The sequence below is a fragment of the Massilia sp. Soil_C_3 genome (assembly GCF_057657035.1).
Genome location: NZ_JBDGJG010000016.1, coordinates 1 through 54,602, shown reverse-complemented (window position 1 = coordinate 54,602; position 54,602 = coordinate 1). Strand labels below are relative to the sequence as shown.

General features: G+C 63.9%; 52 protein-coding genes. 37 read left to right on the top strand and 15 right to left on the bottom strand.

Features of this window, described 5'->3' with window-relative positions:
* Positions 1-302: 302 nt before the first annotated feature.
* Positions 303-866 (top strand): alkyl hydroperoxide reductase subunit C, encoded by a 564-nt coding sequence (ahpC, locus tag AC3A6F_RS25115; RefSeq protein WP_123071406.1) that lies wholly within the window; start codon positions 303-305, stop codon positions 864-866.
* 107 nt (positions 867-973) lie between these two features.
* Positions 974-2,542 (top strand): alkyl hydroperoxide reductase subunit F, encoded by a 1,569-nt coding sequence (gene ahpF, locus AC3A6F_RS25110; protein ID WP_487686483.1) that lies wholly within the window; start codon positions 974-976, stop codon positions 2,540-2,542.
* Between the two features lie 89 nt (positions 2,543-2,631).
* On the opposite strand, the gene AC3A6F_RS25105 is transcribed toward ahpF, so the two are convergent.
* Positions 2,632-3,600, bottom strand: coding sequence for an IS1595 family transposase (locus tag AC3A6F_RS25105; protein ID WP_487686481.1), 969 nt, complete (start codon positions 3,598-3,600; stop codon positions 2,632-2,634).
* Positions 3,601-4,077: 477 nt separating this feature from the next.
* On the opposite strand from AC3A6F_RS25105, the gene AC3A6F_RS25100 reads away from it, so the two are divergent.
* From AC3A6F_RS25100 to AC3A6F_RS25075, 6 genes are all read left to right on the top strand, one after another.
* Positions 4,078-5,790: a RecQ family ATP-dependent DNA helicase gene (locus AC3A6F_RS25100; protein WP_487686479.1), complete on the top strand. Its 1,713-nt coding sequence runs from the start codon at positions 4,078-4,080 to the stop codon at positions 5,788-5,790.
* Positions 5,791-5,799: 9 nt separating this feature from the next.
* Positions 5,800-6,837 (top strand): ligase-associated DNA damage response exonuclease, encoded by a 1,038-nt coding sequence (locus tag AC3A6F_RS25095; protein WP_487686477.1) that lies wholly within the window; start codon positions 5,800-5,802, stop codon positions 6,835-6,837.
* A complete protein-coding gene (locus AC3A6F_RS25090) occupies positions 6,830-8,464 on the top strand; it encodes an ATP-dependent DNA ligase (protein ID WP_487686475.1) in 1,635 nt (544 codons plus the stop codon). Before AC3A6F_RS25095 ends, AC3A6F_RS25090 begins: the two co-directional genes overlap by 8 nt.
* Positions 8,461-10,932, top strand: a complete 2,472-nt coding sequence (locus AC3A6F_RS25085) for a ligase-associated DNA damage response DEXH box helicase (RefSeq protein WP_487686473.1) — start codon at positions 8,461-8,463, stop codon at positions 10,930-10,932. The genes AC3A6F_RS25090 and AC3A6F_RS25085 overlap by 4 nt, the downstream gene beginning before the upstream one ends.
* Complete coding sequence (pdeM, locus tag AC3A6F_RS25080) at positions 10,929-11,579, top strand: ligase-associated DNA damage response endonuclease PdeM (RefSeq protein ID WP_487686471.1); 651 nt, start codon at positions 10,929-10,931, stop codon at positions 11,577-11,579. The genes AC3A6F_RS25085 and pdeM overlap by 4 nt, the downstream gene beginning before the upstream one ends.
* 120 nt (positions 11,580-11,699) lie before the next feature.
* Positions 11,700-12,455 (top strand): hypothetical protein, encoded by a 756-nt coding sequence (locus AC3A6F_RS25075; protein WP_487686469.1) that lies wholly within the window; start codon positions 11,700-11,702, stop codon positions 12,453-12,455.
* A 166-nt stretch (positions 12,456-12,621) separates the two neighbouring features.
* Here the strand turns inward: AC3A6F_RS25075 and AC3A6F_RS25070 are convergent, their stop codons facing one another.
* The 3 genes from AC3A6F_RS25070 to AC3A6F_RS25060 all read right to left on the bottom strand — a co-directional run bounded on the left by AC3A6F_RS25070 (position 12,622) and on the right by AC3A6F_RS25060 (position 15,039).
* Positions 12,622-13,416 (bottom strand): Crp/Fnr family transcriptional regulator, encoded by a 795-nt coding sequence (locus AC3A6F_RS25070; protein ID WP_123071399.1) that lies wholly within the window; start codon positions 13,414-13,416, stop codon positions 12,622-12,624.
* 419 nt (positions 13,417-13,835) lie between these two features.
* Positions 13,836-14,480 carry a response regulator gene (locus tag AC3A6F_RS25065; protein WP_487686467.1) on the bottom strand — a complete coding sequence of 215 codons (645 nt, stop codon included), beginning with the start codon at positions 14,478-14,480 and terminating at the stop codon, positions 13,836-13,838.
* 91 nt (positions 14,481-14,571) lie between these two features.
* Complete coding sequence (locus AC3A6F_RS25060; protein WP_487686465.1) at positions 14,572-15,039, bottom strand: universal stress protein; 468 nt, start codon at positions 15,037-15,039, stop codon at positions 14,572-14,574.
* A gap of 388 nt (positions 15,040-15,427) precedes the next feature.
* Here AC3A6F_RS25060 and AC3A6F_RS25055 point away from each other — a divergent pair, with 388 nt between their 5' ends.
* From AC3A6F_RS25055 to AC3A6F_RS24960, 20 genes are all read left to right on the top strand, one after another.
* The gene (locus AC3A6F_RS25055) at positions 15,428-16,297 is read left to right on the top strand and encodes a protein phosphatase CheZ (RefSeq protein ID WP_487686463.1); all 870 of its coding nucleotides are present in this window, start codon (positions 15,428-15,430) and stop codon (positions 16,295-16,297) included.
* Positions 16,297-18,186, top strand: a complete 1,890-nt coding sequence (locus AC3A6F_RS25050) for a chemotaxis protein CheA (RefSeq protein ID WP_487686461.1) — start codon at positions 16,297-16,299, stop codon at positions 18,184-18,186. Before AC3A6F_RS25055 ends, AC3A6F_RS25050 begins: the two co-directional genes overlap by 1 nt.
* 235 nt (positions 18,187-18,421) lie before the next feature.
* Positions 18,422-19,822, top strand: coding sequence for a 3-isopropylmalate dehydratase large subunit (gene leuC / locus AC3A6F_RS25045; RefSeq protein ID WP_487686459.1), 1,401 nt, complete (start codon positions 18,422-18,424; stop codon positions 19,820-19,822).
* Positions 19,823-19,865: 43 nt separating this feature from the next.
* Positions 19,866-19,988, top strand: coding sequence for an entericidin A/B family lipoprotein (locus AC3A6F_RS25040; RefSeq protein ID WP_147937122.1), 123 nt, complete (start codon positions 19,866-19,868; stop codon positions 19,986-19,988).
* Between the two features lie 96 nt (positions 19,989-20,084).
* The gene (leuD, locus tag AC3A6F_RS25035; protein WP_487686457.1) at positions 20,085-20,732 is read left to right on the top strand and encodes a 3-isopropylmalate dehydratase small subunit; all 648 of its coding nucleotides are present in this window, start codon (positions 20,085-20,087) and stop codon (positions 20,730-20,732) included.
* Between the two features lie 17 nt (positions 20,733-20,749).
* Positions 20,750-21,820, top strand: a complete 1,071-nt coding sequence (gene leuB, locus AC3A6F_RS25030) for a 3-isopropylmalate dehydrogenase (protein ID WP_487686455.1) — start codon at positions 20,750-20,752, stop codon at positions 21,818-21,820.
* 26 nt (positions 21,821-21,846) lie between these two features.
* On the top strand, positions 21,847-22,974 hold the full coding sequence (gene asd, locus AC3A6F_RS25025; RefSeq protein WP_487686487.1) for an aspartate-semialdehyde dehydrogenase: 1,128 nt from the start codon (positions 21,847-21,849) through the stop codon (positions 22,972-22,974).
* A gap of 222 nt (positions 22,975-23,196) precedes the next feature.
* The gene (locus AC3A6F_RS25020) at positions 23,197-26,259 is read left to right on the top strand and encodes a motility hub landmark protein FimV (RefSeq protein WP_487686453.1); all 3,063 of its coding nucleotides are present in this window, start codon (positions 23,197-23,199) and stop codon (positions 26,257-26,259) included.
* Positions 26,256-27,056 carry a tRNA pseudouridine(38-40) synthase TruA gene (gene truA / locus AC3A6F_RS25015; protein WP_487686451.1) on the top strand — a complete coding sequence of 267 codons (801 nt, stop codon included), beginning with the start codon at positions 26,256-26,258 and terminating at the stop codon, positions 27,054-27,056. Before AC3A6F_RS25020 ends, truA begins: the two co-directional genes overlap by 4 nt.
* A gap of 19 nt (positions 27,057-27,075) precedes the next feature.
* Entirely contained in the window at positions 27,076-27,777 is a 702-nt protein-coding gene (locus AC3A6F_RS25010) for a phosphoribosylanthranilate isomerase (protein WP_487686449.1), read from the top strand.
* Positions 27,752-29,011 carry a tryptophan synthase subunit beta gene (trpB, locus tag AC3A6F_RS25005; RefSeq protein ID WP_487686448.1) on the top strand — a complete coding sequence of 420 codons (1,260 nt, stop codon included), beginning with the start codon at positions 27,752-27,754 and terminating at the stop codon, positions 29,009-29,011. The genes AC3A6F_RS25010 and trpB overlap by 26 nt, the downstream gene beginning before the upstream one ends.
* 78 nt (positions 29,012-29,089) lie before the next feature.
* Entirely contained in the window at positions 29,090-29,890 is an 801-nt protein-coding gene (gene trpA, locus AC3A6F_RS25000) for a tryptophan synthase subunit alpha (RefSeq protein ID WP_487686446.1), read from the top strand.
* 279 nt (positions 29,891-30,169) lie between these two features.
* Entirely contained in the window at positions 30,170-30,442 is a 273-nt protein-coding gene (locus tag AC3A6F_RS24995; protein WP_487686444.1) for a hypothetical protein, read from the top strand.
* A gap of 324 nt (positions 30,443-30,766) precedes the next feature.
* Positions 30,767-31,639: an acetyl-CoA carboxylase, carboxyltransferase subunit beta gene (accD, locus tag AC3A6F_RS24990; RefSeq protein WP_320472700.1), complete on the top strand. Its 873-nt coding sequence runs from the start codon at positions 30,767-30,769 to the stop codon at positions 31,637-31,639.
* A 98-nt stretch (positions 31,640-31,737) separates the two neighbouring features.
* Positions 31,738-33,036 carry a bifunctional tetrahydrofolate synthase/dihydrofolate synthase gene (gene folC, locus AC3A6F_RS24985; protein ID WP_487686442.1) on the top strand — a complete coding sequence of 433 codons (1,299 nt, stop codon included), beginning with the start codon at positions 31,738-31,740 and terminating at the stop codon, positions 33,034-33,036.
* Between the two features lie 27 nt (positions 33,037-33,063).
* Positions 33,064-34,035 carry an SPOR domain-containing protein gene (locus tag AC3A6F_RS24980; RefSeq protein WP_487686440.1) on the top strand — a complete coding sequence of 324 codons (972 nt, stop codon included), beginning with the start codon at positions 33,064-33,066 and terminating at the stop codon, positions 34,033-34,035.
* Positions 34,036-34,050: 15 nt separating this feature from the next.
* Complete coding sequence (locus AC3A6F_RS24975; RefSeq protein WP_487686438.1) at positions 34,051-34,539, top strand: CvpA family protein; 489 nt, start codon at positions 34,051-34,053, stop codon at positions 34,537-34,539.
* A 63-nt stretch (positions 34,540-34,602) separates the two neighbouring features.
* Positions 34,603-36,129, top strand: coding sequence for an amidophosphoribosyltransferase (gene purF / locus AC3A6F_RS24970; RefSeq protein WP_487686436.1), 1,527 nt, complete (start codon positions 34,603-34,605; stop codon positions 36,127-36,129).
* Positions 36,130-36,132: 3 nt separating this feature from the next.
* Positions 36,133-37,374, top strand: coding sequence for a cystathionine gamma-synthase family protein (locus AC3A6F_RS24965; RefSeq protein WP_487686434.1), 1,242 nt, complete (start codon positions 36,133-36,135; stop codon positions 37,372-37,374).
* Between the two features lie 120 nt (positions 37,375-37,494).
* On the top strand, positions 37,495-38,211 hold the full coding sequence (locus tag AC3A6F_RS24960; protein WP_487686432.1) for a tetratricopeptide repeat protein: 717 nt from the start codon (positions 37,495-37,497) through the stop codon (positions 38,209-38,211).
* 133 nt (positions 38,212-38,344) lie between these two features.
* On the opposite strand, the gene lexA is transcribed toward AC3A6F_RS24960, so the two are convergent.
* Positions 38,345-38,974 carry a transcriptional repressor LexA gene (lexA, locus tag AC3A6F_RS24955; RefSeq protein WP_320472694.1) on the bottom strand — a complete coding sequence of 210 codons (630 nt, stop codon included), beginning with the start codon at positions 38,972-38,974 and terminating at the stop codon, positions 38,345-38,347.
* A gap of 283 nt (positions 38,975-39,257) precedes the next feature.
* Here lexA and rpsF point away from each other — a divergent pair, with 283 nt between their 5' ends.
* The 7 genes from rpsF to AC3A6F_RS24920 all read left to right on the top strand — a co-directional run bounded on the left by rpsF (position 39,258) and on the right by AC3A6F_RS24920 (position 44,034).
* On the top strand, positions 39,258-39,656 hold the full coding sequence (gene rpsF / locus AC3A6F_RS24950; protein ID WP_123070735.1) for a 30S ribosomal protein S6: 399 nt from the start codon (positions 39,258-39,260) through the stop codon (positions 39,654-39,656).
* A 45-nt stretch (positions 39,657-39,701) separates the two neighbouring features.
* Entirely contained in the window at positions 39,702-39,992 is a 291-nt protein-coding gene (priB, locus tag AC3A6F_RS24945) for a primosomal replication protein N (RefSeq protein ID WP_487686429.1), read from the top strand.
* A 29-nt stretch (positions 39,993-40,021) separates the two neighbouring features.
* Positions 40,022-40,312 carry a 30S ribosomal protein S18 gene (rpsR, locus tag AC3A6F_RS24940; protein WP_005666071.1) on the top strand — a complete coding sequence of 97 codons (291 nt, stop codon included), beginning with the start codon at positions 40,022-40,024 and terminating at the stop codon, positions 40,310-40,312.
* A 31-nt stretch (positions 40,313-40,343) separates the two neighbouring features.
* A complete protein-coding gene (rplI, locus tag AC3A6F_RS24935) occupies positions 40,344-40,796 on the top strand; it encodes a 50S ribosomal protein L9 (RefSeq protein ID WP_487686427.1) in 453 nt (150 codons plus the stop codon).
* A 109-nt stretch (positions 40,797-40,905) separates the two neighbouring features.
* Positions 40,906-42,303, top strand: a complete 1,398-nt coding sequence (locus tag AC3A6F_RS24930; RefSeq protein ID WP_370663549.1) for a replicative DNA helicase — start codon at positions 40,906-40,908, stop codon at positions 42,301-42,303.
* 70 nt (positions 42,304-42,373) lie between these two features.
* Entirely contained in the window at positions 42,374-43,000 is a 627-nt protein-coding gene (locus AC3A6F_RS24925; RefSeq protein WP_005666076.1) for a DUF47 domain-containing protein, read from the top strand.
* A gap of 23 nt (positions 43,001-43,023) precedes the next feature.
* Positions 43,024-44,034 carry an anion permease gene (locus AC3A6F_RS24920; protein WP_487686425.1) on the top strand — a complete coding sequence of 337 codons (1,011 nt, stop codon included), beginning with the start codon at positions 43,024-43,026 and terminating at the stop codon, positions 44,032-44,034.
* A 74-nt stretch (positions 44,035-44,108) separates the two neighbouring features.
* Here AC3A6F_RS24920 and AC3A6F_RS24915 read toward each other — a convergent pair whose 3' ends face one another.
* The 10 genes from AC3A6F_RS24915 to AC3A6F_RS24870 form a co-directional block, all read right to left on the bottom strand.
* Positions 44,109-44,354, bottom strand: a complete 246-nt coding sequence (locus AC3A6F_RS24915; RefSeq protein WP_487686423.1) for a hypothetical protein — start codon at positions 44,352-44,354, stop codon at positions 44,109-44,111.
* Positions 44,355-44,481: 127 nt separating this feature from the next.
* A complete protein-coding gene (locus tag AC3A6F_RS24910) occupies positions 44,482-45,372 on the bottom strand; it encodes an MBL fold metallo-hydrolase (RefSeq protein WP_487686421.1) in 891 nt (296 codons plus the stop codon).
* Between the two features lie 116 nt (positions 45,373-45,488).
* A complete protein-coding gene (locus AC3A6F_RS24905) occupies positions 45,489-46,775 on the bottom strand; it encodes an RNA polymerase sigma factor (protein ID WP_487686419.1) in 1,287 nt (428 codons plus the stop codon).
* A complete protein-coding gene (locus AC3A6F_RS24900; RefSeq protein WP_487686417.1) occupies positions 46,772-47,200 on the bottom strand; it encodes a VOC family protein in 429 nt (142 codons plus the stop codon). Before AC3A6F_RS24900 ends, AC3A6F_RS24905 begins: the two co-directional genes overlap by 4 nt.
* A gap of 21 nt (positions 47,201-47,221) precedes the next feature.
* The gene (locus tag AC3A6F_RS24895) at positions 47,222-47,620 is read right to left on the bottom strand and encodes a YciI family protein (RefSeq protein WP_487686415.1); all 399 of its coding nucleotides are present in this window, start codon (positions 47,618-47,620) and stop codon (positions 47,222-47,224) included.
* Between the two features lie 110 nt (positions 47,621-47,730).
* Entirely contained in the window at positions 47,731-48,087 is a 357-nt protein-coding gene (locus AC3A6F_RS24890) for a YciI family protein (RefSeq protein ID WP_487686414.1), read from the bottom strand.
* Between the two features lie 99 nt (positions 48,088-48,186).
* A complete protein-coding gene (locus tag AC3A6F_RS24885; protein WP_487686412.1) occupies positions 48,187-48,573 on the bottom strand; it encodes a nuclear transport factor 2 family protein in 387 nt (128 codons plus the stop codon).
* Between the two features lie 80 nt (positions 48,574-48,653).
* On the bottom strand, positions 48,654-50,486 hold the full coding sequence (locus AC3A6F_RS24880; protein ID WP_487686410.1) for a PhoH family protein: 1,833 nt from the start codon (positions 50,484-50,486) through the stop codon (positions 48,654-48,656).
* A 263-nt stretch (positions 50,487-50,749) separates the two neighbouring features.
* Positions 50,750-51,214 carry a peroxiredoxin gene (locus AC3A6F_RS24875; RefSeq protein ID WP_487686485.1) on the bottom strand — a complete coding sequence of 155 codons (465 nt, stop codon included), beginning with the start codon at positions 51,212-51,214 and terminating at the stop codon, positions 50,750-50,752.
* A 180-nt stretch (positions 51,215-51,394) separates the two neighbouring features.
* Positions 51,395-51,775 (bottom strand): Mth938-like domain-containing protein, encoded by a 381-nt coding sequence (locus tag AC3A6F_RS24870; protein ID WP_487686409.1) that lies wholly within the window; start codon positions 51,773-51,775, stop codon positions 51,395-51,397.
* A 132-nt stretch (positions 51,776-51,907) separates the two neighbouring features.
* Between AC3A6F_RS24870 and AC3A6F_RS24865 the strand changes: the two genes are divergently transcribed.
* Entirely contained in the window at positions 51,908-53,131 is a 1,224-nt protein-coding gene (locus AC3A6F_RS24865) for a pyridoxal phosphate-dependent aminotransferase (protein WP_487686407.1), read from the top strand.
* A gap of 39 nt (positions 53,132-53,170) precedes the next feature.
* A complete protein-coding gene (locus AC3A6F_RS24860; protein ID WP_487686405.1) occupies positions 53,171-54,490 on the top strand; it encodes a homoserine dehydrogenase in 1,320 nt (439 codons plus the stop codon).
* Positions 54,491-54,602: the final 112 nt, after the last annotated feature.

The window sequence follows — 54,602 nt, the reverse complement described above, 5'->3', positions numbered from 1 at the left end:
AGGTGGAAAAAATTCTCAGCTGTGCCTGATTAACCCTGTCCACCATTCCGGTGCATCTCACTCTGACCCTAATTGTTGGGCTATTGCTTGGAAGGGACAGCGAGACGGCGGTTGCACCCGCTTGCCATTTGCGACACACTGTCCGGGTTTGTTCGAGACCCTCCTTTGCCCGGGACGGCAGAGTTGCACTTGACTGATAGCTAAAATCAATCAAGAATATCGAATCAATCAATTTCACAAACGGCGGGCAGGGCGGTAGACTGCTTGTCATACGTTTCATCAACCCCCAAACAGGAGATTACATGTCCCTCATCAACACCCAGATCAAGCCGTTCAAAGCCACCGCTTACCACAACGGCAAGTTCATCGACCTGACCGAAGAGAACTTCAAGGGTACCTGGTCGGTGGTGATGTTCTACCCGGCCGACTTCACCTTCGTCTGCCCGACCGAACTGGAAGATCTGGCCGCATTCCAGCCGGAATTCGAAAAGCTGGGCGTCAATGTGTACGGCGTGTCGACCGACAGCCACTTCGCCCACAAGGCATGGCACGACACCTCGGAAGCGATCAAGAAAGTGAACTACCCGCTGATCGGCGACCCAACCGGCGTCCTGTCGCGTAACTTCGAAGTCATGATCGAAGAAGAAGGCATGGCACTGCGCGGCACCTTCGTGATCAATCCAGAAGGCCAGATCAAGATCATGGAAGTGCACGACAACGGCATCGGCCGCGACGCTTCGGAACTGATGCGCAAAGTCAAGGCAGCCCAGTACGTCGCTTCGCACCCAGGCGAAGTCTGCCCAGCCAAGTGGACCGAAGGCGCAGAAACCCTGACCCCGTCGCTGGACCTGGTCGGCAAGATCTAAGCAGTAAGGTAGTAGTCAAGTAGCACCCGTGACGGGCCGCTGCGGCGGCCCGTTGTACGCCCGGCCTGTATAGAATTCAAGTCAAATAGAATCAAAGGAAAAACATCATGCTGGACGCAACCCTCAAGAAACAGTTGCAAGCCTATCTGGAAAAAGTGGTGCAGCCGATCGAGCTGGTTGCAGCGCTGGATGATTCGCCGAAATCGCGCGAAATGGACGAGCTGCTCAATGAGATCGCAGCCCTGTCCGACAAGATCACCGTTCGCCAGGAAGCCAACGAGCGCACCCCGTCGTTCGCGATCAACCGCGTCGGCACCGATATCGGCGTGCGTTTCGCCGGCATCCCGCTGGGCCACGAATTCACCTCGCTGGTGCTGGCCCTGCTGCATGTCGGCGGCCACACCATCAAGCTGGAACAATCCGTCATCGACCAGATCGCAGCCCTGGACGGCGACTACGTTTTCGAGACCTACATCTCGCTGTCGTGCCATAACTGCCCTGAAGTCGTGCAGGCACTGAACACGATGTCGGTCATCAACCCGCGCATCAAGGTCGTGACGATCGATGGCGGCGTCTTCAAGAAGGAAGTGGAAGACAAGCAGATCCTGGCCGTGCCGATGATGTTCCTCAATGGCCAGCATTTCGGCCAGGGCCGCACCAACGTCGAAGAGATCCTGTCGAAGATCGACGTCAAGGGCGGTGAGCGCAAGGCTGCCGAACTGAGCCAGAAAGACCCGTTCGACGTGCTGATCGTCGGCGGCGGCCCCGCCGGCGCGGCAGCCGCGATCTACGCCGCCCGCAAGGGCATCCGTACCGGCGTGCTGGCCGACCGCTTCGGCGGCCAGGTGCTGGACACCCTCGCGATCGAGAACTTCGTGTCGTTGAAGGCCACCGACGGTCCGAAGTTCGCCGTCGCCCTCGAAGAGCACGTCAAGGAATACGACGTCGATATCATGAACACCCAGCGCGCCAGCAAGCTGGTGGGCGGAAAAATGATCGAAGTGCATACCGAGACCGGCGCGGTGCTCAAGTCGAAGTCGGTGATTATCGCCACCGGCGCCCGCTGGCGCGAGATCAACGTGCCGGGCGAGAAAGAGTACAAGAACCACGGCGTGGCGTACTGCCCGCACTGCGATGGCCCGCTGTTCAAGGGCAAGCGTGTGTCGGTGATCGGCGGCGGCAACTCCGGCGTCGAGGCGGCGATCGACCTGGCGGGCATCGTCAAGGAAGTGACCCTGATCGAATACGGCAATGAGCTGCGCGCCGATGCGGTCCTGCAACGCAAGCTGTACTCGCTGCCGAACGTTAAGGTGATCAAGTCGGCCCAGACCACCGAGATCCACGGCGACGGCAAGATCGTCAACGGCCTGAGCTACAAGGACCGCACCACTGGCGAACTGCACAAGCTGGAGCTGGAAGGCGTGTTCGTGCAGATCGGCCTGGTGCCGAACGCCGAATGGCTCAAGGGCACGATCGACCTGTCGGCACACGGCGAGATCGAAGTCGACGCCCGCGGCCACACTTCGCTGCCAGGCGTGTTCGCCGCCGGCGACGTGACCACGGTGCCTTTCAAGCAGATCGTGATCGCCGTGGGAGAGGGCGCCAAGGCATCGCTGGCCGCCTTCGATCACCTGATTCGCCTGCCGGTGGAAGAGGAAGAGCAGAAAGCTGCTTGATGACTGGAGCGGGCCATGCGGCCCGCTACGTCAACAAAATGAACGCCGTCTTCCACTGGAAGGCGGCGTTTTTTTAGGCGCTGTCATCGTTACCTGTTGATGACCCCGAATGCAATACGCAGCAATTGCTCGACAGAAGTGACTCGGCCGCCATCGAGCGCCCAATGCCAGCCCAGGTAGTTGGGTAACCAGCGTGACGCCACGCCATGAAAGCGCGCAAGCCATTCTTTGAAGCGCCGGTGATAGGCGTTCACATTCTGAACGTGGATGGCGCCCTCGGCGCCTTTGCGGACGCGTTCGCCAGCGCTGAGATTGACGGCCTGGTGGGCGATGCCATGGGCACGGGCGAAGGCGGGATAGGCGGCGTTGGCATCGGTGACCAGCAGCGCCTGGGGATCGAGTTTCGGCAGCAGGTGCCTGACCAGTTGGGTCACCTTCAGGGCGCCGCGTCCGGTCACGGCGTCGATGGTCTGCCCGCTGCGGTCGCGCGCTACCAGGATGCAGTCGAGGTGATGCGAAATCCCGCGCAGGGCAGCCCTGCCGCCACGCTTGCGCGGCTTGCGATCGAGCTTGCGTGCCCCTTTCTGCGATTCGAGCAGGAACATTTCGTCGGCCTCGACGATGCCTGCCAGGCGCTCGGGCCGGTCGTCCTTGACCCGGTCGAGAAAGCGATGGCGCCAGCGAAACGTGGTGTTGGGGTGCACGCCGACACGCTTGGCCGCAGAGCGGACTGTGCGGGAATCGAGGACCGTGTCCAGATAATCGAGCCACTTGCCCTTGTGCCTGAGCCGCGCCAGCGGCATGCCGGTCAGGTCGTTGAAGGTGCGTCCGCACGCGCAACAGCGAAAGCGTTGCAGGTCGTTGGCCTGGCCATGCCGGTGGCAACGATCGCAGCCGCAATCCGGGCAGCACCGCCCCTTTGACCGGATCTCGTCGATGAGGGCAACCACCCGGTCGAGCCCGGCAGCCGGATGCAGGGCGGCGAGCACCAGCTGGCGCTGCGGCTGGTTGAGTTGAGGCAGCTGGGCGAACAGCTTCTCAAACTTCGGCGCTTTCATCGTGCGCTCCCGATCGATGACGACCAGGATTGGACCGCGGATCAGCTCAGCAGTTCAATGCTCATCCATATCTAACGATGACAGCGCCTTTTTTTATGCAATGGGAATCAGTGGAACGAGAACAGCAACGCCGACGACAGCGCGCCGGACTCCAGGAGAAACCAGGTGGCCGCGCTGGCAAGGGCCAGGTGGACTGCGGTCCAGGTCATAGGGCGGCGGGACATGATGGTTCTCCTGAAGATGGCGGGGCTGTGATTGATGGTCACAATAGTAAATGTCTAGCTGGACACCCGGCATCGGTCAAATATCCGTCTAGTTGTAGGACTAAACCTTGTCGAGAATTTGTGTCGCACAATTGACACAATGAGCAGTAGCACCTGCCTATAACGTGACGACCCCGCCAAACGTTGACCTCCTACGCCTGAAGTAGGTGGCGTCCTATAGTCGAGTTGTCGCCGTACTAATAAAGTCGGCGTCATGACCCGACACGACCCCACCCTCATGCACCGCGGCCTGCTCGCCGTGCGCCGCAATACCATCCGACGCCTCCTGAACGCCGTGTTCGGTCTCGCGCAGCTGCGCGAAGGCCAGCAGCGCGTGATCGACAGCGTACTCGACGGCAAGGACACCCTGGCCATCATGCCCACCGGCGGCGGCAAGTCGCTGTGTTACCAGATCCCGGCCAAGATGCTGGAGGGGATCACGGTCGTTGTCTCCCCGCTCATCTCCCTCATGAAAGACCAGCTGGAGAAGCTGGAAGAGATCGGCATCCGCTCGGTCCAGGTCAACAGCAGCCTGTGCGCGGAAGAAGAACACGCCGCGCTCGAAGCGATTGCCAACGAATCGTGCGAAATCGTGTTCTGCACCCCCGAACGCCTGGTCTCGCCCGAATTCATTGCAGTGCTGCGCAAGGTCACGCTCGACATCGTCGTGATCGACGAGGCGCACTGCATCTCGCAATGGGGTCACGACTTCCGCCCCGCCTATATCGGCCTGGCCGCCGCGATCGAGGCGATCGGCCGCCCGCCGGTGCTGGCACTCACGGCCACCGCCACCGACGAGGTGATCGCCGACATCGGCAAGCAGCTGGGCCGCAAGCTGAACGTGATCAATACCGGCATCTACCGGCCCAATCTGCATTACCGCGTGCGGCAAGTCACCAGCGCCAAAGAGAAATACCAGGAGGCGCTGCGCCTGGTGCAGGAGACACCGGGCGTGGGCATCGTGTATGCCGCCACCGTCAAGGTGGCCGAGGAGATGCTGGCCGTGCTCGAAGAAGCCGGCGAATCGGTCACCCTGTACCACGGCAAGCTGTCTTCCGCCGAACGAAAAATGAACCAGGACCTGTTCATGGAAGGCGAGCGGCGCGTGATGGTGGCCACCAATGCCTTCGGCATGGGCATCGACAAGAGCGATACCCGCTTCGTGGTCCACCTGCAGATCCCGGCCAACCTCGAATCGTATTACCAGGAATCGGGCCGCGCCGGTCGCGACGGCCTGGACGCCGAATGCACGCTGCTGTTCCTGCAGGACGACAAGCGCATCCAGCAGTTCTTCCTGGTCAAGCACTATCCCGATGCGCAAGAACTGCAACTGGTGCACGAGACCGTACGCACCCTGGCCAAGGAGGGCGCTGTCACCGGCCGCCGCCTCGAGGACGCGCTGGAAGACATCGCCGACGCCAATATCAAGGTCTGCCTCAAGCTGCTCAAGGACGCCAAGCTGGTGCGCCAGAACCGCAAGCTGGACTACCTGCCCAGCGCGGGCGAGCCGCGTCCCGGCGTGTATGCGCGCCTGGCCCAGGTGTATGTCCAGAAGCAGGAGCGCGACAAGGAAGCGCTGGAGCAGATGGTCGGCTACGCCGTCAGCGGCTTTTGCCGCTGGAAGCTGCTGCTCGATTACTTCGGCGACCACGCGCCCGGTTTTGAAAGCTGCTGCAAGTGCGACAACTGCCTGAACCCGCCGGCGATGAGCCTCTCCGAAGACATCGCGATCCGCGACGACGAATTCGATCGTGAGCCGGCTGAAGAAACTTTGATGCCGAAGTTCGAGGTCGGCGCGCGCGCCAGGTCGGCCAAGTATGGCGACGGGGTGGTGGTCGCCATCGCCGGCGAGCAGGTGACGGTCGACTTCCCGGATGGGGAAAGCCGCAGCTTCATGGCCGATTTCCTCGATCAGGTAGCCACGTAAAGGATGCCGATGGGAGACATGGTCGTCGTCCGCAAGGAGGGGCTGTACTGCGTGCCAGGGGATTTCTATATCGATCCATGGCGGCCGGTGGCGCGCGCCGTCATCACGCATGCCCATGGCGACCACGCGCGCGTCGGCCATGGCCACTACCTGGCGGCGGCGCCCGGCATCGGCGTGCTCAAGTCGCGGCTGGGCGATATCTCGGTCGATGCGCTCGATTACGGCGAAAAGATCGTCCACAACGGCGTGACGATCTCGCTGCACCCGGCCGGCCATGTGCTGGGGTCAAGCCAGGTGCGCATGGAATGCGGCGGCGAAGTATGGGTGGCGTCGGGCGACTACAAGGTCGAACCGGATAAAACCTGCGCGCCGTTCGAGCCGGTGCGCTGCGACACCTTCATCACCGAATCGACCTTCGGCCTGCCGATCTACCGCTGGCAGCCGGAAGCCCAGCTGATGGAAGAGATCAACACCTGGTGGCGCAAGAATGCGGAAGAGGGTCGCTGCAGCGTGGTGTTCGCCTATTCCTTCGGCAAGGCGCAGCGCATCCTGGCGGGGCTCGATCCGTCGATCGGCCCGATTGTCTGCCATGGCTCGGTCGAGCCGCTCAACCGTGCGTATCGCGCGGAAGGCGTCGACATCCCGCCGACGGTGCTGGTCACCGATATCGAGAAGGCGGCGCTGCGGCGCGCGCTGGTGGTGGCGCCGCCGTCCGCCAGCGGCTCGACGTGGATGAAGCGCTTCGGCGACTACAGCGATTCCTTCGCCAGCGGCTGGATGCTGCTGCGCGGCGCACGGCGCCGGCGCGGCGTCGACCGCGGCTTCGTGTTGTCCGACCATGCCGACTGGCCCGGGCTGATGAGCGCCATCAAGGCAACCGAGGCCCAGCGCGTGATCGTGACCCACGGCTCGATCCCGACCCTGGTGCGCTGGCTGTGCCAGAACGGGCTGGATGCGTCGGGCTTCGAGACCGAATACGGCGATGAGGAAGACGATGACGCAGTAGAGAAGCCATCGCCACCGGCAGCAGGAGACACCAATGCGTGAATTCGCGCGCCTGTACGCTGACCTCGATGAAACTACGTCGACCACCCGCAAGCTCTACGCGCTGCAGGGCTACTTCGCCAATGCCGCGCCCGAGAACGCCGCCTGGGCGGTCTATTTCCTGGCCGGCGGCAAGCCGCGGCAGGCGGTGCCGACCAAGCTGCTGCGCCAGTTCGCCATCGAATACGCGGCACTTGACGAATGGCTGTTCGACGAGTCCTATCATGCGGTGGGCGACTTCGCCGAGACCATCGCCCACATCCTGCCGCCGCCCACCGAACGCTCAGACGTCGGGCTGGCCGAATGGATGGAAGAACGCATCGGCCCCTTGCGCGGCGCCGATCCCGGCCGCATCCGCGAAGCCTTGTTCACGTACTGGAACGAGCTGGATTGGCGCGAGCGCTTCCTGCTGGTGAAGCTGATCGGCGGGGGCTTCCGGGTCGGCGTCTCGAAACTGCTCGTCACGCGTGCGCTGGCCGCGATCGCGGCGGTCGACAGCAAATTGATCGCCCAGCGCCTGATGGGCTGGACCGATGGCCGCGTGAAACCGACCGCGGCAGGCTTCCTTCAGCTGATCGCCGAGCAATCGGATGAAGAACACAAGCTGCGCGGCGGCCAACCCTACCCCTTCTTCCTGTCGCACCAGCTCAATGGCGACCCGGCCAGCCTGGGCGAGCTCGATGACTGGCTGGTCGAGTGGAAGTACGACGGCATCCGCGCCCAACTGGTGCGGCGCGACGGCCAGAATTTTTTATGGTCGCGCGGCGAAGACCTGATCACCGAGCGCTTTCCCGAGCTGGCGGCGACGCGCCTGCCCGACGGGATGGTGCTCGACGGCGAGGTGCTGATCTGGCAGCCCGGGTCGAGCATGCCGTCGCCTTTCGCCGACCTGCAGAAGCGCATCGGCCGCAAGACCCTGTCCGCCAAGCTGCTGGGCGAATTGCCGGCGGTGCTGTGCTGCTACGACCTGCTGGAGCTCGACGGCGTCGACCTGCGCGGCCTGCCGCAGCACGAGCGGCGTGCGCTGCTCGAAGTGGAGGTCGCGAAGCTCGACCAGCCGCAGTTGCGCCTGTCGCCGCTAGTCCATGCCGATAGCTGGGAAGCGCTGGCGACCCTGCGCGCCGGCTCGCGCGCGCTCAGCGTCGAGGGCATGATGCTCAAGTCGCGCACGGCGCAATATGGCGTCGGCCGCACCAAGGACGTGGGCACGTGGTGGAAGTGGAAGATCGACCCTTACGCCATCGACGCCGTGCTGCTGTACGCCCAGCCAGGCAGCGGCCGGCGCGCCTCGCTCTACACCGACTACACTTTTGCGGTGTGGGACGGGGCAGGAGCAGAGCGCAAGCTGGTGCCGTTCGCGAAAGCGTATTCGGGCCTGACCGACGCCGAGATCGCCCAGGTCGACAACACCATCCGGCGCACGACCATCGAGAAATTCGGTCCGGTGCGTTCGGTCAAGCCGACCATGGTGTTCGAGATCGGCTTCGAGGGCATTGCCCTGTCGCCGCGCCACAAGGCGGGGATCGCGGTGCGCTTTCCGCGCATCCTGCGCCGGCGCACCGACAAGCCGGTCGAAGAAGCCGATACGCTCGACACGCTCAAGGGCTTGCTGGAGGCGGCCACCGCATGAGTCGTAATCCAGTAAGCACCCGCATCGACGCATGGTTGTCCAGCCGCGGCTGGACCGCCTTTCCATTCCAGCGTGCGGTGTGGAAGGCCGCACTGAAGGGCGAATCTGGCCTGCTGCATGCGAATACCGGTGCCGGCAAGACCTTTGCCGTCTGGTTCGCGGCCCTGCAGCGCGCCGGCTTGGAGACGGGAAGGGCCAGGGCGGGCCTGCGCGTGCTGTGGATCACGCCGATGCGCGCGCTGGCGGCCGACACCCAGCGCGCGCTCGAGGATTCGGTCGCCGAGCTGCTGCCCGAATGGCGCATCGGCGCACGCACCGGCGACACCAAGCCGGCCGAGCGGGCGCGCCAGGCGCGCAGCATGCCGGCGGCCCTGGTGACGACGCCCGAGAGCCTGACGCTCATGATCAGCAATGCCGCCGCCCATGAACAATTTCGGCACCTCGACATGATCATCGTCGACGAGTGGCATGAGCTGATGGGCAGCAAGCGCGGCGTGCAGGTGCAGCTGGCGCTGGCAAGATTGCGGCGCTGGCGCCCCGAGCTGCTGGTGTGGGGCGTGTCGGCCACGATGGGCAACCTCGACCTGGCGCGCCAGGTGCTGCTGGGAGGCGAGGAGGGCAGCAATGCGGGCGTCCTGGTCGAAGGCGACACGCGCAAGAAAATCGTGGTCGACTGCCTGATCCCCGAGAACGTCTCGCGCTTTCCCTGGGGCGGCCACCTGGGCCTGCAGATGCTGCAGCCGGTGATCAATGAGATCGAGGGGCACGAGGCGACCCTGGTGTTTACCAACACCCGCTCGCAGGCCGAGATCTGGTACCAGAACATCCTGGAGGCGCGGCCCGACTGGGCCGGCGTGATCGCGCTGCACCATGGCTCGCTCGACCGCGAGGTGCGCGAGTGGGTCGAACTGGGTCTCAAGAGCGGCATATTGAAGGCGGTGATCTGCACCGCCAGCCTCGATCTTGGCGTGGACTTTTTGCCGGTCGAGCGCGTGCTGCAGATCGGCAGCGCCAAGGGCATCGCGCGCCTGCTGCAGCGGGCCGGCCGCAGCGGCCATGCGCCGGGCCGCGTCTCGCGCGTGACCCTGGTGCCGACCAATAGCCTGGAACTTCTGGAAGCGGCCGGCGCGAAAAAGGCGGTGGCTGCGCGCCGCATCGAAGGCCGCTACGTGCCGAATAAACCGTTCGACGTGCTGGTGCAGCACCTGGTGACGGTGGCGCTGGGCGGGGGCTTTCGTTCCGAAGAGCTGTACGAGGAAGTGCGGCAGGCCTGGTCCTACCGCCAACTGACCCTTGACGAATGGCAGTGGGCGCTCGACTTCGTCGCGCGCGGCGGCCAGAGCCTGACCGTGTATCCCGAATACCGCCGCGTGCTGCCGGACGACGAGGGCGTCTACCGCGTGCCCGACAGCGCCATCGGCCGCCGCCACCGGATGGGCATCGGCACCATCATGTCCGACGCCACGATCCAGGTGAAATACATGAGCGGCGGGCGCATTGGCAGCGTGGAGGAATCCTTCATCTCGCGCCTGAAGCCCGGCGACCGCTTCCTGTTCGGCGGACGCATCCTGGAATTCGTGCGCGTGCACGAGCTGACCGCTTTTGTAAAGCGCGCCACCGGCTCCCGCGGCGCGATCGCGCGCTGGCAGGGCGCCAAGATGCCGATGTCGAACGAGCTGGCCCACGCCGCGCTCGAAGAGCTGCGCCTGGCCGACCAGGGCGTGTTCGACGGTCCCGAGATGCGCGCCATCGAGCCTTTGATCGCGATTCAACAACGCTGGTCGGCGCTGCCCACGAGCGAGGTGCTGGTGCTCGAGTCGATGAAGAGCCGCGAAGGCTACCACCTGTTCGTGTATCCGTTCGCGGGTCGCTCGGTGCATATGGGCCTGGCCTCGCTGATCGCGTTTCGCGTCGGCCGCGCGCAGCCGATCACGTTTTCGATCGCCATCAACGACTACGGTTTCGAGCTGATGGCGCCCGAGCCGGTCGACTGGGCGGGCATGTTCGACACGCCGACGGGCGCCGGCGTGGATCTGTTCGATACCGACCGCCTGCTGGAAGACGTGATCGACAGCCTGAACGCGACCCAGCTGTCGCAGCAGCGCTTTCGCGAGGTGGCGCGGATCGCCGGCCTGGTGTTCTCGGGCTATCCCGGGCAGCCGAAGTCGAACCGCCAGTTGCAAGCCTCGTCTTCGCTGTTCTTCGAGGTGTTTCGCAAGCACGATGCCGGCAACCTGCTCCTGACCCAGGCCGAGCGCGAGGTGATGGAGCAGGAGCTGGAGCTGACGCGCCTGCGCGACACGCTGACCGAGCTGCACGCGCGGAGGATCGCCTATCGCGAGGTGAAACGTGCGACGCCATTCGGGTTTGCCCTGATGGTCGAACGCTTCCGCGAAAAGGTCAGCACCGAGAAACTCAATGACCGCGTGGCGCGCATGCTGCGCGAACTCGAGAAGGCGGCGGCATGAGCGGCGTCATGGTGGAGGTGGCCGGCGAATCGCTCCTGCTGTTGCCGGAGAAGGCCATCTATTGGCCGCGCGAGCGGATGCTGATCATTGCCGATATCCACTTCGGCAAGGCAGCCGCATTCCGTGCGCTCGGGGTGCCGGTACCGCGCGGCACGACCTCGGAAAACCTGGCCGGTCTCGACGCCCTGGTGGCGGCGCACGACGTGCGCCAAGTCGCCTTCCTGGGAGACTTCTTGCATGCGCGCGCCGCCCACGCCAGCTCGACCCAGCTGGCGATGCTGGCCTGGCGCGGACGCCATCCCGATCTGGCCTTGATGCTGGTGCGCGGCAACCACGACCTGCACGCGGGCGATCCGGCGGCGGCGCTGGGAATGGGGTTGGTGGACGAGCCGCATGCGATCGGACCGTTTTCCTTCTGCCACCATCCCGGCGTCGACGCGCCAGGCTATGGCCTGGCAGGCCACGTGCATCCGGTATATGTGCTGGCGACGCGTTTCGACGCGCTGCGCCTGCCGTGTTTCGTCGTCGGCGAGCAGGGATTGATCCTGCCATCCTTCGGTGCGTTCACCGGCGGCCACGCGGTCAAGCCGGGGCCGGGCGACCACATCTATGTGACGTCGGGCGACGCCGTCCACGCCGTCTGTTAGCCCATGCTTGCCGTTGGTTCGTAACCGTACGGACCTTACTTTTTCACCGGGGTACTGTCTGTCTGGATCGAAGGCGGTGTCATGCCGTCCCGCTAATTTGTAGGATATTGGGAGATTGCCATGAAAAAACGCATCCTGATGTGTTCCCTGGTGGCGGCCCTGGCGCCGGCCGGCATGCTGCTGGCGACGAGCAGCACGGCCCTGGCGCAGACGGCGCCGCAGAGCCGCACCGTGACGCCCGCCATCGAAGGCTTCCACGTCGAAAAAGTGCCACGCCTGGAGCAGGGTGCCGCCTTGCACTTTCATGTGTACGGGACCCGGAACGCCACGGTGAACGTGACCATCGACGGCGCCACCCGCGGCGCCCAGATGCAGGAAACCGACCCCGGCCGGTACAGCGGCAGCTATGTGATCGGCAACCACGACCGCTTCCAGCCCGACAGCCCGGTGACCGCAGAGATGCGGCTGGGCAGCCAGATCGCGACCACCGTGCTGCGTGACGGCCTGGTGAATGGCGCCGCAGCGCAGGCGCAGTCGCAAGAGTCGGTGCGGCAGCTGGCGTCGAAGGATACCGGTGTCGTCAGCGCGGCCCCGGGCGCCGCGCCGCCGCCACCGCCGCGCACGACCGAGCGGCCACGTGTGGCGCGTTATTGCACCAGCTGTGCGGTCGTCGAGAAGATCGAGATCGTGCGTGAGGCAACCGGGGCCGCGCGGCCGCTGGCCAGCGACGTGCAGGCCGCTCAGCGGTATCGGGTGACGGTGCGCTTCGATACGACCGAAGCGACCCAGGCGATCGAGTATGACAACAATCCGGGATATCGCAAGGGAGACCGGGTGCGTGTGAACGATGGGGTGTTGTCGCTGGACAAAGAATAGTGACGGAGTCAAAAACGGCCACTAGCAATAGCACGTCGTTCCCGCGCAGGCGCGAACCTAAGTAGCTTGCATCGCCGGGACGCTGGCAACCTTAGGTTCCCGCCTGCGCGGGAACGACGGTCTTGGGGCTAACTAATGTGGAGACACCGCAGCTCAAAACGTTGGCTCAAACCGTTGCCAGCACCTGGTCATCACCAGGCTGATCGAGCTCGGCCTTCTGCTTGGCGGCGCCCTTGGTGCGCGAACGCGAGGGTGGCAGGCGGCGCAGGGTCTTGAGTGCTTCGGCATCCTTGATGCCGATGGTGCGCTGGTCGACGGTGATCAGGCCGATTTCGTTGAAAGCCGACAAGGTGCGGCTGACGGTCTCGAGCGTGAGGCCGAGGTAGCTGCCGATCTCGTGGCGCGTCATGCGCAGGTTGAACAGCTTGCTGGAATAACCCATCGCGGCGAAGCGGTCGGCCAGCGAGACCAGGAAGCGGGCCACGCGCGCCTCGGCCGACAGGGCGCCGAGCATGCCGATCATGGTCTGCTCGCGCACCAGTTCGCGGCTCATCACGCCGTACATCATGTTCTCGAGTTCGCTGTGGACGCGACCCAGTGCTGTCAGTTTCTTGAACGGCAGCAGGATCAGGTCGCAGTCGGACAGGGCCACGGCCTCGGAGGCATAGTGGCGGGTGTGGATGCCATCGACGCCGAGCATATCGCCCTTCATGGGGAAGCTCAGCACCTGTTCATTGCCGAATTCGTCGATCAGCACCGTCTTGAGGAAGCCCGAGTTGACGATGTACAGGGTGTCGAAGGCCTGGCCGATCGTGTGCACGCGCTGCCCCGTCTTGAACTGCACATGCTGGAACAGCAATTCTTCGGAGCTCACCGACACGCTGGCTGGAATACGGAGCAGGTCGCACACTTCTTTCAGGTTGGACCAGAGGCGACCCTGGCGCTGCCGTCCCGCTTCCATCGGGGAATGCAGGGTAGGCTGGGTAACGTTGCGTTGATCTGACGGTGGCTGGGACTGCATGCTCATCTCCGGTAAGGGAACTCAGGTTTCACGCGATCCCGGCGGCACGGCAGTGCGGTAGCGCGTCTGCCATGCCATGGTTTTATATGGCTGACGCCGTGACTTGGATCGCAAGCAAGTCGAAACGCTGAATTCAGTATGCCAACACGAGTCCGGCACGAATATCAGCGTTGCCTGAATATGTAGGTAGGACAGATGGTGCGGTCGTAGGAATACTCCTACCACCAAGAACGCTGCACGAATGGCGGAAGGTGGCAGAACGGAAACAGACGGGGTGTGACGCGGTGGCGGAGCCAGCCGGGGATATGGGGCATGCGCCGCACGAAAACCACGCGCGGCGGTCAAAGAAAATCAGCGTGTCACGCCTTTAGTGGCGACAACAGGCGGTGTGCGACGGCATATTGCACCATCTCGGACAGCGAGCTCATGCCCATTTTCTGCATGATGCGGGTCTTGTGGGTGCTGACGGTTTTTACCGACAGGTGCAGGCCGTTGGCGATCTCGGTGATCGACTTGCCGCTCACCAAAAGCGAAAATACCTCGAATTCGCGGTCTGACAACTGCTTGTGCAACAATTGTTCGCTTGGCGCCATGATGTTCAGCGCCAATTGTTCGGCTACTTCGGTACTGATGTAGGGACGCCCAGAGGCGACCTTGCGGATCGCTCCCACCAGCTGCGTGCCCGCGCTTTCCTTGGTGAGATAGCCCTGGGCGCCGGCCCGGATCGCGCGCACCGCGTACTGCTCTTCCTCGTGCATGGTGAGGATCAGGATGGCCAGCTTGGGCGCCTCGCTGCGCACCTGCCGGATCAGGTCGACGCCGCTGCGGCCGGGCATGGACAGGTCGAGCAGCAGCAGGTCGAAGCCGCCATGGCGTACCAGCGACAATACTTCGAAGCCATTGGTGGCTTCGCCCACGATGTCGACTTCCTCGGCGCCGTCCAGGATGCGCTTGAGGCCCTCGCGCATGATCGTGTGGTCATCGGCGATGACGATTCTTACCATTATCGATTCCCTTGAACCTGAAGCGGTTTCCTACCCTGGATCAGCGAAAAAACTATTGTAGCCGTAAATACACGGGCGCGGGGTGGCGGGGTCAAGAAGCCGCCGGTTCGGCGATCAGGCGGTGCACCAGCACCGGCTTGGTCGTGTGCGACAACACCTTGTTGGTGACGCTGCCCAGCAGTAGCTGGTTCCAGCCGCTGCGGCCGTGCGAGCCCATGAAGATCAGGTCGCAACCTTCCTGCTCGGCGACATCGACGATCTTGAGCGCCGCCGAATCGGAAAACGCCGTCATGCACTGGCAGTGGAGGAGAGCGCTGGCGCAGGAGCGGGTGATCTTGCCCATGTATTCCTCGCCCATGCGCCGCATCTGGGCGATGTATTCCTCTTCGCTCGGGTAGGCGGGCGGGATGATCTCGACGTACACGGGATACTGGTACTCGGGGGCGACGAACAGGGCCAGCACCTCGGCGCCCATCTGTTGCGCAAATTTGACGCCGGCGCAGGCGGTGTGCTGCGACACGGCCGAACCGTCGGTGGTGATCAGGATCTTGCGGTACATGGTTGGTTCCTCCTACTTGGCCACGCACATTCAGACGACACAGTGCAGGATGGCGATTTCTGAGACGCAAACAGTTGAGTTCCATCAAATGAACGCAAGCTGCCGCGATGCGACACTAAACCTGGAAAACTGACCTGCGATTACAAAATACAACACCGACCTTATTAAAAGCATCAGGAACACCCGGTTTTAATTGTCGCGGAATTAAGTTTCCTTGTCCATTTTGTTGCATTGCCTTCTCTGAGATTTACCTACGGCAACCACGCTGCTACACTCGCTTCAATTACTCCACCGAAACTTAACCGGCCTAACCGGCCCGGTGGACGCAGCAGAACCCCCGGATTGCAGAGCTGATTGCTCATTTATACATTATGGAGAAGCAGGGATTATGACCGACGCCGCTGACGATTTCGACGCACTATTCGAGGAAGTGGCGGCGCAGCGCACCAGCGCACCGCCCGGCCCCTCCGCAGCGACCGAGCCGGCCCCGGCCGCCGCCAGCAACGACGAGGACGACCTGGAATCCTTGTTCGACCAGGTATCGGCCACCGCCGCCCCGGCCGTCGCCGCCGTGGCTGCCACCGCTGTCGTCGCCACTGTCGCGCCGGCGGCGCCCGCAGCCGCACCGGCCGAGGATAGCCACGAAGGCGGCATGTTCGAACGCCTGGGCGGCATCGTCCGCCTGCTGCACGACTCGCTGCGCGAACTGGGTTACGACAAGGCGCTGACCGAGGCGTCGTCGCAGATCGTCGACGCCCAGGACCGCCTGGAATACGTCGCCACCCTGACCGAACAGGCCGCCAACAAGGTGCTCAACACCCTGGACGAGGGCATGCCGGCGCAAGACCAGCTGCAAAAGCAGGCCAAGGACATGGAAACCCGCTGGGCCGACCTGTTCGAAGGCAGGATGAGCCTGGACGAGTTCAAGGCCCTGGCTGGCGATTCGCGCCAGTTCGCGGCGCGCGTCAATGAAGCGACCGAAGCCGAGCGCGCACGCCTGCTCGAGATCATGATGGCCCAGGACTTCCAGGACATCACCGGTCAGCTGATCAAGAAGGTCGTCAAGATCACGCAGACCGTCGAGAGCGAGCTGGCCCAGCTGCTGCGCGACAACGCGCCTCCTGATGTCAAGGAAAAGCTGGCCAAGAAAGAACAGGAGCAGCCTGCGCCCGTGCAACTGATGCAGGGCCCATCGGTGCCGGATGCGGCGCTGAACCAGGACAATGTTGACGATCTACTTGCCGATCTGGGATTCTAATGGACGATATGCTGAAGGATTTCGTCGTCGAGGCGATGGATCTGGCGGTAAACGTAGAAGAGCACCTGCTGCGCCTCGAACGCGACCCCGAGAATAAGGAAACGCTGAACGCGGTGTTCCGGTCGTTCCACACGATCAAGGGCGGCGCCGGCTTCATGGGCCTGCCCGCGCTGGTGGCGGCCTGCCACCTGACCGAGAACCTGTTCGACGCGCTGCGCACCGGCGCCGCGCCGGTGACGCCGCTCGCGATCGAAGCGGCGCTGCAGGCTTCGGGCTTCGTGGCCGACCAGCTCGGTGACCTGAACAACGGCACGCCGCCGGAAGGCCTGGCGCAGATGCCGGGCGACCTCGAGCGCATCCTGATGGACGCGATCGAAGGCAAGGACAATGCGCCGGCGCCTGCCGCCGCCGCGCCGGTCGCTCCCGCCCCGGTCGCGACCGCCGCGCCGGCCGTGGTTGCGGCCCCGGCTGCGACCGATGCCGATGGCCTCGATTGGGCCGGCATGTACAACGCTGTGGTGCCGGCGGCGAACGCCATCGGCGCCAACGCCGATGTTGCCGCTGCGCCGGTCGTTGTTGCGGTCGCGGCCGTGGCAGCGGCGCCCGCACCGGCTGCCGCTGCGCCCGCTGCACCTGCCGCTGGCGGAAAGAACTGGGACGGCGTCGAGCGCCGCACCGATAACAAGCCTGCCGTTGCCGCACCGGCCAAGGACGAGAGCATCCGTATCGACGCCGTCAAGCTCGACGCGCTGCTCGAAGTGGCCGGCGAATCGGTGCAGGCCGCCAACCAGGCCGCGGTGCTGCTGGAGCGCCTGCAGCAGTTCAAGTTCGAAGGCCAGGCTGCGGTGCTGATCGCCACGCTCACCGAGACCCTCGAGCGCGCTTCGCGCTACTCGGCCGAGCTGCAGCGCGCCACGCTCGCGACCCGCATGCAGCCGGTGGGCCGCCTGTTCCAGAAATTCCCGCGCCTGGTGCGCGAGTTGGCGAAAGACCTCGGCAAGGACGTCGAGCTGACCATCGAAGGCGCCGAGACCGAAGTCGACCGCGTGGTGGTGGACAGCCTGTACGATCCGCTGGTGCACATGCTCAGGAACGCCCTGGACCACGGTATCGAGGCGCCTGAAGCGCGCGTCGCCGCCGGCAAGCCGGCCAAGGCGTACATCCTGCTGAAGGCCTGGCAGGAAGCGAACAGCGTCATGATCGTGCTGCAGGACGACGGCAAGGGCATGGACCCGGTCGTCCTGCGCAAGAAAGCGGTCGACAAGGGCCTGATCGGCGAGAACGGCGCCCAGAGCGATGAAGACGCCTATCAGCTGGTGTTCCTGCCGGGCTTCTCGACCAAGGAAGTGGCTTCCTCGGTGTCGGGCCGCGGCGTCGGCATGGACGTGGTGAAAACGGCGGTCGAGAAGAACCGCGGCGCAATCCGCATCGAATCCTCGCTGGGTAAAGGCACGCGCTTCGCGATCCGCCTGCCGATCGAGCTGTCGATCGTGCCGACCATGCTGGTGTCGACCTCGGGTGCGCAACTGGCGCTGCCGATGGCCGTCGTCGAGCGCGTGGTCGAGCTGCCGGACGATTTCGCCTGCGTCGGCGGCGCCCCGGTGCTGAAAGACCAGGGCCGCCCACTGCCGGTGCGTTCGCTGGCGCTGGCGCTGGGCTACGAGGCTGCTTCGGAGAAGGTGGGCATCGTCATCAACGCGCCGCAGCCTTACATCCTGGCGATGGAAGCGGTGGACGGCACGGCCGACCTGGTGATCAAGCCGATGACCGCGCTGACGGTCGAAGGCATCACCGGCACCGCGCGTTCGGCCGAGGGCGAACTGGTGCTGGTGGTTGGCCTGTCGTTCCTCATGGACGGGTGCAGGAGCAGCGTGCGCCTGGCTGCATAAAAAGCGACGCTTATCGCCGCTTGCGCCAAAAGCGCAGACAAAAGCCTGTGTTTGTGACACGGGCTTTTTTTATTTGCATCCAGCAAACCCCTTGCAAATATTATTTGCTGCGTGGTAAGGTCGTTGGCATAAACGTGCGTCGCCCCGGCTTGGTGCGGCACTGCACAATTATGGCATAATCGAAAACCCGGTCTCGACAGACCGTGCACCATCTCACCGCAACACTGGATCGACCATGCAAAAAACGCTCTACGACAAACTCTGGGATTCCCATGTCGTGCGTGCCGACGCCGATGGCACCACAGTCCTCTATATCGACCGCCACCTGGTGCACGAAGTCACCAGTCCGCAAGCCTTCGACGGCCTGCGCGAAGCGGGTCGTGGACTATGGCGCGTGTCCGCGAACCTGGCCGTGGCCGACCACAACGTGCCGACCACCGACCGCGGGCAAGGCATCGCGGATCCGACCTCGCGCCTGCAGGTCGAGACGCTCGACGCCAACACCAAGGCCTTCGGCCTGACGTATTTCGACATGAACGACAAGCGCCAGGGCATCGTGCACGTGATCGGGCCTGAGCAGGGCGCGACCCTGCCGGGCATGACCGTCGTCTGCGGCGATTCGCACACCTCGACCCACGGCGCCTTCGGCTGCCTGGCGCACGGCATCGGCACCTCGGAAGTCGAACATGTGCTGGCCACGCAAACCCTGCTGGCCAAGAAATCGAAATCGATGCTGGTCAAGGTCGAGGGCGAACTCAATCCCGGCGTGACCGCCAAGGACATCGTACTGGCCGTGATCGGCCGGATCGGCACCGCCGGCGGCACCGGTTACGCCATTGAATTCGGCGGTTCGACCATCCGCGCGCTGTCGATGGAAGGCCGCATGACGGTCTGTAATATGGCGATCGAAGCGGGCGCACGCGCCGGCATGGTGGCGGTCGACGACACCACGATCGCCTACGTCAAGGACCGTCCGTTCTCGCCCAAGGGCGAGCAGTGGAGCCAAGCCGTCGCCTACTGGCGCACCTTGCACACGGATGACGGCGCGGCCTTCGACACCGTCGTCGAACTCGACGCGAAAGACATCCAGCCGCAGGTCACCTGGGGCACCTCGCCCGAGATGGTCACCGCGATCGACGGCCGCGTGCCCGATCCGCAAAACGAGCTTGACCCGGTGCGCCGCGGCGCGATCGAGAAGGCGCTGGCCTATATGGACCTGGCGCCGAACACCCCGATCGATGAAATCGCCATCGACAAGGTATTCATCGGCTCGTGCACCAATTCGCGCATCGAAGACCTGCGCGCCGCCGCCGAGGTGGTGCGCGGACGGCATCGCGCGGCGAATGTGAAACTGGCCATGGTGGTGCCGGGTTCGGGCCTGGTCAAGGAACAGGCCGAGCGCGAAGGGCTGGACCGCATCTTCATCGATGCCGGCTTCGAATGGCGCGAGCCGGGCTGCTCGATGTGCCTGGCGATGAACGCCGACCGGCTGGAGCCGGGCGAGCGCTGCGCCTCGACCTCGAATCGCAACTTCGAAGGCCGCCAGGGCCAGGGCGGACGCACCCACCTGGTGTCGCCGGCGATGGCGGCGGCGGCGGGGATCGCGGGCCGCTTTGTCGACGTACGTGCGCTCTGATGCGTTAACAGGACACGACCGTATATCAAGTAACAGGAAGATCATGAAAAAAGCACTCGCACTGTCCCTCATCACGGTTCTGCTGGCCGGCTGCAACACCATCTCGGGCATTGGCCGCGATGTGTCGAAAGTGGGGCAGGTCGTCACCAGCGCCGGCGGAAGGTAAATAACTAAGATCCCCGCCTGCGCGGGGATAAACTTGGGTCCCCGCCTGCGCGGGGATGACGTTGATTGGTCCCCGCGGAGCGGGGATGAGGGAAACATGGATAAATTTACCGTACACCAGGGCCTGGTGGCGCCGCTCGACCGCAACAACGTCGACACCGACGCCATCATCCCGAAGCAGTTCCTCAAATCGATCCGCCGCACCGGCTTCGGCCCGAACCTGTTCGACGAATGGCGCTACCTGGATCACGGCGAGCCGGGCCAGGATTGCAGCACCCGTCCGCTCAATCCGGACTTCGTGCTGAACCAGCCGCGCTACGCCGGCGCCTCGATCCTGCTCACTCGCAAGAACTTCGGCTGCGGCTCCTCGCGCGAGCACGCGCCGTGGGCGCTGCAACAGTATGGCTTCCGCGCCGTGGTCGCGCCGAGCTTCGCCGATATCTTCTTCAACAACTGCTTCAAGATCGGCCTGCTGCCGATCGCGCTGTCCGAAGAAGAAGTCGAGACCCTGTTCCAGGCGGTCGAAGCGAACGAAGGCTTCCAGCTCGTGATCGACCTCGAGAACAAGCGCATCGGCACCCAGGACGGCAGCCTGTCGTACGGCTTCGACATCGACGACTTCCGCAAATACTGCCTGCTCAACGGCCTGGACGACATCGGCCTGACCCTGCGCCACGCGGACGAGATCCGCGCCTTCGAGCAGCGCCACGTCGCGGCCCAGCCGTGGCTCGCCAACACCATCTGAACAAAGAAAGCAGCTCAATGAAGATTGCGATCCTGCCGGGTGACGGCATCGGCCCGGAGATCACCGCGCAAGCAGTGAAGGTATTGAACGCCCTCGGCGAACCGTTCGAGATGGAAAGCGCGGAAGTCGGCGGCGCCGGCTATGCGGCCCATGGCCATCCGCTGCCCGAAGGCACATTGACACTGGCGAAACAGGCCGATGCGGTGCTGTTCGGCGCCGTCGGCGACTACAAGTACGATACGCTCGAGCGCGCGCTGCGTCCGGAGCAGGCCATCCTCGGCCTGCGCCGCGAGTTGAACCTGTTCGCCAACCTGCGTCCGGCGATCCTGTATCCCGAGCTGGCCGGCGCCTCGACGCTCAAGCCAGAAGTGGTCTCGGGCTTGGACATCCTGATCATCCGCGAACTGACGGGCGACATCTATTTCGGCAAGCCGCGCGGCGTGCGCGAATGCCCGGATGGCCCGTTCAAGGGCCAGCGCGAAGGCTTCGACACCATGCGCTACGCCGAAGGCGAGATCCGCCGCATCGCCCACGTCGCCTTCCAGGCCGCCAGGAAACGCGGAAGCCGGGTGACCAGCGTCGACAAGGCCAATGTGCTGGAAACCTTCCAGTTCTGGCGCGACATCGTCACCGACGTGCACAAGGAATACCAGGACGTCGCACTCGAACACATGTATGTCGATAACGCGGCCATGCAGCTGGTGCGGGCGCCGAAGAAGTTCGACGTGATCGTTACTGGTAATATGTTCGGCGATATCCTGTCGGATGCGGCCGCGATGCTCACCGGTTCGATCGGCATGCTGCCGTCCGCCTCGCTCGACGCCAACAACAAAGGCTTGTACGAACCGTCGCATGGTTCGGCGCCCGACATCGCGGGGCAGGGCGTGGCCAATCCATTGGCGACGATCCTGTCGGCGGCGATGATGCTGCGCTTCTCGCTCGGCCTGCCTGACCAGGCGGACCGCATCGAGAACGCCGTCAAGCGCGTGCTGGCGCAAGGGCTGCGTACGCCGGATATTTTCGAAGCAGGTTCCACCAAGGTGGGCACCGAAGAGATGGGCAACGCGGTGGTCGCGGCGCTCGCATAAAATTAAGTTAACCCTGAGAGAAGATGATGAAATTAGTTGGTCTGGTAGGTTGGCGCGGCATGGTCGGCTCGGTTCTCATGCAGCGCATGCAAGAGGAAGGCGATTTCGACCACATCGAGCCGGTGTTCTTCACCACCTCGAATCCGGGCGGCGCCGCGCCTTCGATGGCGAAGAACGAAACCATCCTGAAAAGCGCGCTAGATGTTACCGAACTGTCGAAATGCGAGATCATCATCTCCTGCCAGGGCGGCGACTACACCAGCGAGGTGTTCCCGCAACTGCGCGCGGCCGGCTGGAACGGCTACTGGATCGACGCCGCATCGACCCTGCGCATGAACGATGACGCCGTCATCGTGCTCGACCCGGTCAACCGTTCGGTGATCGACGCCGCCTTGTCGAAAGGCGTGAAAAACTTCATCGGCGGCAACTGCACCGTGTCGTGCATGCTGATCGGCCTGGGCGGCCTGTTCGAAGCCGGCCTGGTCGAGTGGATGACCTCCATGACCTACCAGGCGGCATCGGGCGGCGGCGCCCAGCACATGCGCGAACTGCTGACCCAGTTCGGCACCATCAACAGCTCGGTGAAATCGCTGCTCGACGATCCGGCATCGGCCATCCTCGAGATCGACCGCACGGTGCTGGCGACCCAGCATGGCCTGTCGGCCGACGAAACGAAGCAGTTCGGCGTGCCGCTGGCCGGCAACCTGATCCCGTGGATCGACAAGGACCTGGGCAACGGCCAGTCGAAAGAAGAGTGGAAGGCCGGCGCCGAGACCAACAAGATCCTGGGCCGCGGCGCGCTCTTCGACAGCAAAGCCATTCCAGTGGACGGCCTGTGCGTGCGCATCGGCGCCATGCGTTGCCACTCGCAGGCACTGACCATCAAGCTCACCCGCGATGTGCCGCTGGACGAGATCAACGACATCATCGCCAAGCACAACCAGTGGGTGAAGGTGGTGCCGAACACCCGCGAAGCGTCGATGCGCGACCTCTCGCCGGCAGCCGTCACCGGCGGCCTGGGCATCCCGGTCGGCCGCCTGCGCAAGATGTCGATGGGCGACGATTACCTGTCGGCCTTCACGGTCGGCGATCAGCTGCTGTGGGGCGCGGCCGAACCGCTGCGCCGCATGCTGCGCATCGTGCTCGAGCGTTAATCCAATCTGTTGCCCCAATGGCAACTGACATGCAGTCTGAATAATGAATGCCCCGTCTACGGGGCATTCGCTTTGAAGAAGGTGCATACTCCGGTCGTCCGGGTGCGTCGAGACCTTGCGTGCTCCAGAGCATGATGTTATGTTGAGACTCCGGGAAACCGCCTTTCCCTCGGCCAACTCATTTCGCTGCTAACTATGCATTCTTCGCACCAATCTCCGCTCGTGGCAACCGCGCTGAAATCGATCACCGCCGCCGTGGCCAGTGCAGTGTTCCTGACTTCCGCTGCCCATGCTGCCGGGTTGGGGAAATTGACGGTGCTGTCGGCGCTTGGCCAGCCGCTGCGCGCCGAGATCGAGCTGACGGCCGGCGCCGGTGAAGACCCGGCAAGCATGGCGGTCAAGCTGGCTTCGCCCGAAGCCTTCCGCGCCGCGAACATCGAATTCAACCCGGCCCTGCTGTCGCTGCGCTTCGCGGTCGACGAGCGGGCCGGACGCCAGGTGATCCGGGTCAGCTCGACCCAGCCGCTCAACGAGCCCTTCGTCGACATGCTGCTGGAGCTGACCTGGAATAACGGCCGCCTGGTGCGCGAATACACCTTCCTGCTCGACCCGGCCGAGCTGCGCACGACCCAGCCGGCCCAGGTGGCGGCGGCGCCGCAAACCCGCCAGGCCGCGCCGAGCGCTGCATCGCGCCCGGCTCCAGCGGCTGCCGCGCCGAATGAATCGCCGAGTGAAGCAAGGATTGCCGCCGCCCGTCGCGGCGCCGAACGCCAGGCGCGCGAAGCCCAGGCGCGAGAAGCGCAGGACAACTACCGCGTGCGTCGCGGCGATACGCTCAGCGGCATCGCGCTCGACGTCAAGCCGGCCGACATCTCGCTCGACATGATGCTGGTCGCGCTGTATCGCGCCAATCCCGACGCCTTCATCGGCAACAATATGAACCGCCTGAAGTCGGGCCAGATCCTGAGCATTCCGGATGCCGATTCGCTGCGCGGCGGCGCCAGCCAGGGCGAGGCGCGCGGCGTGGTCGTGGCCCATGCGGCCGACTTCGACGCCTACCGCAACAAGCTGGCCGGCCAGGTCGCCAGCAGCGCGCCGAGCGCCACGCCGCAGGGCGGCCAGAGCGCCAGCGGCCGCGTCACCGCCCGCGTCGAGCAGCAGCCGACCGCCGTCAGCCAAGCGCAGGACAAGCTGCAGCTGTCCAAGGCAACGCCCGGTGGGGCCGGCGCGCCGGCCGACGGCACCGCCAGTGTCGAGGACACGGTGGCCAAGGAGCGCGAACTGGCGCAGGCCGAGGCGCGCGTGAAGGAACTGGAACGCAACGTCAACGAACTCGAAAACCTGATGACGGTGCCGAGCCGCGCCGGCGCCGAGGCCGAGCAGGCAGCCGCCGCCGCCGCTGCCACGGCCGCGGCGGAGAAGCCGGTGGCCAAGCCCGCGCCGCGCCCGCGTCCTGCAAGGCCGGCCCCGCCGCCGGAGAAAAGCCTGGTCGACACCATCCTGGACAATATGCTCTACATCGGCGCCGGCGCGCTGGTGCTGCTGCTGGCGGCGCTCGGCATCTCCCAGCGCCGCAAGCGCAATGCGCAGGCGGTCAAGCCGGTGGCGGCCGAACCGTCGGTGCTGGGCGTGCCCGGCGCCAGCGCCCACTCGCTGTTCGCCGAGACCGGCGGCCAGAGCGTGGACACGAATAACAGCGTATTCAACTCCAGCTTCGCGCCATCGGCCAGCCAGCTCGACACCAACGAGGTCGATCCGGTCGCCGAAGCCGACGTCTACATCGCCTATGGCCGCGACGCCCAGGCCGAGGAAATCCTGAAGGAAGCGCTGCGCGTCCATCCGGAACGCCATCCGGTGCGCCTCAAGCTGCTCGAGATCTACGCCACCCGCAAGGACGTGCGCGCTTTCGAAGCCCAGGCGCGCGAGCTGCATGCCTTCACCGGCGGCCAGGGCGACGAATGGGCCCAGGCTGCCGCGCTGGGCCTGAGCCTGGACCCGGCCAATCCGCTGTATGCGAGCGCCGCCCCGGCGTCGACCCCGGCGCCATCGCCGCAGGAACGCAACCAGCAGGCGATCCTGTCGCAGCAATTCGAGGACGCCTTCCGTGGCGGCCCGTCGGTGGACGCGGGTGCGGCCGCCGGTGCTGCTGCTGGCGTTGCTGCCGGCGCTGCTGCCGGCGCCGCCGCGGTGGCCCTGGCCAAGGACGACGAGGACCGCACGGCCGCGCCGCAAGCCGAATCCGCGCCAGACGCCCGCAACGACGACAACACGCTCGACTTCGACCTCGGCGGCCTGACGTTCGAGCCGGTGACGAATACCGACACGGCGCCGCCTGCGGCCAGCCGTCCGGATCCGGATGCAACCGCCGTACCCGACCTCGAATTCGACATGGCGCCGTTCGCCCCACCAGGCAGCGCGCCGGTGGCCGGGCAGGGCGAGGGCACGCCGGACGCGAACGACCTCGATTTCGACATGGACTTCGACACCCCGGCGACCGCCCAGCCGGCGGCAGGCGCTGCCACGGTCGACGACGACGACGACTTCACGCTCGACCTGTCGCCGCAGGCGCAAGTGCAGGCGACCCCGGTCGACATGGCCGGCCTGGCCAAGGACTTCGAGGGCTTGCCGCCGCTGCCGGGCAGCACCCCACGCACGACCGTGGCGCAGGCCGATCCGCTGCACGATCTCGATACCATGGATTTTTCCGCGCCTACCACACCTGTGACGCCGTCGTTCGACGAGACGCCAGCGCGTCCCGCCCAGGCGAGCACCGCATCGGAAGATCCGCTGTTCGACCTGGACAGCATGGACTTCGGGACGCCGGACGAGCCGCGCGCCGCAGGCGGCGCCGAACCGAAGGATTTCGGTGCGCGCGTGGACGATCCGTTCGACGCCTTCGACTTGCCCGAGACCCCGGCTCCGGTGCCAGCGCCGCAGGAAGTCTCGGCGCGTGAGGCATTCGAGCTCAATGCGACGCCGGCCGGCGACAAGGCCGCGCCATCGTTCGACCTGGCCGACTTCGACCTCGACCTGCCGCCATCCGAGCCCGCCACCGCGCAGCCGCTGGATGCGGCCGGTGCAGCCGGTGCAGCCGGTGCAGCCGCCGAGGCGCCGGGCCAGATGTCGCCCGAGCACATGGAGATGGAGACCAAGCTCGATCTCGCCATCGCCTACCAGGAGATCGGCGACAAGGAAGGCGCGCGCGAGCTGCTGGACGAAGTCATCAAGGGCGGCAATAGCGAGCAGGTCGGCAAGGCCAGCGCGATGAGGGAACTACTGGCGTGACCCGTATCGCTTTGGGTGTCCAGTACATCGGCACCGGTTGGAACGGCTACCAGAAACAGCCGGAACGAAACACCGTCCAGGACCGTCTCGAAATCGCGCTGGAGAAGTTCGCCTGCGTTCCGCTCTCCACCACTTGCGCCGGCCGTACCGACGCCGGCGTGCACGCCATCGAGCAGGTCATCCATTTCGATACCGACCTGAATCGCCCGGTCCAGTCCTGGGTGCGCGGCGTGAATGCCTTCCTGCCCGAGTCGATCGTGGTGCGCTGGGCCGCCGCAGTCGACGGGCAAGAGGGGGAGCAGGAATTCCACGCCCGCTTCTCGGCCCGTTCGCGCACCTATCACTATGTGCTCTACAACCACCCGAATCCATCGGCGCTGCTGGCCAAGCGGGCAGGGTGGGTATTCCGCCCGCTCGACGTCGAGCGCATGCGCGAAGGCGCGCGCCACCTGATCGGCACCCACGATTTTTCGAGCTTCCGCGCCAGCAGCTGCCAGGCCAATACGCCGGTGAAGGAGATGCACGAGCTGAGCATCGCGCGCCATGGCGACATCATCGTGTTCACCCTGCGCGCCAGCGCCTTCCTGCACCATATGGTGCGCAATATCGTCGGCTCGCTGGTGTACATCGGCACCGGACGCAATGAGCCGGACTGGATGCGCGAGGTGCTCGAAGCCCGTTCGCGCGACGTCGCCGCGCCGACCTTCATGCCGGACGGCCTGTATTTCGCCAAGATCGAGTACGATCCGAAGTGGAAGCTGCCGCAGGAGGCCAGTGTGCCCCTGCCGTGGCTGTGATCGATTTCCAGGACTAGCCATGCGACGCACCCGTATCAAAATCTGCGGCATCACCCGCGAGCAAGACCTGCGCGCGGCGGTCGAGCAAGGCGCCGACGCGCTCGGCTTCGTGTTCTATCCGAAGAGCCCGCGCTACGTCACGCCGGCGCGCGCGGCCGAGCTGTGCGCGCTCCTGCCGCCGTTCGTGAGCGGCGTGGCGCTGTTCGTGAACCCGACGCCCGACGAGGTGCGCGAGGTGGCAGGCAGCATGCCGCTGGGGCTGATCCAGTTCCATGGCGACGAAACGGCAGAGCAGTGCGCCGCCATCGCGGCTGCCGTCCAGCGGCCTTTCGTGCGCGCCTACCGCATCAAGCCTGACACGCCGCCTGCGGCTTTGCTAGAATGTGAATCTGCATACCGCGCCGCCAGTCCGTGGTTCTCGGGCCTTTTGCTCGACACCTGGGTAGACGCTTACGGCGGCGCAGGAAAGGTCTTCGATTGGTCTCTAATTCCAAAAGAGCTCGCGCCTCGGGTCGTTTTGAGTGGTGGGTTGAGCGTACACAACGTCCTTGAGGCGACCGCACGTGTTCGTCCCTTCGCCGTCGACATCAGCAGTGGTGTCGAGGAAGCGAAGGGGATCAAGGACGCCCGCAAGATCGCCGCCTTCGTCGCGGCGGTGCGGGCAGCCGATGCCACCATCGATAGCGAGTCGCACCATGACCACGAAAGTTCTCACCCCTGACGGCCAGCCTGGTGCTGCGCCGTTGTTCAAGACCCCGGATTACGCCCTGCCCGACGCGGTCGGGCACTTCGGCCCCTATGGCGGCAGCTTCGTCGCCGAAACCCTGTCGCATGCGCTGGCCGAGCTGAACGAAGCCTATGCGAAGTATGCGCAGGATCCCGAATTTCTCGAGGAATTCCGCTACGAGCTGGCGCACTTCGTCGGCCGTCCGTCGCCGGTGTACCACGCGCGGCGCTGGTCCGAGATGGCCGGCGGCGCCCAGGTCTATTTCAAGCGCGAGGACCTGAACCACACCGGCGCGCACAAGATCAATAACGTGATCGGCCAGGCCCTGCTGGCGCGGCGCATGGGCAAGCAGCGCATCATCGCCGAAACCGGCGCCGGCCAGCACGGCGTGGCCACCGCCACCATCTGCGCGCGCTTCGGCCTGGAGTGCGTCGTGTACATGGGCGCCGAGGACGTCAAGCGCCAGGCGCAGAACGTGTACCGCATGAAGCTCCTGGGCGCGACCGTGGTGCCGGTGGAATCGGGCTCCAAGACCCTGAAGGACGCGCTCAACGAGGCGATGCGCGACTGGGTCACGAATATCGAAAACACCTTCTACATCATCGGCACGGTGGCCGGCCCGCACCCGTATCCGATGATGGTGCGCGACTTCCAGTCGGTGATCGGCGAGGAATGCCGCGTGCAGATGCCTGCCATGGCGGGGCGCCAGCCCGACTACGTGGTCGCCTGCATCGGCGGCGGCTCGAACGCGATGGGCATTTTTTACCCGTATATCGGCGAGCCGGGCGTGCAGCTGATCGGCGTCGAGGCGGCGGGCGAGGGACTCGACTCGGGCAAGCATGCAGCCTCGCTGACGGCCGGCCTGCCGGGTGTCCTGCACGGCAACCGCACGTATCTGCTGCAGGACGAGAACGGGCAGATCATCGAGACGCATTCGGTGTCGGCCGGCCTGGATTATCCGGGCGTCGGTCCGGAGCACGCCTGGCTGAAGGATTCGGCGCGCGCGCAATACGTGTCGATCACCGATGAAGAGGCGCTGCAGACCTTCCACGACTGCTGCCGCATCGAGGGGATCATCCCGGCGCTGGAATCGTCGCATGCGATCGCCTATGGCGTGAAGCTGGCAGCGACCCTGCCGAAGGACAAGATCATCCTGGTCAACCTGTCGGGCCGCGGCGACAAGGACATGCACACGGTGGCGCAGCGGATGGGGCTGGATTTCGGCTGAAATCCAGTTTCATCTGGCTCCAGCCGCACATCGGCTGGAGCGCCGCACCATCCGTGACTTTTAAAAAAGGAAAACAGCATGTCCCGCATCGAACCCACGTTTACCGCACTCAAGGCGCAGAACAAGACCGCCCTGGTGACCTTCATCACCGCCGGCGACCCCGGCCCCGAACTGACGGTCCCGCTGATGCACGCCCTGGTGGAGGGCGGCGCCGACGTCCTGGAACTGGGCGTACCGTTCTCGGATCCGATGGCCGAGGGCCCGGTGATCCAGCGCGCCTGCGAGCGCGCGCTCAAATTTAACATTGGCCTGAAGAACGTCTTCGCCTTCGTGCGTGAATTCCGCCAGACCAACGCCAGCACCCCTGTCGTGCTGATGGGCTACGCCAACCCGATCGAGCGCATCGGCCAGGGTGAATTCATCCGCTGCGCGAAAGAAGCGGGCGCCGACGGCGCCATCGTCGTCGACTATCCGCCGGAAGAATGCCAGGATTTTGCCAGCGCCATGCGCGACAACGGCCTTGACCTGATCTTCCTGCTGGCCCCGACCTCGACCACCGAACGGGTAAAGCAGGTAGCCCGGCATGGCGGCGGCTTCAGTTACTACGTCTCGCTGAAGGGCGTTACGGGTTCCGGCGCCATCGACACCGACGACGTGGCGCGCCGCGTGAGCGCGATCCGCGAACACGTAAAGCTGCCAATCGGCGTCGGCTTCGGGATCCGCGACGGCGCGACCGCCAGGGCGGTGGCGCAGGTGGCGGACGCAGTCGTGATCGGCAGCCGCATCATCCAGGAAATCGAAGCGCATCCGTCAAGCGAGGCCGTCGAAGCCGTCCGCAACTTCACCTCAAGCATCCGCACCGCCCTCGACGCACGCTAAGCCATTAATTAGGGTCAGAGTTGAATTATTGAGCAATTTCTTGACTCAATGTTGTCATTCAATTCGACACTGACCCTCTTTTAGCTTTCACAGCAGACATTACCCAACAATTAGGGTCAGAGTCGAATTGTTTGATAACTTTTCGCCGGCTTGGGTATGCAACCTTTCCTTATCCGCTATTAATTGCCATCGCGCAAATCCAGGTTTGCTCCTGCGCTATTCTTCGAGGAGTTGCCTCGGGTAAATTGTGTCTTCCATTTTCGATTTTGGGAGGATTCAGTGAAGATTCGCATCAAGCATGTCGGCGTTGCCCAGTGCGCCAAGATGATTGCCGGCATTTATTTCGTCATCTCGCTGCCCATCGTTGCGCTGGTTGTCATGGTGGCGATGGCTGCCGGGAAGGCCAGCATCGGCGTTGGCGGCCTGATCCTGCTTCCTTTCGTGTACGCGTTCTTCAGCTACCTCGGTGGGCTGTTGTGTGCGTGGATTTATAACCTCGTGGCCAATCGGGTTGGTGGCTTCGAATATACGACCGCCGAAATCACTTCCTGAGTTAGTAATCGGCACATTGTTATAGGAATATTGGCCAATAAATCTACTCTGACCCTAATTGTTGGGCTATTGATTGACGTCTAGAAGGGCGTGACTCTGTCCCTAATATGAGTGAAAGGAATTTGTATTAGAAAAAAATGGCGGGGGTCAGAGTTGATTTATTGGGCAACTCCGAAAGTTGTCAAACAATTCGACTCTGACCCTACCTTGCGGGTGGGCGGGTGGGGATGTCAAACAGGCAATTGGCAGCTTGCTACGATTCGACAAGCCGGGCCTGAGCGGATACACTACGCCACCTGAAAGATTTGCCGCAAAGGAGAGAATATGAGTTGGTTGGAAAAGTTGCTGCCCCCTCGGATCCAGCGCTCCGATGCCGCTAACCGCAAGACCATGCCGGAAGGCCTGTGGGTCAAGTGCCCGTCGTGCGAGTCGGTGCTGTATCGTGCGGACATCGAGTCCAATCTGCACGTGTGCCCGAAGTGCAGCCACCATATGCGCATCCGCGCCCGCGATCGCCTCGATGCGCTGCTCGATGAAGGCGGCCGCTACGATATCGGCCAGGAGACCTTGCCGGTCGATACGCTGAAGTTCAAGGACAGCAAGAAGTATCCGGATCGCCTGAAGTCGGCCATGGAAGCCACCGGCGAAACCGATGCGCTGATCGTGCAGGGCGGTTCCATCATGAGCCTGCCGGTGGTCGTCGCCGCCTTCGAATTCGAATTCATGGGCGGCTCGATGGGTTCCGTCGTTGGTGAGCGCTTCGTGCGCGGCGCGCAAATCGCGCTCGAGCAGAAGGTGCCGTTCATTTGCATCACCGCCACCGGCGGCGCCCGCATGCAGGAAGGCCTGCTGTCGCTGATGCAGATGGCCAAGACCACTGCCATGCTGACCAAGCTGTCCGAAAAGAAGCTGCCGTTCATTAGCGTGCTGACCGACCCGACCATGGGGGGCGTCTCGGCCTCGTTCGCCTTCATGGGCGACGTCGTCATCGCCGAACCGAAGGCCCTGATCGGCTTCGCCGGCCCGCGCGTGATCGAGAACACCGTGCGTGAGAAATTGCCAGAAGGTTTCCAGCGCGCCGAGTTCCTGGTCACCAAGGGCGCCGTCGACATGATCGTCGACCGCCGCAAGATGCGCGAAGAAATCGCGCGCCTGCTGGCCCTGCTGCAAAACCAGGCGACCGAAGTCCTGGCTTAAGTCGACACGAAGGGCGGCCGGCGCGGGCAAGCGAACATCTTGCCTCGCCGGTCGCCTTTTTCATGTCCGCATCGCACCGAAACACTACCGTACCCACCATGTCCCCACTTCCCACCACCTTGCCCGATTGGCTGGCCCTGCTCGAGTCGCGCCATGCCGAAACCCATATCGACATGGGCCTGGACCGCGTCCGCGCCGTCAAGGAGCGCATGGGGCTGGCCTTCGATTGCCCGGTGATGATGGTCGCCGGCACCAATGGCAAGGGTTCCACGTGCGCGATGCTCGAATCGGTGCTGCTGCAGTCCGGCTACCGCGTCGGCCTCTACATCAAGCCGCACTTCCTCGACTTCAACGAGCGCGCCCGCATCAATGGCGAGATGGCGTCCGATGAAGCGCTCGTGGGCGCCTTCAACGAAGTCGAAGCCGCCCGCGCCGCGACCGACCTGACGTATTTCGAATTCACCACCCTGGCCATCGCCCATCTGATCGCCAAGAGCGGCGTCGACGTCGCCATCCTCGAAGTCGGCCTGGGCGGACGCCTGGATGCGGTCAACGTCATCGACGCCGACGTGTCCATGGTCACCAGCATCGACATCGACCATACGTCTTACCTGGGCGATACGCGGGAAAAAATCGGCTTCGAGAAGGCCGGCATCTTCCGTCCGGGCAAGCCGGCGATCTGCAGCGACCCGGTGCCGCCGCAATCGCTGATCGACCACGCGGAACAGATCGGCGCCGACCTGTGGTTGCTCGGCCGCGACTTCAACTACCAGGGCGACCAGCAGCAGTGGAGCTATGGCGGCCGCAGCCAGCGCCGCAACTCGCTGGCCTATCCGGCCCTGCGCGGCGCCAACCAGCTGCTCAACGCCTCGGCCGCGCTGGCCGCGCTCGAGGCGCTGCGCATGCAGCTGCCGTGCGGCGCCCAGGAAACCCGCGCCGGCCTGGCCATGGTCGAACTGCCGGGCCGTTTCCAGGTGCTGCCGGGCCGTCCGACCCAGGTGCTGGACGTCGCCCACAATCCCCATGCCTCCGCCACCCTGGCCCAGAACCTGGGCAATATGGGTTTCCACCGTTTCACCTATGCCGTGTTCGGCATCATGGAAGACAAGGACATCGACGCCGTCATCGCGCCGATGGCCGGTTTGGTCGATCACTGGTGCGTGACGAAGCTCGATTCGCCGCGCTCGGCACAGCCCGATGCGCTGGCCGACAAGCTGCGCGAATTGCGGCCGGCCGGCGCCAAGGATGACGATTTTTCTGTGACTAATTTCGCATCGCCAGCCGAGGCTTATGCGAATGCGCTGAGCCGGGCAGGGGAGAATGATAGAATTGTGGTCTTTGGCTCTTTCTACACGGTTGCAGGCGTCATGGCGGCCCGTAAATCGAGTCTTCACTGACTTTCTTCACGCTATTACCTGAACCACATGGGCTTGTTCTCGTTCGGCAATAAAAACAAGCAAGAAACTGTCCAGGACAGTGGGCACTTCGTCAAGGACGACGATTCCGCCTATACCGAGCGCGCCCGTTCCAAGCGCGCAAGCTCCGCAGGCGAGGCGGGCCGCCGCAGCAGCCGTGGCGACCCGATCCTGCCCGAGAAGAAGCGCGCCCGCCGCCGCCTGGTCGGCGCCATCGCGCTGGTCCTGGCGGCCGTCGTCGCGCTGCCGATGCTGCTCGATTCCGAACCCAAGCCGCTCGCCACCGACATCGCCATCCACATCCCGGACAAGGACAAGGCAGCCCCGCTGCCCGTGCCGTCCGAGCAGGTGGCACCAATGGCCAGCGTCGACAGCGACGAAGAGATCGTCGAGCCAGACTCCGCGCCACCGGCCGCCGGTCCCACGGCCTCGGCCCCTGCGGCCAGTGCCCGAGCAAGTAGCGCACCCGTGACGGCCCCTGTAGCCGGCGATCCGCCGCCGATGCGCATGCTGGAACCGGCCGAGCCGCCGAAACCGGAGCCGAAGCCCGAACCAGTCAAGCCCAAGCCAGAACCGAAGCCCGAAGCCAAGCCGGAACCCAAACGGGAGCCGACGCCCGAGAAGAAACCCGAGCCAGCGAAGAAACCGGCCGAGACGCATCCGAAGGCCGAGCAGGTCGCCAAGCCCGCGCCAAAGGACGACGCCGCGCGCGCCATTGCCATCCTCGAAGGCAAGCCGGCCGAGCCGCAAAAGCCGCAAGGCCCGGCGCCGCGCTTCGTGGTGCAGGTCGCCGCCCTGGGCAGCCAGGAAAAGGTCACGGAATTGCAGGACCGCCTGCGCGGCGCCGGCATCGCATCGTTCACCCAGAAGTCTGGCGAACTGATCCGTGTGCGGATCGGTCCGTTCAGCAAGGAAGAAGCCGAGAAAACGCGCGCCAAGCTGGGCGGCATCGGCCTGTCCGGCACCATGGTGCCGCTCTGACCTTGTCCTAAAAGCGTGACGATTTTCGATTACTTGGTGCTGTTCGTGCTGATCGCCTCCGTTGTCATCAGCACCTTGCGCGGCCTGGTCAAGGAAATCCTGTCGCTGGTGGGCTGGATCGTCGCCTTCGTGGTGGCCAATGCCTATGGCGCCGGGCTCGCGCCCTTGCTGCCGGAAGTAATTCCCGGCGACACGGCGCGCTTGATCGTGGCCTTCATCGCGCTGTTCCTTGGCGTGCGTATCCTGATGGGCCTGCTATCGCTGGCGATCGGGGCCCTGGTGGAAGCCACCGGCCTCTCGCTTGCGGACCGCGGCCTTGGCGGCTTGTTTGGATTGGCGCGCGGCATTGTAATCGTGCTGGCCGGCGTCATATTGTGTGGGATGACGGACATCCCTAAGCAGGCATTCTGGCAAGAGGCCCTGTTGTCGCCGATCGCCGAGACCGGCGCCCGTACCGTCAAGCCCTTCCTGCCCGCTGCCATGGCGCAGCACGTGAATTTTTGACCAGCATTCCTCAGTCGTAGAACTTTTTCTGTAATCAAGCACTCAAGCTTTTAGGAGCACACCATGTGTGGCATCGTCGGCGTCGTCTCTCACTCTCCCGTCAACCAGTTGCTGTATGACGCATTGCTGCTGCTGCAGCACCGCGGCCAGGACGCGGCGGGTATCGCGACCAATCACAGCAGCATGTTCTCGATGTTCAAGGCCAATGGCCTGGTCCGGGACGTGTTCCGCACCCGTAATATGCGTTCGCTGCAGGGCAATACCGGTATCGGCCACTGCCGCTACCCGACCGCCGGTTCGTCGAGCGAAGAAGAGGCGCAGCCGTTCTACGTCAACGCACCGTTCGGCATCACGCTGGCCCACAACGGCAACCTGACCAACCAGGCAGTGCTGAAGGACGAGCTGTTCCGCAACGACCGCCGCCACATCAACACCGATTCCGACTCCGAAGTGTTGCTCAACGTGCTGGCGCACGAAATCCAGGAAGCGGCCGACGGCTACTCGCTCGACGCCGACGCCGTGTTCAAGGCGGTCGCCGCCGTGCACCGCCGCGTGCGCGGCGCCTACGCCGTGGTGGCGCAGATCGCCGGCCACGGCCTGCTGGCCTTCCGTGACCCGTTCGGCATCCGTCCACTGTGCCTGGGCATCAATGAGACCGAGCAGGGCAATGAATACCTGGTGGCCAGCGAATCGGTCGCCCTGGAAGGCCTGGGCTTTCGCTTCGTGCGCGACATCGCGCCGGGTGAGGCGGTCTTCATCGACGAAAACAACCAGCTGCACGAGCGCCAGTGCGCCGAAAATCCATCGCTCAACCCGTGCGCCTTCGAATTCGTCTACCTGGCGCGTCCCGATTCCGTGATTGACGGCGCCTCGGTGTATGCCACGCGCCTGCGCATGGGTGAATACCTGGCCGACAAGGTCAGCCGCGAAATCCCGGTCGACGAGATCGACGTGGTGATGCCGATCCCCGATTCCTCGCGTCCGGCCGCGATCCAGCTGGCCTTGAAACTGGGCGTCGAATACCGCGAAGGCTTCATCAAGAACCGCTACATCGGCCGCACCTTCATCATGCCGGGCCAGGGCATGCGCAAGAAATCGGTGCGCCAGAAACTGAACGCGATCAGCTCCGAGTTCAAGGACAAGAACGTGCTGCTGGTCGACGATTCGATCGTGCGCGGCACCACCAGCCGCGAAATCGTGCAGATGGCGCGCGAAGCCGGCGCCCGCAAGGTGTTCTTCGCTTCGGCCGCGCCACCGGTGCTGTACCCGAACGTGTACGGCATCGACATGCCCACCCGCGACGAACTGATCGCCCACGGCCGCACGACGGAAGAAGTGTGCCGCGAGATCACGGCCGACCGCGTGGTGTACCAGGACGTCGACGCATTGAAGCGTGCGATCTCGGACGTCAATCCCGAGCTCAAGAACTTCGAGGCCTCGTGCTTCGACGGCGTCTACGTCACCGGCGACGTGACCCCGGAGTATCTGGATCGCCAGGAATCGGCGCGCCACGCCCCGTCGAGCAAGGACGGCAACGAGGACAAGGTGCGAACCCAGCTCAACCTGAACCCGCCGGTGGCCGCCGAGTAAGCCATGTCGGATAACAAGCGCTACGGCTTCACCACCACCATCCTGCACAACGATCGCCGCAAGACGATCGAGCAGGGTTCGCTGCACAAGCCGGTGCACACCTCGGTCGCCTTCGGCTATGCCGACGCGCGCCAGTTGGCGTCGGTGTTCCAGGGCAAGGAGCCGGGCTTTCGCTACGGCCGCCAGGGCAACCCGACGGTGTCGGCCCTGGAAGACAAGATCAGCAAGATGGAAGACGGCGTCGCCACCCTGTGCTTCGGCACCGGCATGGCGGCGATCGGCGCGCTGTTCCAGGCATTGTTGAAAGCCGGCGACCACATCGTGTCGTCGAGCTTCCTGTTCGGGAACACCAACAGCCTGTGGCAGACGGTGGCGGGGCAGGGCGTCGATGTAGGTTTCGTCGACGCTACCGACGTGGCCCAGGTCGAAGCGGCCTTGCAGCCGAACACCCGCCTGGTATTCGTCGAGACCATCGCCAATCCGCGCACGCAGGTGGCGGACCTGGCCCGTATCGGCGAACTGTGCCGTGCGCGCGGCATCCTGTACGTGGTCGACAACACGATGACCACGCCCTGGCTGTTCCGTCCGAAAGACGTGCATGCCGGGCTGGTGGTCAATTCGCTGACCAAGTCGATCGGCGGTCACGGCATCGCACTGGGCGGCGCGCTGACCGACACGGGCCTCTTCGACTGGGCCGCGTATCCGAACATCGCCCAGAACTTCAGAAAGCAGGCGCCAGGTGCGCAAGGCATGGCCCAGCTGCGGGCCAAGGCGCTGCGCGACTTCGGCGCCGCGCTGGGGCCGGAAGCGGCGCACCACATCGCGGTCGGCGCCGAGACGCTGGCCCTGCGCATGGAGCGCACCTGCGCCAATGCACTGGCGCTGGCGACGATGCTCGAGGCCGACGAGCGCGTCGCTGCCGTGCATTACCCGGGCCTGGCTTCGCACCCGCAGCACGCGATCGTCGATGCGCTGTTCCGCTCCGGCGGCTCGCTGTTGAGCTTCGAGCTGAAAGAAGACATCGACCCGTTCGACTACCTGAATCGCCTTAAACTGGCGATCCCGGCCTCGAACCTGGGCGACAACCGGACGCTCGTGATTCCGGTGGCGCACACGATCTTCTTCGAGATGGGCCCCGAGCGGCGCGCCAGCATGGGCATTGCGGAAGGCTTGATCCGGGTGTCGGTGGGCATCGAGGACACCGATGACCTGGTCGGCGACTTCCGCCAGGCGCTGGATGCGTAAAGCGGAGTAAAACTGTCCTGACAGGGCCGGCAATTGCCGGCCCTGTCATTTTTGCGGTTGAGCCCAGCCGTAAAACACGGCTATCATGGACTTTTACCAGCCCAGCCTTACGGTATGCCCATGAAACGATTCCTGTCCTGCCTGTCCCTCGCGGCGTTGTTCGCAACCGGTGGCGTCGCCTTCGCCGGCGAACTCGAGGATGCCAATGCCCTGTTCGAGAAAAAAGACTTTGCGGGTGCGCTCAAGCTGTACACCAAGCTGGCCAATGCCGGCAACCCACAAGCCCAGCAGCAGCTGGGCCAGATGTACTGGTATGGCGAGGCCGGCGCGGTCGACGAGGCCAAGGCAAAGGAATTGTTTGAAAAGTCGGCCGCCAAGGGCAACAAGGTCGCCGCCGATTCGCTCGTGATCATGCAGCAGCGCGTCGAACGCCGCGCCGAGATCGATTACTGGATCAAGGGCTACGATGGCGCCGAGTTGCAGGCCGGCGAGTACCGCTGCCCGTCGCCGCGCATCCCGCCGGTGTCGAAGGTGAATGACGAGATCGAGCGCGTGAACAAGGCGGTGACCGGCTGGCAGGATTGCTACAACAAGATGGTGACCAACCTGAACACGCAATCGCCGCTGACCAAGCGCATCCCGCCCGATATCGCCAAGCTGATGAACAAGCAGGAAACCGAAGCATCGACCGCCTACCTGGAACAGGTGCGCCAGAACATCGCCGAGGGAGCGAAAGTCAATTCGAAGATGGTATTGGCCGATTTCGCCGCATGGCGCAGCGCGACCGAAGCGTTTGTCGACCAGCACAATGCGGTGGTCAACAAGGCCAAGCAGTAAAGACTGCCTATAAACGTCGTTCCCGCGAAGGCGGGAACCCAAGCCCTCAGCACCGTCACGATCGCTTATTGTGGCGGCGACTCATGCAAACTGGGGTTTCCGCCTTCGCGGGAACGACGGATCGACGGCTGAATCAGTTCCAGCTACGCATCAACCCCACCGCCAGCCCCTCGAGCGCGAACTCTTCGTCGGGCGTGACTTCGATGATCTTGAAGTCGGGGTTCTCGGGCAGCAGTTCGACCAGGTCGCCCGTCTTGCGGTAGCGTTTGACGGTGACTTCTTCGCCCAGGCGGGCGACGACGATCTGGCCGTTCTTGGCGCTGTCGATCTTCTTGACCGCCAAGAAGTCGCCATCCATGATGCCGGCGTCGCGCATCGACCAGCCTTTTACCTTGAGCAAAAAGTCGGGCCGCGCCGCGAACATGGCGGTGTCGACGTTATAGGTGGCTTCGACGTGTTCTTGCGCCAGGATCGGATTGCCCGCAGCAACGCGGCCGACCAGCGGCAGCGACATCAGGGAAGGCGGCGGCATCGGAATTTGCTCGACGCTGGCGCCGACCAGGCGGATGCCGCGCGAGGTGCCCGGCGAAATCTCGATCGCGCCCTTGCGCGCCAGGGCTTGCAGGTGTTCTTCGGCCGCATTGGCCGAGCGGAAGCCCAGTTCGGCCGCGATTTCGGCCCGGGTCGGAGGGAAACCCGTGTTCTCGATCGCTTCCTTGATCAGGTTAAGGATCTGTTCTTGCCTTGCAGTGAGCTTGAGCATAAATATCTTGCGAAACGGGTTAGTAGAGATAGACTGTATTTTTGTACAGTATTCTGCTATACGCAAGGGATATACACGAAAAAGCGCAAAAAAAGCGCGCGCAACACAAAAAATACGCTTCGTGCAAGGGTAATTGTCGAGTGACAGTGGCGCCAGGATCAGGCGCTTGACAGCCAGGTTCCCATTTTGCCCATTTCACGCTATACTAGCTGGCTGTTCCCTTCCCACACTCGTCTTGACGCCGAGGTGGGCATTTATGTAAAACGTCCTCAAGGAGTAATGCATGCGTCATTATGAAATCGTTTTTATCGTCCACCCGGACCAGAGCGAGCAAGTCCCGGCGATGATCGAGCGTTACAAGACCACGGTGACCAGCCGCGGCGGTAACATCCATCGCGTCGAAGACTGGGGCCGCCGTCAAATGGCTTACCAGATCCAGAAGCTGCCAAAAGCACACTACATCTGCCTGAACATCGAATGCGACAACGAGACCCTGGTCGAGCTGGAAACCGCATTCAAGTTCAATGATGCCGTTCTGCGTCATCTGACCGTCAAGATGAAGAAAGCAGAAACCGCACCGTCGCCGATGATGAAATCGGTGCAGCGCGAAGACGCAGCCAAGAGCCACCGTGCAGAAGCCGCTGCTCCTGCAGCTGCTGCTCCAGCCGCTGCCGCTGCCTAAGATTTTTTCCAGGAATTCGTAACAAGCAAGTAGTAGAAGAACCGGGTGAATCAGTTCCAGCTCGTGGCGACCATCGCCGAGCGTGATGTCCTGCGCTACACCCCGGCCGGCGTGCCGATCGTTTCAGCCGTCCTGATGCACAGTTCGCATCAGCGAGAGGCGGGGGTCGATCGCCTGGTCGAGTTCGAAGTCCCCGCGTTCGCCGCGGGCGAGATTTCGGGCAGGTTCGGCAGCGCCGAGCTCGGCGCCAGCTACCGCTTCAATGGATTCCTTGCACGAAAAAATCGCAACAGCAAAGCCCTGGTGTTTCACATCATTGATTTCAGTGCCGCTTAACCGGCAATTTAGATATACAGGAGCCTCAAATGGCATTCGGTAAAAAGTTCGACAAAAACAAAGCTAAAGAAAAACTCAAGCGCAAACAGCAGAACCCGCTGTTCAAGCGCAAGAAATTCTGCCGCTTCACCGCCGCTGGTGTTGAGCAGGTTGACTACAAAGACGTCGACACCCTGAAGGACTTCGTCCAGGAAAACGGCAAGATCATGCCAGCACGTCTGACCGGCACCAAGGCGCACTACCAGCGTCAGGTCGACACCGCCATCAAGCGCGCCCGCTACCTGGCGCTGCTGCCGTACACCGACCTGCACCACGGTTAATCGGTTACGTCAGCTATCCTGGAGATAAAACATGCAAATCATTCTGTTGGAAAAAGTTCTCAACGTCGGCAACCTGGGCGACGTCGTCAAAGTCAAGGACGGTTACGCACGTAACTTCCTGATCCCACAAAAGATGGCCCGCCGCGCTACCGCCGGCGCCGTCGCCGAGTTCGAAGCCAAGCGCGCCGAACTGGAAAAAGCAGCCGCCGAGAAACTGGCAGCCGCCCAAGCCCAAGGCGACAAGCTGAGCGGCCTGACCGTCACCATCGGCCAGAAGGCCGGCGTCGACGGCCGTCTGTTCGGTTCGGTCACCAACGCTGACATCGCTGAAGCGCTGACCAAGCAAGGCTTCCCGGTCGAAAAAGCTGCCGTTCGCCTGCCGACCGGCCCGCTGAAGACCACCGGCGAATTCCCGATTGCAGTCGCACTGCACACCGACGTCGTGTCGGAAATCACCATCGCTGTCGTGGGCGAAGCTGCCTAAGCGAATGCTGAACTGAAGTAAAAGCAGTACACAAAAAAGCCGGGTTCTCCCGGCTTTTTTGCTTTTGAAACTCACCAATTATGACAGCCGTGTGACAGGAGAAGGTATAATGCCGCCCATGAACGCAGCACCCTCAGACCCGCAGATCGAAGCCCTGCGCATCCCCCCGCATTCCATCGAAGCAGAGCAGTCCGTCATCGGCGGCCTGCTGCGCGATAATGCCGCCTGGGACCGCATCGCCGACTTCATGCATGCGGAAGACTTCTACCGTTACGATCACCGCATCATCTTCGAACAGATGGTCCGCCTGATCAACGCCGGCAAGCCGGCCGACGTGATCACGGTCTATGAAGCCTGCAACCAGCTCGGCAAGGCCGAGGAGGTGGGTGGCCTGCAATACCTGAACGCGATGGCGCAGAACACGCCGTCGGCCGCCAATATCCGCCGCTACGCCGAGATCGTGCGCGACCGCGGCATCCTGCGCCAGCTGATCACCGTCGCCGACGAGATTTCCGGCAATGCGTTCAATCCGCAGGGCAAGGAAGTCAAGCAGATGCTCGACGAAGCGGAATCGCAGATCTTCGCCATCGCCGAGCAGGGGGCTCGCGGCGCCCAGGGCTGGCTGGCGGTGCAACCGCTGCTGACCCAGGTGGTCGAGCGCATCGACGAACTGTACTCGCGCGAGAACCAGGGCGAGATCACCGGCGTGCCGACCGGCTTCATCGACCTCGACCGCATGACTTCCGGCCTGCAGCCGGGCGACCTCGTCATCGTCGCCGGCCGTCCGTCGATGGGCAAGACCGCGTTTTCGGTGAACATCGGCGAGAACGTCGCGATCGAGGCCGGCCTGCCGGTCGCCGTGTTCTCGATGGAGATGGGCGGCACCCAGCTGGCCATGCGTATGCTCGGCTCGGTCGGCCAGCTCGACCAGCACCGCCTGCGTACCGGCCGACTGAACGACGAGGACTGGCCGCGCCTGACGCACGCCATCCAGAAGATGAACGATGCGCAGCTGTACATCGATGAAACCCCCGCATTGAACCCGATCGAGATGCGCGCGCGCGCGCGCCGCCTGGCGCGCCAGTGCGGCAAGCTCGGGCTCATCATCGTCGACTACCTGCAGCTGATGCAGGGTTCGAAGCCGGGCGACAACCGCGCGTCCGAGATCTCCGAGATCTCGCGCTCGCTGAAAGGCCTGGCCAAAGAGCTGCAGTGCCCCGTGATCGCGTTGTCGCAGCTGAACCGCTCGCTGGAACAACGCCCCAATAAACGTCCCGTGATGTCCGACTTGCGCGAATCCGGCGCTATCGAACAGGATGCGGATGTGATCATCTTCCTGTACCGCGACGAAGTCTACAACCCGGATTCGCCCGACAAGGGCACTGCCGAGATCATCATCGGCAAGCAGCGTAACGGTCCGATTGGGGCGATTCGCCTCACCTGGATTGGCCAATACACCAAATTTGGCAACTACAGCGGTAACCTCGCCGTTTATCAGGGCGATTAAACCGATATTCAGTGTCGTCATCTGTCCACGACGGCGGCATGACCCAGAGAGAACTCCACGGAGAAAAATAATGTTTGGACGTTTCCTGCCCAAAGAGGGCAATTTCTTTGAACTGTTCAACCAACACGCGGCCTTGTGCGTGAAGGGTGCGCACGAGATGGTTGGCCTGATGACCAACTTCGATGACTTGGAAACCCGTACCCACGCGGTCGAGACCATCGAGAAGCAGGCCGACAAGATTACCTACGCCACGGTCGACCTGCTGCACAAGACCTTCATCACCCCGCTCGACCGCGACGACATCCACAAGCTGATCACGCGCATGGACGACATCCTGGACATGATGGAAGACGCGGCCCAGACCGTTTCTCTGTACGACCTGCACGCGGTTACGCCGGAAGCGAAGCGCCTGGCCGAGCTGTGCCTGTCGTGCTGCCTGAAGGTGCAGGAAGCCGTCTCGATGCTGCACGATATGGACAATGCGCCGAAGATCGTCGCCATCTGCGAAGAGATCGACCGCTTCGAGTCGGACGCCGATCACGTGATGCGCGCTGCCATGTCCAAGCTGTTCCGCGACGAACCGGACGTGCGCAACCTGATCAAGATGAAAGCGATCTACGAGATCCTGGAAACCGTTACCGACCGCTGCGAAGACGTGGCCAACATCATCGAAGGCATCATCGTCGAGAACGCGTAAGCGCCTTCGAACCGGTAACGATTATGGAAACTCTACATATCAGCATTTACGTGCTGGGCATGCTGGTCGTCCTGGCGCTGATCTTCGACTTCATGAACGGCTTCCACGACTCGGCGAACTCGATCGCCACCGTCGTGTCGACCGGCGTCCTGAAGCCGCAGCACGCCGTGGCGATGGCCGCATTCTTCAACTTCATCGCGATCTTCGTGGTCAACATGAAGGTGGCGCAAACCATCGGCAAGGGAACCATCGACCCGAACATCGTCGACCACTACGTGATCTTCGGCGCCCTGGTCGGGGCGATCTCCTGGAACCTGATCACCTGGTACTACGGCATCCCGTCCTCGTCCTCGCACGCCCTGATCGGCGGCCTGGTCGGCGCGGCGGTAGCGAAAGCCGGTACCGGTTCGCTGATCTCCGGTGGCCTGCTCAAGACTGTGGCCTTCATCGTGGTGGCGCCGCTGCTGGGCTTTGCGCTGGGGTCGATCATCATGCTGATCGTGGCCTGGGTGTTCGTCAAGGCGACGCCGCGCAAGGTCGACGGCCTGTTCCGTAAATTGCAACTGGTCTCGGCCGCGGCCTATTCGCTGGGCCACGGCGGCAACGATGCGCAGAAAACCATGGGCATCATCTGGATGCTGCTGATCGCGGCCGGCTACGTCAATGCCGCCGACGCGCATCCACCGGCCTGGGTCATCATCTCGTGCTATGCCGCGATCGCCTTCGGCACGCTGTTCGGCGGCTGGCGCATCGTCAAGACCATGGGCCAGAAGATCACCAAGCTCAAACCGGTGGGCGGCTTCTGCGCCGAGACCGGCGGCGCGATGACCCTCCTGATGTCGAGCGCGTTCGGCATCCCGGTGTCGACCACCCACACTATCACCGGCGCCATCGTCGGCGTGGGCGCCTCGCAAAAGGCCTCGGCGGTGCGCTGGGGCGTGGCGGGCAATATCGTCTGGGCCTGGATCTTTACCATTCCGGCGTCGGCCTTCATGGCGGCAGTGGCGTGGTGGGTTGGGACCCACATCATGTAACAGCGCTTTTCAAGCGCAAAAAAAACGGAGCCGCGCGGCTCCGGTTTTTTTTTGCGCTGCACACGCTCGCCGGTTCAACGCGTCAGGCCTTCGTTGACGCCGGTGCCGTTGCCGGCGTTCTTCATGTTCTCGAGGTCGGTCTTGTCGACGGAGCTGGCGTTGTTGGCGGTCTGCCCCCGCTTGCGCGGCAGGTAGGTGCCGAGCGGGACATAGCGTTCTTCCTGCGCGCTGGCGCTGGCGGCGGCATCGCCGCTCGGAGTGGTGGATGCGCAGCCCGCAAGCAGCAGGGCCGCCGCCGGGACAATCAGGATGATCTTCATTCGATGCTCTTTCGTGGACTGGGAAGGACGGGTCGTCTGTGTGTATTGACAGCCCGGATCCATTCTACCGCCAGCGGAACGGGTGGTTCCTCTCGATTCTGGCAGGTGCCGCGCGTCGCGCGCCGTGCTAGCCGAGGTCGACCTCGAGGCCTTCGTAGGCCAGGAAGACCCGCAGGCCGTCCAGGCGTCCGGCATGGCGCGCCATCACCTCGGCAAACACCGCTTCCAGTTCATCGTCCCCACGCGTTGGCTCGTGGTGGGTGCAGTAGAGCGTACGCGCGCCCACGCGCAGCGCCATGTCGAACGCGCCGTCGAAGGTGCCGTGGCCCCAGCCCCGCTTGGACGGGTATTCGTCGCGCGTGTACGAGCAGTCGACGATCAGGGCGTCCACGCCGCGCATGACGGCATCCATGCGGCGTTCGCGCTCGCGCAGGTGTTCCTCGCAGGCAGCGTGCGCGTCGCTTCTGGCCGGGTGCGGGTTGGGCCAGGGCTCATGGTCGCCGGTGAAGAACAGCGACTTGCCGTTGCAGTCGATGCGGTAGCCGAGGTTGAGCACCGGGTGGTTCATCGCCACGTTCGACACCACGGCGTCTTCCACCGCGATCGGCGTTTCGATGTCGAGCGTGCGGTAGTCGAGGGTGGCGCTCATCTCGGCCTCGCCGACCGGGAAGTAACTGTTCTGTAGTTGTACGTTCATCACGTGCTCGATGCCGTGGCCCGTGATTTCGTCGTGGGCGCCGTGCAGGCGCACCCGGTTGCCCTTGACGAACAGCGGCGCAAAGAAGGGCAGTCCGTGGATGTGGTCCCAGTGGCTGTGCGTGATGAAGATATTGGCGGCCACCGGCCCTTGCTGGACCAGGTGCTGGGCCAGCGGGAACAGCCCGGTGCCGCCGTCCAGGATCAGGAGGGCGCCGGCGTCGGTGCGCACCTCGATGCAGGTGGTGTTGCCGCCGTAGCGCGCGGTACGCGGACCCGGCGACGGGATCGATCCACGCACTCCCCAGAACCGGAATTTCATTGCAGTTCTCCCGTCACGATCATCTCGTTCTTATTCTAAACAGCCTCGATGATACCGGGTCATTATCGCTCTAGCATGAAGATCAATGATTTGAGCACAATTGTGCGTGCTCAATGTCAGGCATCGCCAGCGTCACGCACCCGCGCCAGCAGCAGTTCGCGCTCGGCGGCGTTGGCGGTGAGCGCGGCCGCGCGCGCGAATTCGGCGCGCGCTTCCGGCCGTCGGCCGAGCTTGAACAGCAGGTCGCCGCGCACGCTCGGCAGCCAGTGATAGCCGTCCAGCCGGCTGTCCGCGAGCAGCCGGTCGGCCAGCGCCAGGCCGGCCGCGGGGCCGTCGGCCATGCCCACCGCCACCGCGCGGTTGAGTTCGACGACCGGAGAGGGCTGGACCGCGGCCAGTTCTCCGTACAGGTCGGCGATGCGGCGCCAGTCGGTCAGCTCGGCACGGTGGGCGCGCGCGTGGCAGGCGGCGATCTCGGCCTGCAGCACGTAGGATCCGCGTGGCAGGGCGATGCGCGCCGCGCGCTCGAGGGCGGCCAGGCCGCGCCGGACCAGCACGCCGTCCCAGCGCGCGCGGTCCTGGTCGAGCAGCAGCACCGGCCGCCGTGCCGCGTCCAGGCGCGCCGCCATGCGCGAAGCCTGCAGCTCGATCAGCGCCACCAGGCCATGCACCTCGGGCTCGTTCGGCGCCAGCTCGGCCAGGATGCGGCCCAGGCGCAGCGCCTCGTCGACCAGGGCCGGGCGCATCCAGTCGGCGCCGGCCGTGGCGGTATAGCCCTCGTTGAAGATCAGGTAGACCGCCTCCAGCACGGCGCCCAGGCGCTCGCCCAGCTCGCCAGGCGGCGGCAGTTCGAACGGCACCTTCGCCTCGCCCAGGGTGCGCTTGGCGCGCACGATGCGCTGGGCCATGGTGCTCTCGGGCACCAGGAAGGCGCGCGCGATCTCGCCGGTCGCCAGGCCGCCAAGCAGCTTGAGCGTCAGCGCCAGGCGCGCATCGAGCGACAGTACCGGGTGGCAGGCGGTGAACATCAGGCGCAGCAGGTCGTCCTTGAGCACGTCGCTGCGCCTCGCGTCGAGGTCATCCACGAAATCCGGCACGCTCAGTTCCTTTCTTCCGGCCTCCTGGGCCAGGAGGTCGAGGCCGATCTGTTCCAGTTTCTGGCGCAGGCTGCGATCGCGCCGCAGCAGGTCGAAGGCGCCATTGCGCGCCGTCGTGAGCAACCAGGCGCCGGGACGGTCGGGTATGCCGTCGCGCGGCCAGCGTTCCAGCGCCGCCACCAGGGCGTCCTGGGCCAGCTCCTCGGCCAGCCCGACGTCGCGCACGATGCGCGCGACGCTGCCGACGATGCGGCCGGATTCGATCCTCCACAGCGCCGCGATGGTGTCCTCGACCTTGCCCGTCATTGTCCTTCGCTCGGCGGCATGCTTTCCCGCATTTCTTCCATGTAGGCGAGCTCCCAGATATGGCCATCGAGGTCCTCGAAGGCATGCTGGTACATGAAGCCGTGGTCTTGCGCTTCGCGCGGAATGCTGCCGCCGGCCGCCACCGCCTTCGCGACCGTGTCGTCGACCGCGGCGCGGCTGTCGCGCGACAGGCACAGCAGCACTTCGGTGCTGGTGCGGGCATCGGCGATCTTCTTGTTGGTGAAGGTCTGGAAGAAGGGCTCGGTCAGCAGCATCACGTAGATGTGACCGTGGCTGACGATCATGCAGGCGGCGTTGTCGTCGCTGAACTGGGGATTGAAACTGAAGCCGACGGCACCGAAGAAGGCGCGGCTGGCCTCGAGGTTCTTGACGGGCAGGTTGACGTAGATTTGCTGGTTGCTCATGAAGATTCTCCGGTCTCAGGCTTATTGTGCGCGCATGCGTTCGATGGTCTCGCTGGGGGCGAAGTCGTCCAGTTCGAACACTTGGCGCACTTCGATCTCGGCTTCCAGGCCCGGGCCCTGGGGATTGGGAAAGCGGCGCGTCCATTCGAGCGCTTCCTCGCGCGAGCGGACCTGGATCAGGGTGTAGCCGGCGATCAGCTCCTTGGTTTCGGCGAAGGGGCCATCGACGACGCGCCGCTCGCCGCCCTCGTAGCGGATGCGCCAGCCCTGGCTGGTGGGCTTGAGGCCATTGCCGTCGAGGAGGACGCCGGCGCGCGCCAGCTCCTGGTGGTAGTCGTTCATTTCGGCGAGCAGCGACTCCTGCGGCATCTCTCCCGCTTCGCTTGCGGCGCTGGCCTTGACGATGATCATGAAACGCATGGGGTTCTCCTGTGGTGGTGAGTGGCCCGCGGCAGCAGGCCTTGCATGGTCCACGACGAACGGCACTCACCGTTTTCGACAATCCCGACGATCAATCATGAAAAATATCTTTAGCGCATGAAGCAGGGCGCCAGCGCGCGCACCTCGACCGTGGCCCATTCGGCGGCCGGACACTCGGCCGCCAGGGCGATTGCCTCGTCGCGCGAGTCAACATTGACCATGAAGAACCCGCCCACCATTTCCTTGGCTTCGGCGAACGGGCCATCGACGATGCGCGCCTTGCCGGCCGGGACGGTCACCCGCACCGCACTCTCCGTGGACGCCAGCGATTCGGCCGCCAGCAACAGGCCGCGTTCCTTCAGGTCCTCTCCCCAGCGCAGCATGCGCTCGTAGGCGGCGCGTCCTTCGGCATCGCTGCGGGTGGCGCGCTGGCCGACCGGCTCGTGAATGAGCAGCATGTGGGGCATGGGATCTCCTGTGATGTGGGTGAACCCGGCCATTCTACGGCTTCGGCAATGGCGTAGGCACGCTGCGGTGCGGTATTCAAGACCACCGATCGAAGCGCCTCAAGGCAGCATGCCGTTGGGGTTGGCCGATTCCTTGGGAATGATCTGCAGCACGTCCCAGTGCTCGAAAATCTTTCCTTCAGGCGTGAGCCGGAAAATGTCAATGGCGGCGTAGTCGTGGTCGCCCGGCCAGTGCTGGCGGCAGTGCAGGACCACCAGATCGGCTTCGGCGACCATGCGCCGGATGTCGACGCGTTTCCCGGGCCACTCCCGGGCCATGCGCTCGAAATAGGCGATGAAGCCGTCGATCCCATCCGGCACATGCGGGTTGTGCTGGATGTAGACGTCGCCGGCATAGCGTTCGATTGCCTCGCGCGGCCGGCATTCGTTGAACATCAGCTCGTAGAAGGCGACGACATTGGCCTTGTTCCTCTCGATATCGGTCATGGGGGCTCCAGAAATCGTGGCGTACAAATAAAAACGCCCGCCGGTGAGGGCGGGCGTCGGTGGTCAAACGACCGTCATGCTCAGAGCACGTCGCTCGCGTGATCGGCCAGGCGCGAGCGTTCGCCGCGCGCCAGGGTCACGTGGCCGCCATGGCTCCAGCCCTTGAAGCGGTCGACCACATAGGTCAGGCCGCTCGAACCTTCGGTGAGGTAAGGCGTGTCGATCTGTGCGATATTGCCCAGGCACAGGATCTTGGTGCCGGGACCGGCGCGCGTCACCAGGGTCTTCATCTGCTTCGGCGTCAGGTTCTGCGCCTCGTCGATGATGAGGAACTTGTTGACGAAGGTGCGGCCGCGCATGAAGTTGAGCGACTTGATCTTGATGCGCGAGCGGATCAGGTCTTGCGTGGCGGCGCGGCCCCAGTCGCCGGCATCGCCGTCCGACTTCATGAGCACCTCGAGGTTGTCGTCGAAGGCGCCCATCCATGGCGACATCTTCTCTTCTTCGGTGCCCGGCAGGAAGCCGATGTCCTCGCCCACCGGCACCGTCACGCGGGTGACGATGATCTCGTTGTAGAGCTTGGTCTCCAGCACTTGCGCCAGGCCTGCCGCCAGCGCCAGCAGGGTTTTACCCGTACCGGCCTGGCCCAGCAGGGTGACGAAGTCGACCTCGGGATTCATGAGCAGGTTGAGGGCGAAGTTCTGCTCGCGGTTGCGCGCCGTGATGCCCCAGACGTTGTTCTTGTTGTGGCTGTAGTCGCGCAGGGTCTGCAGCACCGCGGTCTTGCCGTTGATCGACTTGACTTGCGCGTACAGCGGCGACTGGCCGTCCTTCGGTTCGAGGAACAGGAACTGGTTCACCAGCAGGCTCGGGATCAGCGGACCGGTGACGCGGTAATAGGTCGCCGAGCTGCCGTTCTTGTTCTCCTGCCAGGATTCGACGTCCTTGCCGTGCTTGTCCCAGAAGTCGTCCGGCAGCTGGACGATGCCCGAGTACAGCAGGTCGGTGTCTTCCAGCACGTGGTCGTTGAAGTAATCCTCGGCCGGCAGGCCGATGGCGCGCGCCTTGATGCGCATATTGATGTCTTTCGACACCAGTACGATGGCGCGGCCCGCCATCTGCTGCTCCAGCGCGCGCACGACACCCAGGATCTGGTTGTCGGCCTTGCCGGACGGCAGACCTTCGGGCAGGGCGGCGCTGTTCAGGCGGGTCTGGAACAAGAGGCGGCCCTTGGCATCCTTGTTGCCCAGCTTGGACAGCGGAATGCCGGACTCGATGGCGTCGTCGTCGACGTTGGCGATCAGGGCGTCGAGCGTGCGCGAGACCTGGCGCGCATTGCGCGCCACTTCGGACATGCCCTTCTTGTGGTTGTCCAGCTCTTCGAGCGTCATCATCGGCAGGTAGACGTCGTGCTCTTCGAAGCGGAACAGCGAGCTTGGATCGTGCATCAGCACATTGGTATCGAGCACGAACACCTTGGTGGCGCCGGAGCGATCGGCCTTGCGGCTGGTGGACGACTTGATGGTCACTTCGACCGGCTTGTGCTTGGCCGGATGCGGTTGATCGGCGTCGGTCTCGCGCAGCTTGGCTTGCGCAGGGGCGGCTTCAGGCCAGTTCTGCTTGCCTTGCTTGCCAGTCTTGCGCTCTGGTTGGGCCGCCTGTTCGGCGACGGCTGGTACGGCTGCGACAGGTTTAACAACCGCGGGTGCTTGCGCCGCGGCGAGGGTGTCTTGCGCCTTGCGGCGTGCGCGCGATTTCGGCGTCGGCACGGCCTGGCCGCTGATCAGGTCCTCGACCTCGTCATTGGCCTGGGCCGAGACGGGACGTACCGGCGATTTGCCGGGTTCGGCCTTGGGGTAATCTTTTGCCAGCAGCATGGTCGCTGGCTGGGTAGGCATCTTTGGCAGTGGCATCAGGTTCTCAATCTAAAAAAAGTCTGGATGGCCGTGCGCGCGCTGGCCACGTGGCGCGCTGCCGCACGGAGTCGATGCTACTAACGGGAGTGGCGGATGAACCGCCGCGTGGACTGCGACGAAAAATGTCTGCAGTAAGGCCGAGCCCGGAAATACTCCGGCCCGGCGGGAAACCAGATTGGAAGGATGCGGATGAATTACGCGTTGACTCAAAATAAAGGATAGCGATCCAGCAGGTTGAACAAACTGGAGCCATCCGTAATTCAGGGCTGGCTCTTCAAAAATTCCAGCACTTCGGTGACGTGATCGTTGACTTTCACGCCACGCCATTCTTTCACCAATCGGCCTTGAGCGTCAATGACAAACGTACTGCGCTCGACTCCACGCACCTGTTTGCCATACATATTTTTCATCTTCATGACATTGAATTGCGTGCAGACGGCTTCGTCCGGATCGGAGATCAGTTCGAAGGGCAGGCCCAGCTTGGCCTTGAAGTTCTCGTGCGAGCGCAGCGAATCGCGGCTCAGGCCATAGATCTCGGCGCCCAGCGCCTGGAATTCGGGCCAGGCTTCGCGAAAGGCGATGCTCTCGGTGGTGCAGCCCGGCGTATTGTCCTTGGGGTAGAAGTACAGCACGGTGTACCTGGCGGGACGGCCAAAGAGCTCGAAGGTGTGGCCACCGGTCATCGGGGCGGAAAATGGGGCGATGGTTGCTGGGCTCTCGGCCACGGGCTTCTCCTGGGCAGTGACAGCGCGTTGCGCTGCGATATTAACCTCCCGGCGCATGGTGGCGGGGAGCGGCACTGGCATGATAATCCGGCCATGCCACCTGCCGCTAGTGTCCGGCTGGACAGAATCGCACTATTTACGTGGTTTATGAAACGTTTCCGCCTGTCCAAGCCCCGTGGTTCAGGCGGCGGCGTCGAGGATCAGCGCCAGCGTGACCTTGCGGCCTTCGCCCATCAGCACGTTATAGGTGCGGCAGGCGGCCGCGTTGTCCATGCTTTCGACGCCGATGTGCATGGCCGACAGGCTGGCCACCAGGCGCGGGTGCACGAAGCGCTGGCGCGCGCCGGTGCCGAGGATGACGACGTCCGGCGCGTCCTTTGCGATCTCCTCGAAATGGGCGGCGGTGAGTTCGTCGAAGCGGGTCACGTTCCACGGCCGCGGCGCGATCTCCGGGAGCACGGTGAGGCTGTAATTGAAGCGCTCGGCATTGATTTCCACGCCCGCAGCGTCGTAGCCGGTGACGGTCTGGTATTGTTGGGTGTTGTCGGAATGAAGCTTCATGACGTTTGCTGAAATCCCGTGTGCTGGCAAAGGCCCATTGTAACCGGATCGGCAAGGTTGCCTAAATGGGGCGCTTTCGGCAGAATGGTATTTTTCGCACTGCAACAGAGCACGCTCACATCTGGGGAAATTTTGAGACCGATCGCCAAATCCAACAAGCTCGACGACGTCTGCTACGAAATCCGTGGACCGGCCCTGGAAAAGGCGCGCCAGATGGAAGAAGACGGCCAGAAGATCATCAAGCTCAATATCGGCAACCTCGCCGTGTTCGGCTTCGACGCGCCGGACGAGATCGTCAGCGACATGATCCGCAATATGCATGGCGCGGCCGGTTATACCGACTCCAAGGGCATGTTCGCGCCGCGCAAGGCCGTCATGCACTACACGCAAGAAAAGAACATCGCCGGCGTGGGCATCGACGACATCTACCTTGGCAATGGCGCCTCGGAACTGATCGTGATGGCGATGCAGGGCCTGTTGAACAACGGCGACGAAGTGCTGGTGCCGGCGCCCGATTATCCGCTGTGGACCGCTGCCGTGAGTCTGGCCGGCGGCGCGCCGATCCATTACGTGTGCGACGAGCAGTCCGGCTGGCTGCCCGACATCGAGGACATGCGCCGCAAGATCACGCCGAACACGCGCGCGATCGTCGTCATCAACCCGAACAACCCGACCGGCGCCCTGTATCCACGCGAAGTGCTGCTCGACATCATCGAGCTGGCGCGCCAGCACCAGTTGATCATCTACGCCGACGAGATCTACGACAAGACCCTGTATGACGGCTTTGAGCATGTCTCGATGGCCTCGCTGGCCGACGACGTGCTGTTCGTGACCCTCAACGGCCTGTCGAAGAACTACCGTTCCTGCGGCTATCGCGCCGGCTGGATGGTGGTCTCGGGCGAGAAGCGCCACGCCAAGGGCTATATCGACGGCCTGAACATACTGGCGTCGATGCGCCTGTGCGCCAATGCGCCGGGCCAGTTCGCCATCCAGACCGCCCTCGGCGGCTACCAGAGCATCAACGACCTGGTGGGGCCGGGCGGGCGCCTGCTGAAACAGCGCGACCTCGCGCATAAATTGCTTACCGATATACCGGGTGTGTCCTGCGTCAAGCCAAAAGCCGCGCTCTACATGTTCCCGCGCCTCGATCCGAAGATGTATCCGATCACGGACGACCAGCAGTTCATCTGCGAACTGCTGTCCGAGGAAAAAGTGCTGCTGGTGCAAGGCACCGGCTTCAACTGGATCGCCCCGGACCATTTCCGGCTGGTGTTCCTGCCCAATTCCGACGACCTGACCGACGCTTGCGGACGCATCGCGCGCTTCCTCGACGGTTACCGACGACGCCATGCCTGAACGGGACCGGCGTCCTGACCATCAAGAGAAACAGATTTTATGAAACCGATTCAAGTTGGCCTCCTGGGCATCGGCACCGTGGGTGCCGGTACCTTCAACGTCCTTCAACGCAACCAGGAAGACATCCGCCGCCGCGCCGGACGCGGCATCGAGATTGCGATGATTGCGGCGCGCAATATTGAGCGCGCGCGCGAAGTGACCGGCGGTAAGGTCGACATCGTGGCCGACCCGTTTGCGGTGGTCAACAATCCGGACATCGACATCGTCGTCGAGCTGATCGGCGGCTACGAGCTGCCGCGCGAACTAGTACTTCAAGCAATAGCCAACGGCAAGCATGTCGTCACGGCCAACAAGGCGCTGCTGGCGCTGCATGGCAACGAGATTTTCGCCGCCGCGCAAGAAAAAGGCGTGATGGTGGCCTTCGAGGCGGCCGTCGCCGGCGGCGTGCCGATCATCAAGGCCCTGCGCGAAGGCCTGACCGCCAACCGCATCGAATCGGTGGCCGGCATCATCAACGGCACCACCAACTTCATCCTGACCGAGATGCGCGAGAAGGGTCTGGATTTCGCTTCTGTCTTGAAACAGGCGCAGGAACTTGGCTATGCCGAGGCCGACCCGACCTTCGACATCGAGGGTGTCGATGCGGCCCATAAACTGACCATCATGTCGGCAATCGCCTTCGGCATCCCGGTCCAGTTCGACAAGGCCTATATCGAAGGCATCAGCCAGTTGCAGGCGGCCGACATCCGCTACGCCGAACAGCTCGGCTATCGCATCAAGCTGCTGGGCATCACGCGCCGCACCCACACCGAGTCGGGCGAGGGCGTCGAGCTGCGCGTGCACCCGACCCTGATCCCGGCCGCGCGCCTGATCGCCAATGTCGAAGGCGCGATGAACGCGGTGCTGGTGCAGGCCGACGCGGTCGGCGCCACGCTGTACTACGGCAAGGGCGCCGGTTCGGAGCCCACGGCATCGGCCGTGATCGCCGACCTGGTCGACGTGACCCGTCTCCTGACCGCCGACCCGTACAGCCGCGTGCCGCACCTGGCGTTCCAGCCGAACCAGATGACCGACGTGGCGATCATGCCGATGTCCGAGATCACCACCAGCTACTACCTGCGCGTGCACGTGCAGGACCAGCTGGGCGTGATGGCCGACCTGACCCGCATCCTGGCCGATGCCGGCATCTCGATCGATGCCGTGCTGCAGAAGGAACCGGGCAACCGGGTCGACATCGACATCATCATGCTGACGCACCAGACGCGCGAAAAGAACATCGACGCGGCGATCGCCAAGATCGAAGGCTTGCCGGCGGTGATCGGCAAGGTGACGCGGATCAGGCTGGAAGCGCTGGGCTGAGCTGGCTGCGTTTCAAGAGACCATTAGCTCCCGCCCGTCGTTCCCGCGAAGTGAACTGCCACAAGAAAGTCGGACAGCTATTGTCCACTTTCGAGGGGTAGATGGTTAAACG

Bases quoted from the DNA above. Each gene is read 5' to 3' on its own strand.
- ahpC (WP_123071406.1), top strand. From the start codon at position 303: ATGTCCCTCATCAACACCCAGATCAAGCCGTTCAAAGCCACCGCTTAC.
- ahpF (WP_487686483.1), top strand. From the start codon at position 974: ATGCTGGACGCAACCCTCAAGAAACAGTTGCAAGCCTATCTGGAAAAA.
- AC3A6F_RS25105 (WP_487686481.1), bottom strand. From the start codon at position 3,600: ATGAAAGCGCCGAAGTTTGAGAAGCTGTTCGCCCAGCTGCCTCAACTC.
- AC3A6F_RS25100 (WP_487686479.1), top strand. From the start codon at position 4,078: ATGACCCGACACGACCCCACCCTCATGCACCGCGGCCTGCTCGCCGTG.
- AC3A6F_RS25095 (WP_487686477.1), top strand. From the start codon at position 5,800: ATGGGAGACATGGTCGTCGTCCGCAAGGAGGGGCTGTACTGCGTGCCA.
- AC3A6F_RS25090 (WP_487686475.1), top strand. From the start codon at position 6,830: ATGCGTGAATTCGCGCGCCTGTACGCTGACCTCGATGAAACTACGTCG.
- AC3A6F_RS25085 (WP_487686473.1), top strand. From the start codon at position 8,461: ATGAGTCGTAATCCAGTAAGCACCCGCATCGACGCATGGTTGTCCAGC.
- pdeM (WP_487686471.1), top strand. From the start codon at position 10,929: ATGAGCGGCGTCATGGTGGAGGTGGCCGGCGAATCGCTCCTGCTGTTG.
- AC3A6F_RS25075 (WP_487686469.1), top strand. From the start codon at position 11,700: ATGAAAAAACGCATCCTGATGTGTTCCCTGGTGGCGGCCCTGGCGCCG.
- AC3A6F_RS25070 (WP_123071399.1), bottom strand. From the start codon at position 13,416: ATGGAAGCGGGACGGCAGCGCCAGGGTCGCCTCTGGTCCAACCTGAAA.
- AC3A6F_RS25065 (WP_487686467.1), bottom strand. From the start codon at position 14,480: ATGGTAAGAATCGTCATCGCCGATGACCACACGATCATGCGCGAGGGC.
- AC3A6F_RS25060 (WP_487686465.1), bottom strand. From the start codon at position 15,039: ATGTACCGCAAGATCCTGATCACCACCGACGGTTCGGCCGTGTCGCAG.
- AC3A6F_RS25055 (WP_487686463.1), top strand. From the start codon at position 15,428: ATGACCGACGCCGCTGACGATTTCGACGCACTATTCGAGGAAGTGGCG.
- AC3A6F_RS25050 (WP_487686461.1), top strand. From the start codon at position 16,297: ATGGACGATATGCTGAAGGATTTCGTCGTCGAGGCGATGGATCTGGCG.
- leuC (WP_487686459.1), top strand. From the start codon at position 18,422: ATGCAAAAAACGCTCTACGACAAACTCTGGGATTCCCATGTCGTGCGT.
- AC3A6F_RS25040 (WP_147937122.1), top strand. From the start codon at position 19,866: ATGAAAAAAGCACTCGCACTGTCCCTCATCACGGTTCTGCTGGCCGGC.
- leuD (WP_487686457.1), top strand. From the start codon at position 20,085: ATGGATAAATTTACCGTACACCAGGGCCTGGTGGCGCCGCTCGACCGC.
- leuB (WP_487686455.1), top strand. From the start codon at position 20,750: ATGAAGATTGCGATCCTGCCGGGTGACGGCATCGGCCCGGAGATCACC.
- asd (WP_487686487.1), top strand. From the start codon at position 21,847: ATGAAATTAGTTGGTCTGGTAGGTTGGCGCGGCATGGTCGGCTCGGTT.
- AC3A6F_RS25010 (WP_487686449.1), top strand. From the start codon at position 27,076: ATGCGACGCACCCGTATCAAAATCTGCGGCATCACCCGCGAGCAAGAC.
- trpB (WP_487686448.1), top strand. From the start codon at position 27,752: ATGACCACGAAAGTTCTCACCCCTGACGGCCAGCCTGGTGCTGCGCCG.
- trpA (WP_487686446.1), top strand. From the start codon at position 29,090: ATGTCCCGCATCGAACCCACGTTTACCGCACTCAAGGCGCAGAACAAG.
- accD (WP_320472700.1), top strand. From the start codon at position 30,767: ATGAGTTGGTTGGAAAAGTTGCTGCCCCCTCGGATCCAGCGCTCCGAT.
- folC (WP_487686442.1), top strand. From the start codon at position 31,738: ATGTCCCCACTTCCCACCACCTTGCCCGATTGGCTGGCCCTGCTCGAG.
- AC3A6F_RS24980 (WP_487686440.1), top strand. From the start codon at position 33,064: ATGGGCTTGTTCTCGTTCGGCAATAAAAACAAGCAAGAAACTGTCCAG.
- purF (WP_487686436.1), top strand. From the start codon at position 34,603: ATGTGTGGCATCGTCGGCGTCGTCTCTCACTCTCCCGTCAACCAGTTG.
- AC3A6F_RS24965 (WP_487686434.1), top strand. From the start codon at position 36,133: ATGTCGGATAACAAGCGCTACGGCTTCACCACCACCATCCTGCACAAC.
- AC3A6F_RS24960 (WP_487686432.1), top strand. From the start codon at position 37,495: ATGAAACGATTCCTGTCCTGCCTGTCCCTCGCGGCGTTGTTCGCAACC.
- lexA (WP_320472694.1), bottom strand. From the start codon at position 38,974: ATGCTCAAGCTCACTGCAAGGCAAGAACAGATCCTTAACCTGATCAAG.
- rpsF (WP_123070735.1), top strand. From the start codon at position 39,258: ATGCGTCATTATGAAATCGTTTTTATCGTCCACCCGGACCAGAGCGAG.
- rpsR (WP_005666071.1), top strand. From the start codon at position 40,022: ATGGCATTCGGTAAAAAGTTCGACAAAAACAAAGCTAAAGAAAAACTC.
- rplI (WP_487686427.1), top strand. From the start codon at position 40,344: ATGCAAATCATTCTGTTGGAAAAAGTTCTCAACGTCGGCAACCTGGGC.
- AC3A6F_RS24930 (WP_370663549.1), top strand. From the start codon at position 40,906: ATGCCGCCCATGAACGCAGCACCCTCAGACCCGCAGATCGAAGCCCTG.
- AC3A6F_RS24925 (WP_005666076.1), top strand. From the start codon at position 42,374: ATGTTTGGACGTTTCCTGCCCAAAGAGGGCAATTTCTTTGAACTGTTC.
- AC3A6F_RS24920 (WP_487686425.1), top strand. From the start codon at position 43,024: ATGGAAACTCTACATATCAGCATTTACGTGCTGGGCATGCTGGTCGTC.
- AC3A6F_RS24915 (WP_487686423.1), bottom strand. From the start codon at position 44,354: ATGAAGATCATCCTGATTGTCCCGGCGGCGGCCCTGCTGCTTGCGGGC.
- AC3A6F_RS24910 (WP_487686421.1), bottom strand. From the start codon at position 45,372: ATGAAATTCCGGTTCTGGGGAGTGCGTGGATCGATCCCGTCGCCGGGT.
- AC3A6F_RS24905 (WP_487686419.1), bottom strand. From the start codon at position 46,775: ATGACGGGCAAGGTCGAGGACACCATCGCGGCGCTGTGGAGGATCGAA.
- AC3A6F_RS24900 (WP_487686417.1), bottom strand. From the start codon at position 47,200: ATGAGCAACCAGCAAATCTACGTCAACCTGCCCGTCAAGAACCTCGAG.
- AC3A6F_RS24895 (WP_487686415.1), bottom strand. From the start codon at position 47,620: ATGCGTTTCATGATCATCGTCAAGGCCAGCGCCGCAAGCGAAGCGGGA.
- AC3A6F_RS24890 (WP_487686414.1), bottom strand. From the start codon at position 48,087: ATGCCCCACATGCTGCTCATTCACGAGCCGGTCGGCCAGCGCGCCACC.
- AC3A6F_RS24885 (WP_487686412.1), bottom strand. From the start codon at position 48,573: ATGACCGATATCGAGAGGAACAAGGCCAATGTCGTCGCCTTCTACGAG.
- AC3A6F_RS24880 (WP_487686410.1), bottom strand. From the start codon at position 50,486: ATGCCACTGCCAAAGATGCCTACCCAGCCAGCGACCATGCTGCTGGCA.
- AC3A6F_RS24870 (WP_487686409.1), bottom strand. From the start codon at position 51,775: ATGAAGCTTCATTCCGACAACACCCAACAATACCAGACCGTCACCGGC.
- AC3A6F_RS24860 (WP_487686405.1), top strand. From the start codon at position 53,171: ATGAAACCGATTCAAGTTGGCCTCCTGGGCATCGGCACCGTGGGTGCC.